General features: G+C 74.5%; 41 protein-coding genes. 27 read left to right on the top strand and 14 right to left on the bottom strand.

Annotated elements, in window-relative coordinates; translation table 11 throughout:
* Positions 1–134 precede the first annotated feature (134 nt).
* Entirely contained in the window at positions 135–1,049 is a 915-nt protein-coding gene (locus EF918_RS02815) for a LysR family transcriptional regulator (RefSeq protein ID WP_125640010.1), read from the top strand.
* A gap of 6 nt (positions 1,050–1,055) precedes the next feature.
* Here EF918_RS02815 and EF918_RS02810 read toward each other — a convergent pair whose 3' ends face one another.
* Positions 1,056–1,514, bottom strand: a complete 459-nt coding sequence (locus EF918_RS02810) for a pyridoxamine 5'-phosphate oxidase family protein (protein ID WP_125640007.1) — start codon at positions 1,512–1,514, stop codon at positions 1,056–1,058.
* A 76-nt stretch (positions 1,515–1,590) separates the two neighbouring features.
* Here EF918_RS02810 and EF918_RS02805 point away from each other — a divergent pair, with 76 nt between their 5' ends.
* The gene (locus EF918_RS02805; RefSeq protein WP_125640004.1) at positions 1,591–2,205 is read left to right on the top strand and encodes a cysteine hydrolase family protein; all 615 of its coding nucleotides are present in this window, start codon (positions 1,591–1,593) and stop codon (positions 2,203–2,205) included.
* A 3-nt stretch (positions 2,206–2,208) separates the two neighbouring features.
* On the opposite strand, the gene eccCa is transcribed toward EF918_RS02805, so the two are convergent.
* Entirely contained in the window at positions 2,209–6,141 is a 3,933-nt protein-coding gene (eccCa, locus tag EF918_RS02800; RefSeq protein WP_125640022.1) for a type VII secretion protein EccCa, read from the bottom strand.
* Positions 6,142–6,376: 235 nt separating this feature from the next.
* On the opposite strand from eccCa, the gene eccD reads away from it, so the two are divergent.
* The 13 genes from eccD (at position 6,377) to EF918_RS02740 (ending at position 29,640) form a co-directional block, all read left to right on the top strand.
* Entirely contained in the window at positions 6,377–7,759 is a 1,383-nt protein-coding gene (gene eccD, locus EF918_RS02795; protein WP_260609723.1) for a type VII secretion integral membrane protein EccD, read from the top strand.
* 35 nt (positions 7,760–7,794) lie between these two features.
* Entirely contained in the window at positions 7,795–9,240 is a 1,446-nt protein-coding gene (gene eccB, locus EF918_RS02790) for a type VII secretion protein EccB (RefSeq protein WP_125640001.1), read from the top strand.
* A 129-nt stretch (positions 9,241–9,369) separates the two neighbouring features.
* Positions 9,370–9,711: a hypothetical protein gene (locus tag EF918_RS02785; protein ID WP_125639998.1), complete on the top strand. Its 342-nt coding sequence runs from the start codon at positions 9,370–9,372 to the stop codon at positions 9,709–9,711.
* Between the two features lie 29 nt (positions 9,712–9,740).
* Positions 9,741–10,028 (top strand): hypothetical protein, encoded by a 288-nt coding sequence (locus tag EF918_RS02780; RefSeq protein ID WP_125639995.1) that lies wholly within the window; start codon positions 9,741–9,743, stop codon positions 10,026–10,028.
* Positions 10,028–10,513 carry a hypothetical protein gene (locus EF918_RS02775; RefSeq protein ID WP_125639992.1) on the top strand — a complete coding sequence of 162 codons (486 nt, stop codon included), beginning with the start codon at positions 10,028–10,030 and terminating at the stop codon, positions 10,511–10,513. Before EF918_RS02780 ends, EF918_RS02775 begins: the two co-directional genes overlap by 1 nt.
* A gap of 130 nt (positions 10,514–10,643) precedes the next feature.
* On the top strand, positions 10,644–12,716 hold the full coding sequence (locus tag EF918_RS02770; protein WP_125639989.1) for a hypothetical protein: 2,073 nt from the start codon (positions 10,644–10,646) through the stop codon (positions 12,714–12,716).
* A gap of 42 nt (positions 12,717–12,758) precedes the next feature.
* Positions 12,759–13,199: a YbaB/EbfC family nucleoid-associated protein gene (locus EF918_RS02765; RefSeq protein ID WP_125639985.1), complete on the top strand. Its 441-nt coding sequence runs from the start codon at positions 12,759–12,761 to the stop codon at positions 13,197–13,199.
* Positions 13,192–13,509 (top strand): hypothetical protein, encoded by a 318-nt coding sequence (locus tag EF918_RS02760; RefSeq protein ID WP_125639982.1) that lies wholly within the window; start codon positions 13,192–13,194, stop codon positions 13,507–13,509. Before EF918_RS02765 ends, EF918_RS02760 begins: the two co-directional genes overlap by 8 nt.
* Before the next feature lie 148 nt (positions 13,510–13,657).
* A complete protein-coding gene (locus EF918_RS02755; RefSeq protein ID WP_125639979.1) occupies positions 13,658–25,789 on the top strand; it encodes a hypothetical protein in 12,132 nt (4,043 codons plus the stop codon).
* A gap of 116 nt (positions 25,790–25,905) precedes the next feature.
* The gene (locus tag EF918_RS36705) at positions 25,906–27,252 is read left to right on the top strand and encodes a hypothetical protein (RefSeq protein WP_185921569.1); all 1,347 of its coding nucleotides are present in this window, start codon (positions 25,906–25,908) and stop codon (positions 27,250–27,252) included.
* Positions 27,253–27,334: 82 nt separating this feature from the next.
* Complete coding sequence (locus EF918_RS02745) at positions 27,335–28,528, top strand: S8 family serine peptidase (RefSeq protein ID WP_185921568.1); 1,194 nt, start codon at positions 27,335–27,337, stop codon at positions 28,526–28,528.
* A 37-nt stretch (positions 28,529–28,565) separates the two neighbouring features.
* Positions 28,566–29,000 carry a hypothetical protein gene (locus tag EF918_RS36700; RefSeq protein ID WP_185921567.1) on the top strand — a complete coding sequence of 145 codons (435 nt, stop codon included), beginning with the start codon at positions 28,566–28,568 and terminating at the stop codon, positions 28,998–29,000.
* A 97-nt stretch (positions 29,001–29,097) separates the two neighbouring features.
* Entirely contained in the window at positions 29,098–29,640 is a 543-nt protein-coding gene (locus tag EF918_RS02740; RefSeq protein WP_185921566.1) for a sigma-70 family RNA polymerase sigma factor, read from the top strand.
* 66 nt (positions 29,641–29,706) lie between these two features.
* Here EF918_RS02740 and EF918_RS02735 read toward each other — a convergent pair whose 3' ends face one another.
* Positions 29,707–32,697 (bottom strand): BTAD domain-containing putative transcriptional regulator, encoded by a 2,991-nt coding sequence (locus tag EF918_RS02735; protein ID WP_125639969.1) that lies wholly within the window; start codon positions 32,695–32,697, stop codon positions 29,707–29,709.
* Between the two features lie 158 nt (positions 32,698–32,855).
* Between EF918_RS02735 and EF918_RS02730 the strand changes: the two genes are divergently transcribed.
* Positions 32,856–35,606 carry a BTAD domain-containing putative transcriptional regulator gene (locus EF918_RS02730; protein WP_185921565.1) on the top strand — a complete coding sequence of 917 codons (2,751 nt, stop codon included), beginning with the start codon at positions 32,856–32,858 and terminating at the stop codon, positions 35,604–35,606.
* Here the strand turns inward: EF918_RS02730 and EF918_RS02725 are convergent.
* Together EF918_RS02725 and EF918_RS02720 are read right to left on the bottom strand one after the other, a co-directional pair.
* Entirely contained in the window at positions 35,579–38,134 is a 2,556-nt protein-coding gene (locus tag EF918_RS02725; RefSeq protein WP_125639962.1) for a BTAD domain-containing putative transcriptional regulator, read from the bottom strand. The genes EF918_RS02730 and EF918_RS02725 overlap by 28 nt on opposite strands.
* Before the next feature lie 48 nt (positions 38,135–38,182).
* Complete coding sequence (locus EF918_RS02720) at positions 38,183–38,950, bottom strand: hypothetical protein (RefSeq protein WP_125639959.1); 768 nt, start codon at positions 38,948–38,950, stop codon at positions 38,183–38,185.
* Positions 38,951–39,175: 225 nt separating this feature from the next.
* On the opposite strand from EF918_RS02720, the gene EF918_RS02715 reads away from it, so the two are divergent.
* The 7 genes from EF918_RS02715 (at position 39,176) to EF918_RS02685 (ending at position 45,267) form a co-directional block, all read left to right on the top strand.
* Positions 39,176–40,021, top strand: coding sequence for a HipA family kinase (locus EF918_RS02715; protein WP_125639956.1), 846 nt, complete (start codon positions 39,176–39,178; stop codon positions 40,019–40,021).
* Positions 40,018–40,401 (top strand): DUF3037 domain-containing protein, encoded by a 384-nt coding sequence (locus EF918_RS02710; RefSeq protein ID WP_125639953.1) that lies wholly within the window; start codon positions 40,018–40,020, stop codon positions 40,399–40,401. The genes EF918_RS02715 and EF918_RS02710 overlap by 4 nt, the downstream gene beginning before the upstream one ends.
* A 201-nt stretch (positions 40,402–40,602) precedes the next feature.
* Complete coding sequence (gene fabG, locus EF918_RS02705; protein WP_125639950.1) at positions 40,603–41,364, top strand: 3-oxoacyl-ACP reductase FabG; 762 nt, start codon at positions 40,603–40,605, stop codon at positions 41,362–41,364.
* A gap of 20 nt (positions 41,365–41,384) precedes the next feature.
* The gene (locus EF918_RS02700; RefSeq protein ID WP_125639947.1) at positions 41,385–42,146 is read left to right on the top strand and encodes an SDR family oxidoreductase; all 762 of its coding nucleotides are present in this window, start codon (positions 41,385–41,387) and stop codon (positions 42,144–42,146) included.
* Positions 42,147–42,292: 146 nt separating this feature from the next.
* On the top strand, positions 42,293–43,882 hold the full coding sequence (locus EF918_RS02695) for an ABC transporter substrate-binding protein (protein ID WP_185921564.1): 1,590 nt from the start codon (positions 42,293–42,295) through the stop codon (positions 43,880–43,882).
* Between the two features lie 59 nt (positions 43,883–43,941).
* Positions 43,942–44,649 (top strand): uracil-DNA glycosylase, encoded by a 708-nt coding sequence (locus EF918_RS02690; protein WP_125639941.1) that lies wholly within the window; start codon positions 43,942–43,944, stop codon positions 44,647–44,649.
* Between the two features lie 99 nt (positions 44,650–44,748).
* On the top strand, positions 44,749–45,267 hold the full coding sequence (locus EF918_RS02685) for a hypothetical protein (RefSeq protein ID WP_125639938.1): 519 nt from the start codon (positions 44,749–44,751) through the stop codon (positions 45,265–45,267).
* A gap of 72 nt (positions 45,268–45,339) precedes the next feature.
* Here EF918_RS02685 and EF918_RS02680 read toward each other — a convergent pair whose 3' ends face one another.
* Positions 45,340–45,885, bottom strand: a complete 546-nt coding sequence (locus EF918_RS02680) for a hypothetical protein (protein ID WP_185921563.1) — start codon at positions 45,883–45,885, stop codon at positions 45,340–45,342.
* Positions 45,886–45,957: 72 nt separating this feature from the next.
* Positions 45,958–46,512 (bottom strand): DinB family protein, encoded by a 555-nt coding sequence (locus EF918_RS02675; protein ID WP_125639932.1) that lies wholly within the window; start codon positions 46,510–46,512, stop codon positions 45,958–45,960.
* A gap of 84 nt (positions 46,513–46,596) precedes the next feature.
* On the opposite strand from EF918_RS02675, the gene EF918_RS02670 reads away from it, so the two are divergent.
* Entirely contained in the window at positions 46,597–47,502 is a 906-nt protein-coding gene (locus tag EF918_RS02670; RefSeq protein WP_125639929.1) for a Gfo/Idh/MocA family protein, read from the top strand.
* On the opposite strand, the gene lnt is transcribed toward EF918_RS02670, so the two are convergent.
* The 5 genes from lnt to EF918_RS02645 all read right to left on the bottom strand — a co-directional run bounded on the left by lnt (position 47,426) and on the right by EF918_RS02645 (position 51,571).
* On the bottom strand, positions 47,426–49,054 hold the full coding sequence (gene lnt / locus EF918_RS02665) for an apolipoprotein N-acyltransferase (protein ID WP_125639926.1): 1,629 nt from the start codon (positions 49,052–49,054) through the stop codon (positions 47,426–47,428). The two genes, EF918_RS02670 and lnt, sit on opposite strands and share 77 nt — an antisense overlap.
* 28 nt (positions 49,055–49,082) lie before the next feature.
* A complete protein-coding gene (locus EF918_RS02660; RefSeq protein ID WP_125639923.1) occupies positions 49,083–49,550 on the bottom strand; it encodes a nuclear transport factor 2 family protein in 468 nt (155 codons plus the stop codon).
* Between the two features lie 69 nt (positions 49,551–49,619).
* A complete protein-coding gene (locus tag EF918_RS02655; protein ID WP_125639920.1) occupies positions 49,620–49,796 on the bottom strand; it encodes a hypothetical protein in 177 nt (58 codons plus the stop codon).
* 125 nt (positions 49,797–49,921) lie between these two features.
* Positions 49,922–50,797, bottom strand: coding sequence for an undecaprenyl-diphosphate phosphatase (locus EF918_RS02650; protein ID WP_125639917.1), 876 nt, complete (start codon positions 50,795–50,797; stop codon positions 49,922–49,924).
* 48 nt (positions 50,798–50,845) lie between these two features.
* Positions 50,846–51,571 (bottom strand): TVP38/TMEM64 family protein, encoded by a 726-nt coding sequence (locus EF918_RS02645; RefSeq protein ID WP_125639914.1) that lies wholly within the window; start codon positions 51,569–51,571, stop codon positions 50,846–50,848.
* 162 nt (positions 51,572–51,733) lie between these two features.
* On the opposite strand from EF918_RS02645, the gene EF918_RS02640 reads away from it, so the two are divergent.
* Complete coding sequence (locus tag EF918_RS02640) at positions 51,734–52,525, top strand: spermidine synthase (RefSeq protein ID WP_125640016.1); 792 nt, start codon at positions 51,734–51,736, stop codon at positions 52,523–52,525.
* On the opposite strand, the gene EF918_RS02635 is transcribed toward EF918_RS02640, so the two are convergent.
* A complete protein-coding gene (locus EF918_RS02635) occupies positions 52,512–53,759 on the bottom strand; it encodes an MFS transporter (protein ID WP_260609722.1) in 1,248 nt (415 codons plus the stop codon). The two genes, EF918_RS02640 and EF918_RS02635, sit on opposite strands and share 14 nt — an antisense overlap.
* A 79-nt stretch (positions 53,760–53,838) precedes the next feature.
* Positions 53,839–54,864, bottom strand: coding sequence for a hypothetical protein (locus tag EF918_RS02630; protein ID WP_125639908.1), 1,026 nt, complete (start codon positions 54,862–54,864; stop codon positions 53,839–53,841).
* Between the two features lie 97 nt (positions 54,865–54,961).
* On the opposite strand from EF918_RS02630, the gene EF918_RS02625 reads away from it, so the two are divergent.
* Both EF918_RS02625 and EF918_RS02620 read left to right on the top strand, forming a co-directional pair.
* Positions 54,962–55,420, top strand: coding sequence for a DUF4442 domain-containing protein (locus EF918_RS02625; RefSeq protein ID WP_185921562.1), 459 nt, complete (start codon positions 54,962–54,964; stop codon positions 55,418–55,420).
* Positions 55,421–55,481: 61 nt separating this feature from the next.
* Positions 55,482–55,685 carry a type II toxin-antitoxin system VapB family antitoxin gene (locus tag EF918_RS02620; RefSeq protein WP_125639905.1) on the top strand — a complete coding sequence of 68 codons (204 nt, stop codon included), beginning with the start codon at positions 55,482–55,484 and terminating at the stop codon, positions 55,683–55,685.
* Positions 55,686–55,836 lie beyond the last annotated feature (151 nt).

The following is a 55,836-nucleotide window of genomic DNA, read 5'->3' as shown; positions in this document are numbered from 1 at the left end:
GTGCGGGGTGCGGGTGGCCGGGGCGGGCGAGGCGGTCGGCAGGGTGGTCGGTGCGCTCATGTCAGGTACTCTGCTCGGCACAATCTCGTAGGACAAGCGAGATTCTTTAAGGGTGACGTCGTAGTATTGCTTACATGTTGAACCTGGAGCGCCTGCGCACCCTGGACGCCCTCGCCCGCCACGGCTCGGTCAGCGGCGCGGCGGACGGGCTCCACGTGACCACCTCGGCCGTCTCGCAGCAGATGGCCAAGCTGGAGCGCGAGATCGGCCAGCCGCTGCTGTCGAAGAACGGGCGCGGGGTGCGGCTGACCGACGCGGGCCGGCTGCTCGCCGACCACGCGGCCCGGATCCTCTCGCAGGTCGAACTCGCCCAGGCCGATGTCGAGGCGCACCGCGGCCGGGCCGTGGGCGAGCTGCGGATCGGCGCGTTTCCCACCGCCATGCGCGGACTGCTGCCCGCCGCGCTGACCGCCCTGCACGCCGACCATCCGGACCTGCGGCCGCTGGTGCGGGAGCAGGAGCCGGAGGAGGCCATGGCCGCGGTGGTCCGCGGGGACCTCGACCTGGCCCTGGCCATCGACTGGCACAACAAGCGCATGCCGGTCCCGGCCGAACTGGACCGGGTCCACCTCCTGGACGACGCCGCCGACATCGCCGTGCCGGCCGGGCATCCGCTCGCCGACCGCGCCGACAGCCGCACCACCTCGCTGGCCGCGTTCGCCGAGGACGAGTGGATCTCCTGGAACGAGGGCCAGTTCTGCCACGAGTGGCTGGTGTTCACCCTGCGCGGCCTGGGGGTGGAGCCCCGGATCACGTACATCGCCGAGGAGCACCACACCCAGCTCGCGTTCGTCGAGGCCGGCCTCGGCGTGTGCGTGACCCCGCGGCTCGGCCGCGGCTCGGTGCCGGCCGGGGTCCGGCTGCTGCCGGTCTGCGACGGCGTACGGCGGCACGTGTACGCGGTCTGGCGCGCGGACGCCGCCCGGCGCCCGTCGGTCCGGGCGGGCGTGGCGGCCCTGCAGGAGGCGGCGCGCCGGGCGGCATGCTGACGGGCCCTACAGCTTGCGGAAGTCCCAAGTGACGATCGACTCCGGGGTCAGCCGGAGCCAGGCGTGCCGGCCGTCGTGCGGCATCTGCGGCAGGCCGAAGTTCTTCTGCGGGAACAGCCGCTCCACCTCGTCCAGTTCGGGGCACGGCTCGCCGGTGCGGGGGGCCTCGCCCACGAAGGCCGCGGTCCCGCTCAGCTCCACCCCGCGCAGCTCGTCGTAGGACTCGCCGGCGTCCACCACGACCGAGATCCGCGGGTCCTTGCGCAGATCGGCCCACCGGCGGCTGCGGGTGATCGAGTACAGCCACAGGGAGCGGCCGTCCCAGGCGAACCACAGCGCGCCCACGTGCGGGCGGCCGTCGGGGGAGACCGTGGCCACCCGGCACGTGCGCTGGGTGCGCAGGAAGGCGTCGACCTCCTCGGGCGTCATCATGATCCGGCGGCCGCGCCGCTGCGTGTCGTCCATCCGTCCCGCACCCCTTCACATCTGACTATGTGTCAGGAATCATGAGGGCTCTTCCGTCGTCCCGCCAGGGGGAGCCATGGCCGAGCTCGATCCCGCCACCACGGTGCTGCTCACCGTCGAGTGCCAGAACGGCGTGGTCGGCGAGCACGGCGCCCTGCCCGAACTGGCCGCCCAGGCGCGGGATTCCGGGATGCTCGACCGGGTCGCCGCGCTGGTGGCCGCGGCCCGCCCGGCCGGCGTCCAGGTGGTGCACGCCGTGGCCGAACGGCGGCCGGACGGACGGGGGGCCAGCGCCAACGCCCGGCTGTTCCGGGCCGCCGCCCGGCTGCCGGTGCGGCAACTGACCGGCAGCAGCGCCGTACAGGTGGCCGCACCCGTAGAGGTGGCCGACGAGGACCTGGTCGTACGCCGCCTGCACGGCCTCTCCCCGCTGGCCGGGACCGACCTCGACGCCCTGCTGCGCAACCTCGGCTGCCGCACCCTGGTCGTCACCGGGGTCTCCGCCAACGTGGCCGTCCCCAACACCGTCTTCGACGCGGTCAACCTCGGCTACCAGGTGGTCCTGCCCACCGACGCGATCGCCGGTGTGCCCGCCGCCTACACCGCCGAGGTGCTCCGCCACTCCCTCGCCCTGGTCGCCACCCTCACGACCACCGACGACCTGCTGGCGCGCTGGTCCGCCCGCCCCTGACCTTCAGGGCTCCACCGGTCCCCCGGGCGCCTCCTCGTCGAGCCGGGCCGTCTGGACCTGGACGGTCCGGCGGCGCGTGAGGTAGAGGCCGCGCCCGACCGGCAGGTTCCGGGGCTTGACCCCGTCGAAGAACACGCCCTCCGAGGGCGGGCAGGACAGCAGGAGCGTCGGGGTGCTGACCTCCTGGAGCTTGCGCAGCAGCGGGTCGTTGAACGCGCGGCCGACGCCGTTGGCGGCGCGCGCCACGATCAGGTGCAGGCCGAGCTCGGTGCCCTGCGCGAGGTGTTCCAGCAACGGGGCGAACGGATGCGCGCCGGCGCCGGCCCCGACCAGTTCGTAGTCGTCCACCACGATGAACAGCTCCGGCCCCGTCCACCAGTCGCGCAGCTTCAGCCGGGCGGGGGCGATGTCGGCCGACGGCACCCGCTGCCGCATGGCGCGCGCCGCCCCCTCCACGGCCTGCCGCACCACGTCGGCGGCGACCGCGTAGCCGAGCCGGTACTCCTCCGGCACGCTGTCGTACAGCTCGCGCCGGAAGTCCACCATCATGATCCGGGCCTCGTCCGGCGTGTACGCGCTCATCACGGAGCGGGTGACGAGCCGCAGCAGGTTGGTCTTGCCGGACTCGCTGTCGCCGATCACGACCAGGTGCGGCGAGGACTCGAAGTCGTGCCGCAGCGGCACCAGTTCGGTGTCCTCCACACCGATCGGCACCCGCAGCCGGCCGTCGGCCGGCGGCAGTTCGGCGGCGTCCAGCAGCAGCGGCAGCATCCGGACCTCCGGCGCGCGCGGTCCCGTCCATTCGCCGGCGATCCGGTCCACCAGCGCCGCGACGCCCGCGCCGAGGTCGTCGGTGGTGCTCATCCCGTCGATCCGGGGCAGGGCCGTCAGGAAGTGCATCTGGTCGTCCGTCAGCCCGCGGCCCGGGCTCTTGGGCACCTTGCCGGCCGCCCGCATGTTGATCACGGAATCGACGGGGTCGCCCAGACGCAGCTCGAAGCGCGTCTGGAGCTGGTCCCGCAGACCACCGGTGATCTCGCCCCACCTGGTGGTCGCCACCACCAGGTGGACGCCGTAGTTGAGGCCCCGCTGCGAGATCAAAGTGAGGGGCTGCACCAGGTCGCTGAACTCCTGGCGCAAGGTGTTCCAGCCGTCGATCACCAGGAAGACGTCGCCGTGGGCGTCGTCCGGGAGCAGCCCCGCCGCTCTGCGCCGCCGGAACTCGGCGACGGAGTCGATGCCGAGCTCCGCGAAGGAGCGCTCGCGGCGGATGATCACGGAGTTCACCTCGGCCACCGTGCGCACCACCCGCTCCGCGTCGTGCCGTCCGGTCACCCCGCCCACGTGCGGAAGACCGCGCAGCCCCGAGAGCGTGCCGCCACCGAAGTCCAGGCAGTAGAACTGCACCTCGCGCGGGGAATGCGTGAGCGCCAGGCCCGTGACGAGGGTGCGCAGCAGGGTGCTCTTGCCGCTCTGCGGCGCGCCGGCGACGCCGACGTGCCCGCCGACGCCCGACAGGTCGGCGACGAGCGGGTCGCGCAGCTGCTGGAACGGCCGGTCGACGACGCCGACCGGTACCCGCAGCGTGGCGCGCGTCGCGTGGTCGGTGGTCAGCCCGTGCTCCGGGTCGGGCACCAGCGGCGGCAGCAGCTCGTCCAGGGAGTGCGGTACGCCCAGGGGCGGCAGCCACACCTGGTGGGCCGGCGGCCCGGCCGTGAGGAGCTTGTCCACGGCGATGTCGAGCAGCGAGCGGCTGTCCTCGGCGGCCGGCTCCTCCTCCGCGACGACGGGCAGCACCCGGGGCGCGACGTACCGGGTGCCGTAGGCGACGACCTGCCCGGCCACCGCGGCCCGCCGGGCGGCCCGGCGCGCGGGTCGGTACCCGCCCGACACGTAGGCGGCCTTGAACCGGGTCAACGTGCTGATGTCGCTGCGCAGGAAGCCGTTGCCGGGCTGGGTGGGAAGCTGGTACGCGTCGGGCACACCGAGCACGCCGCGGCTCTCCATCGCGGAGAAGGTCCGCAGCCCGATCCGGTACGACAGGTGGGACTCCAGCGCGTTCATCCGGCCCTCGTCCAGGCGCTGCGAGGCGAGCAGCAGGTGCACGCCGAGCGACCGGCCGAGCCGCCCGATCATGATGAACAGCTCCATGAAGTCGCGGTGGGCGGAGAGCAGTTCGGAGAACTCGTCGACCACGACGAAGAGCGTGGGCAGCGGGTCGATCGGGGCGCCGGCCGCCCGCGCCGCCTCGTACTCCAGCAACGAGCTGTAGTTCCCGGCGGCCCGCAGCAGCTCCTGCCGGCGGATCATCTCCCCGTGCAGGGCGTCGCGCATCCGGTCGACCAGCTCGGACTCGTCGGCGAGGTTGGTGATGACCGCCGAGGTGTGCGGCAGCCGGTCGAGCCCGAGGAAGGTCGCGCCGCCCTTGAAGTCGACCAGGACGAAGTTCAGGACCTCGGACGAGTGGGTGATGGCCAGCGCGAGCACCAGGGTCCGCAGCAGCTCGGACTTGCCGGAGCCGGTGGCCCCGATCAGCATGCCGTGCGGTCCCATGCCGCCTTGCGCGGACTCCTTGATGTCCAGCTCCACCGGGGTCCCGTCGGGGCCGATGCCCAGCGGGACGCGCAGCTTGTTGCGCGCGGTGCGCTGCTCCCAGTGCCGGGGGACGTCGTGCCGGTGCAGGTCGTGGATGCCCAGCAGCGCGGTCAGGTCGAAGTCGGCGGTGAGCGGCTCGGTCGCCTCGGCGCCGTCGCCGGTCCGGTACGGCGCGAGCAGGGCCGCCAGCCGGGCGGCCGCCGTGCGGGGCAGCGTGTCGGGGCGACCGAGGTCCGTGACGGTCTCCTTGCCGTTGCGGTCGCTGCCGATCATGGCCAGCCGCCCGGCCTCGACGCGCAGCCACAGGGTCAGGCGCGCGGCCTTCCGCTCGAAGGCGTCGTCCAGGCCGATGACGATGCTGTTGCGGCGGCCGGCCGACGCCGCACGGCCCGCCGCCGGCCGCGGCCCGTCCACCACGATCACGGTGAACGGCTCGTCACGGGACGGCACCGCATCCGGCTCGAACGCCGGCCGGCCGGCGAACTCCTCACCGATCAGCTGCTCCACCTCGGACATCGTGTCGGCGATCAGGCGCACGGCGCCCGCCCCGTCCGTGTCCGTCGGATGCAGGGCGTGCGGCAACCACTTGATCCACTCCCAGTCCGCCCGCCGGTCCCCGGGCGCGACCACCGCGATCCGCAGCTCGTCCGGCGCGTGGAAGACGGCCAGCTGCGCCAGCACCGCGCGCACCATCGACCGGGCCGCCTCGGCCTCCTCGGCCTCCTCGGCCTGCACCAGCAGGAGGGAGAAGCCCCGCAGGTGGAGCGGGATCGGCTGGTCCGGTACGGCGCTGTGGGCGCGGATGAAGCGGCGCAGCGCGTGCGCGGAGAGCGGCTCCAGGTCCCCGACCGGCTTGGTGGCCAGGGGCGCCAGCTTCACCGCGAGCTGCTGCGGCCCGGTACCGATGCGTACGTCGCTGAAGTCGGGATGGGCCGAACGGCGCTCCCACATCCGGGAGGTGCCGGCCAGCGAGGCCAGTTCGGTGGCCGCGGGATGCCGCCAGGCCAGGGCCTGACGCTGGTTCTCGATCGTCCGGCGCACCTGGCGGCGCATCTGCGACAGGTAGCGCGCGTAGTCCCGGCGCTCGCCGCGCAGCTGCCGCTTGCGGTCGCCGGCCCCCCGGATCAGCTGGGTCGCCAGCATGCCGATCGCGGACAGCGCCATCATGCCCGTCGCCACGTACATCAACGGGCCCCCGCTGTCGCCCCCCGGCCGCAGCAGGACGAAGACCATCGACAGCGAACCCAGGGCCATCGGCGCCATGGTGATCACGCTCGACATACCGCTCTGCGCCTCGGGCAGCTCCGGCGGCTCCTGGAGCTGGATCTCGCCCTCGGGCATCTCGGGGCCGGGGCGACGGGCCTTGCGGCTGACCAGAACCACGCTCAACGAAGGTCTCCTCACTCACCCCGGACATCTGCCAAGCCCTGACGGGCAGCGCCCCGCGGAGGGTTCATACGAGGCCGCTTGAACTTTTCCCCCGCCCCACTCCGTAGAGCCGCCCGGGCACCGACCGCGGTGCCCCGCAGGACCTGCCCGCACCACCTCGCGGGCCACGAGTGGGGGTGAGCGACGCGTGAGCAGCACCGTCGTCGGCGGACTGTGCCGACTGAGATTCCACACGCCCGGGGCGGACTTCGCGCTCGCGGTGCCCGCCGACGTGCCGCTGGGCGACCTGCTGCCGGCCGTGGTCGGCCACGCGGGCGCCGAGTTGCCCGAGGAGGGGATCGAGCACGGCGGCTGGGTCCTCCAGCGCCTGGGCGGCGAGCCGCTCGACGAGGAACGCACGCCCGAGTCGCTCGACCTGCGCGACGGCGACCGGCTCTACCTGCGCGCCCGCCGGGAGGCCCTGCCGCCCATCGACTTCGACGACCTGGTGGACGGCATCGCCACCGGCATGAGCGAGCGGACCGACTCCTGGCGGCCCGCCCTCACCCACCGTCTCGCCCTCGCCCTCGCCCTGGCCGTCCTCGCCGGGGCGCTCGCCCTGCTGGCCCTGCCCGGGCCGCACCCGCTGCGCGTGCCGGCCGCCGTCGTCACCGGGGCGCTGCTGCTGGTCGGCGCGGGCGCCGCGGCGCGCGCCGTCGGTGACACCCCGGCCGGGATCGCGCTGGGCGTGGCCGCCGTCCCCTTCCTCGCACTGGCGGGCGCCCTGCTGCCGGGCGGACCGGCGGGACCGGAGCTGACGGGAGCCCGGCTGCTCGCCGGCGCCTCCGCCGCGGCCGGAGCGGCGGTGCTCGCCCTCGCGACGGTCGGGTGCGCCGCGCCGCTCTTCTCCGCCCTCCTGGTGGTCGCCCTGGCCGGCGGGCCGGCGGGCCTGCTGGCGCTGGCCGGCCTGTCGGCCGCGCAGCAGGCCGCCGTGAGCGCGGTCGTCGTGGTCGGCTTCGGCGGGTTCGTGCCCGCCCTCTCCTTCCGCCTCTCCGGCCTGCGGATGCCCGCCCTGCCCCGCAACGCCGAGGAACTCCAGGAGGACATCGAGCCCTTCCCGGCCGACCGGGTCCTGGCCCGCGGCCGGGTCGCCGACCGCTACCTCACGGCGTTCCACCTCGCCGGCGGTGCGGTCGCCGCCGTGGCCGTCACCTTCCTCGCGCTCGGTGACGGAGCCGCCCCCCTCGCCATGGCCGGCACCTTCAGCCTGCTGCTCCTCCTGCACGCCCGCGCCGTCGGCGGAACTCCGGCCCGCCTGGCGGTCCTGCTGCCGGGCGCCCACGGGGCCGCGCTCCTGGCCGGACGGCTGGCGGCCGGGCAGGGCCTGCACGGGCGCCTGCTGATGCTGGCCGGGCTGCTGGCGCTCACCACGGCGCTGCTGGTGGTCGCCTGGACGCTGCCCGGCCGCCGGCTGCTCCCGTACTGGGGGCGCATCGCCGACGTCGTGCACACCGTCGCCGCCGCCGCGCTGCTGCCGCTCGCGCTGCTGGTGACCGGCGTGTTCCACGGCCTGCGCGCCGTGGGCGGCTGAGACCGCCCCACCCCGCCGATCGAGGAGGAACACCGATGCAGTCCCGACGGGACCAAGTGCAGGCCCATCTGTTCGTGATGAGCAGACTGGCCTCCGGCATGCTGCGGGCCGACCCCGACGCACCCGACTCGCCCGCCGCACGGACCGGCCGCGGCCATCTGATCGGCATCGCCGTGTCACTGCTGCTCGCCCTCGTGGTCACCGTCTACGGGCTGCTGAGGCCGGGCGGCGCCACCGGCTGGGCCAAGCCCGGGACCCTGGTCGTGGCGGACGAGAGCGGCGCGCGCTACCTCTTCCTCGGCGGAGAGCTGCGCCCGGTGCTCAACCGGGCGAGCGCCCGGCTCGTCGCCGGCGACCGGCTGACGGTCCAGCGGGTGAGCGAACGGTCCCTGGCCGGGGCCGTCCGCGGCGCCCCCGTGGGGATCGTCGGCGCACCGGAGGGCCTGCCGGCCGCGGCCGGACTGCGCAAGCCGGACCCGTGGCTGGCCTGCACGGTGCAGCAGCCGGCCCGGGCGGGGGAGAGTCCCGCCCGGCTGGCCCTCGCCATCGGGCGGCCCCGCGAAGGCGTCCGGCTGACCGAAGGACAGGCCCTGCTGGCCGGCACCCCGGACGGCACCGTGTACCTGCTGTGGAGCGGACAGCGGCTGCGCGCCGACACCGCCAACGGCGCCCTCCAGGCCCTCGGTTACACCGGCGCGGTGCCGACCCCGGTCGGCCCGGCCTTCCTCAACGCCGTCCCGGCCGGCCCCGACCTCGCATCGCCCCCCGTCGACGGGCGGGGCGAGCCCGGTCCCGTGCTCGCGGCCGGCCCCACCCGGCTCGGCCAGCTCTTCACCGGCCCCGGGGACGGCCGGTACGTCCTGACCCGGGCCGGCCTGGAGCCGCTCACCCCGACCCTGTTCGAGCTGCTGCGCGGCGATCCGCGGACCCAGCGGCTGGCCTACCAGGGCGGTCCCGTCGCCCCGGTGGCGCTCGGACCGGACGACCTCGCCCGGCACCCCGCCGCCGCGGCCGGCCGGCCCGCGCTGCCCGCTCGGCCGCCCACCTTGGTGGTGGCCGGTCAGGGCAAGGCCGTCTGCGCCGAGTCCCGGCCCGCCGCGCACACGTCGACGACCACCATCGCCGTGCTGGACGCCGACTCCGTGGCGGGCCGCCCGCCCGCCGCCCAGCCCGGGGTCCGCCCGGCCTGCGCACCGGCCGACACGGTGCTGGTCCGGCCGGGCGGCGGCGCCCTGGTACGGGCCGAGTCCGGGGCCGGGACCGGCTCCACCCGCTACCTCGTGACGGACGCCGGGGTGCGCTACGCCCTGCCGTCCGACGAGGCGGTCGAGCGGCTGGGGTACAAGGGCGTCGCACCGGCCGCCGTACCCGCCCCGCTCCTGGGACTGCTGCCCAGCGGACCGCCACTGGACCCGGGCCTGCTGACCGGACTGGCCGGGGCGGCGCCGTCGCCCGACGCCGGGAACCGCTGCGAGAACTGACGCCCCCGCACACCCCGGAATGCTGAGAAAACACTGCGAACCGGGATGAACTCCCGGGGGGTGTGCCGCCGTAGAGCTCAGCGCGCGGGTCCGGCCGGACCCGCGCACCCCACCGCGAAGGGAAGTTCAGTGCTCACTCCGCTCAAGTCACGGGACGAGAACGTCCGCCGGATCCTGGCCAGTGTCGAGGTGCAGGTCGGGGCCATGTACACGGCCGCCGGCAAGGTCGAGGCCGTCGTCGAGGAGATCCGGACGCACTTCGTGGCCGCCTGCTCCGCCACCTACACCACCCGGATCGACGACTGGCAGACCAAGTACGCCCAGGTCAAGGAGACCTACCAGCGCTTCCACGACACCTTGTCCGAAGGCCACCGCGGACTCGACACCGCCCACGGTGACGCGCAGCAGATGGCGAGCGGCTGGGGCTCGGGCTCCGACGCCGTCTACGGCGCCCTGCACCCCACCCGCTGACTCCCACCCCCACCGGAAGGACCCCGGCCATGGCCGACATAGCGCTCAACCACCAGAACATCGACGAGGCCGCCGACGCGCTCCAGCAGGCGAGCAACGGCATGCACGACAGCATGATGGAGTGCCTGCAGGCGGTGCGGGCGGCGAGCGCCGAGCTCTCCGGCCAGATGCAGAGCGCCGCCACCGAGTTCTTCACCGCGCTCCAGACGAGCGACGCGCGGATGACCGACGACATCAGCCAGGGCGTACAGGTCCTGCGCGAGATGCACGGCCTGCTCCGCGACGCCGACATCGCGGGCGCCCAGGGCTTCCACTGATGGCCGGGGCGGAGAAGGACAGGGGCGAGCCCGCCCCGGGCAACGGCGGGACGCTCAAGGTCACGGACGAGTACCTCAAGAACGTCGCCCTCAACCAGATCAAGAACTTCCTCGACGACGTCCGCAGCAACAGCGTGGTCACCCGGGCGAACGCCTTCGGGCAGGCCGGCAGCGGCAGCGGGATCGGAGGAGGTCCGGGCGACTACACCAAGCTGATGGCCGGCGGCGGACAGCTCGCCAGCGCGACCCAGCTCCAGGCCCGGTTCCAGGGGCTGTGCGCCTCCTTGGCGAGCCAGCTCAAAGCGCTGGACCAGACGATGGCCGGCATCTCCGTCGACCTCCAGACGGCCCAGTCGAAGCTGAACAACGCGGCGGACGAGGCCCTCAGCGCCGCCCAGATGATGCAGGTGCTCGACGACGTGTTCACCGGCCTGGGCGGCGCCCGCCCCGGCCCCGCACCGGCACCCGTACCGGCTCCGGCGTAGCGCCCGGCCGGCGCGCCAGGGCGAAGGCCCTGACGTCGACGCAGCGCCGGCGGGCCCGCGCCCGTCCGGCGCTGCCCACCTGAGCGGTCCCACCGACCGTCACCACACGCGACCAGGGAGCGAGCCAGGCATGCAATGGGAAGACGCCATCGGCGTGTTCGCGGCCAAGGACCAGTCCACCATCACCCGACGCGACCAGGTCGCGGGGGACGCCAAGGCGAAGTGGCTGGGCGGCCACACGGTGGAGACCAAGACGCAGTTCGCGTCCACGGCCCCCTACGACGTGTGGTGGTCGTACAACTACACGCAGGTCGTCTCCGGCCACGGCTATCCGTACAGCACCGTCGTCGGCGTGAACATGAACTGGGGCCAGTTCGGGGACGACAGCCCGCTCGGGCTGTTCGTGCGCCAGCCGCTCAACGTCCTGACCCCGCTGGTCTCCTCACCGAACCAGAACGACACCACCAGCGTGTGGAGCTTCGACGCGTCGGCGCGGCTGCTGCGCGACCTCGACGGCTGGTTCACCGGCTGGATGCCGACCATCAAGGCCTGGGCGGCCGACGTCGACGCTCCCGACAGCGACTTCCGGGGCAGCGCGGCCGGAGCCTTCAAGTGGGTCCTGAACGGCTTCGCCTCGGAGCTGGAGAACCTCCACGTCCAGCTCAACACGCCCCGCCCGTACTGGGAACCGATCGAGCAGGCCCGGCCCGTGCTGCACGACACCCACCTCGCCCTCTGGAACGGCTACCAGGCCTGGCGCGGCGACCGCCTGGCCTGGCCGGTGAACTGCCTCCACGACGCCTTCATGGCCATCATGCAGACGGCCCAGGTCACGGTCGACCCCAATCCCAAGGGCGACCCCAAGGTCACCATCAGCACGTCCGCGGGCAACCCCGCCGACCAGGGCTTCTGGGACGCCGTCGAACGCGACACCCGACAGATGTGGGTCCGGCACGTGCAGACCGCGCTCGACGCGCCGGCGGCCACGGCCATGGGCAAGCTCGACAAGGCGTACCAGGCGGCGATCGCCGCCCTGCCCGACCTGACCAGACCCAGGATGACCGCGCCGCCGGCCCCGGAACCCGTGAAGGACGGCCCGGGCAAGGGGGTCGGTCCGGACGGCAAGCCGCTGCTGGGCCCGGACGGCAAGCCCCTCGCCGGGCCCGACGGCGCACCGCTCGTCGGACCCGGCGGCAAGCCGCTGGGCGGACCCGGGGCCGGCCCTGACGGCGCCCCCGGAGCGGGCGCGGCCTCGATCACCCCCGGGGCCGTGGGAACGGGCGGCAAGTCGCCGGGAGCCCTGCCCTCGCTCACCGACCCGTCCGTCATTCCCGGCGGGGTCTCGGGCGGTGCCGGTGCCGGAGGGGGCCTGCCCGTGCTCGACGGCAGCGGGAAGCCGGTCCTCGACCCGGCCACCGGACTGCCGCTCGTGCTCCCGCCGGGCTCGACGATCGGCCCCGGCGGTGCGGTCACGGGCCGGAACGGGAAGCCGGTCCTCGGCGCGGACGGAAAGCCCAGGATCGTCCCGGAGGGATCCCACCTCGGCACGGCCCAGCCGGGCGGCGGAGCGTTCCGGGTCCCGGAGGGCTCCAAGGTCACCCCGGAGGGGACGGTCACCGGCCCCGACGGCAAGCAGGTGCTCGACTCCCGGGGCAACCCGGTCGTCCTGCCCAAGGGCGCCACGATCGGCGCCGGCGGCGTCGTCTCCGGCCCGGACGGAAAGCCCGTCGACGAGCAGCACCAGCTGCTCCTCGACGAGGAACGCGCGCTGCTCACGCCCAGCGCGATGATCCGTCCGGGGACCAGCTCGGCGGGCCTGTCCGGACCGTCGGGCGGTTTCGGCGGCGGCGCAGCGGCCGGCGCGGACGCCTTGCCGAAGGCCACTGTGCCGACCGTCGGCGGCGGTTCCTACCTGGGGACCGAGAGCGGTATGGGCCCGCGCGCCCTGGACAACGGCGGCCGGCTCACCGCCGAACAGACCGCGGCCGCTGCGGCCGCGGCTGCGCAGCAGGGACAGGCGCTCCAGGCGACCGCGGCGGCGCCGGGCGGCGTCGGGGCACCGATGATCCCGCCGTCCCCCGGCATGGGCATGGGCGGCGGTGCACCCGGCCAGCAGGAACGGCGGCGTACCACCTGGCTGTCGGAGGACGAAGAGGTGTGGGGCACCGAATCCGGTGCCACCAGCGGGGTCATCGGGCGCTGAGCCCGGTGCCCCGACGGACGACTACCAGACCAGAGGTGACCCATGACGTCTCCCTTCGCGGAGCAGATCGAGCAGGCGATGGCCGCGTTGCGCGAGCACCAGGACCGGATGGCGGCGCTGACCGAGGAACTCGCCCAGGCGACCACCAGCGCGACCTCGAAGGACCGGATGGTCACGGCCAAGGTGGGACCGCAGGGCCAGGTCCTGGCCCTGACCTTCCACACCTCGGCCTGGCGCACGATGGCCGCCGCCGAGCTGTCCGCCGTACTGGTGGACGTCCTCAACGAGGCCCGGGCGGAGATGGGCGGCCGGATCACCGAGTCGATGCGTGCCGTCACAGGTCTCGGGGACGCGCTGCGCCATTCCATGACCGGCGGTACCGAACTGGACGAACTGCTCGCACCGTTGCGCGCCGTGCACCCCGGGTCCGCGGAGGCGCAGGGCCGCAGGAACGTCCGCAGGCAGGAGCACTTCAATGGCTAGCCGACTGACCGCGCTGTCCGACCTCAAGACGGCGTTCGCCGACTTCGACGCGATGTCGACGCTCGTCGACGGCATGCGCCGCAGGGCGGACGAGATCAACAAGCTCAACAAGACGGCGGCCGGGGACGACGAGATCGGCAAGCGCTACCACAAGTCCGTCGACACGGGGACGACGAACCTGACGAGCCTCCTGAAGACCGTCCGCGAGTCGCTGGACCGGGCCGGGGTCGCCGGGCAGAACGCCTCGGACCGGTTCACCAAGGCCGACCAGGAGGCCGCGGACCTCGCCCGCGGCGGCAAGTCCGGCTAGTTCCTGCGCCGTCCGCCGTCCGCCGTCCGCCGTCCGCCGTCCGCCGTCCGCCGTCCGCCGTCCGCCGTCCGCCGTCCGCCGTCCGCGGTCCGCCGCGCGCTGCCTGCCGTAGCCGTCCACCCGCCGAGTCACCGCCGAGGTCCTCCCGATGTCGATCATGTTGCCCCCCGAGCTGGCCGAACTCTTCGCCGTCCTGGCGGGCGGCGAGTGGCCGGAGGCGGACGAGAGCGCGCTGCGGGTGGTCGGGGACGACTACCAGGCCATCGCCGACGACATACCCAAGCTCACGGACTACATCGTCGAGCTCGTGAACGTCTGCCTCCAGCGCTTCGAGGGGCAGGCCGCCGACGCGTTCGTCGCCCAGATGCGCTGGCTCATCGGTCAGGGCGGCGGCAACAACCACCTGGGGCAGGCGGCCGATCACGCCAAGGAACTGGCGAAGGCCGCGCGGGACACCGCGAACCAGGTCGAGTACGCGAAGTGGTCGACCATCGCCCAACTCGTCCAGCTCGCCGCCGAGATCGTGTTCGCGATCTTCTGGGCGCCGTACACCCTGGGCGCCTCGCTGAGCGGCCTCAGCTTCCAGTACCTCTTCACGCGCGAGGCCATCCGCCTGATCCTCACGTGGCTGCGCAACCAGATCCTGCTGCACACCTTCGCGAACGTCGCGGGCGGTCTCTTCATCGACGCGACCGTCCAGCTCATCCAGATCGGTGACAAGCACCGGACGGACTGGGACACCGCTGCCACGCTCCAGGCACTGGAGTCCGGTGTCGTCAACGGCGTCATCGCGGGACCGCTCAACCTCGTCGGCATGGGCGTGGGCTCGGTCATCGGCAACGCCGTCGGCAAGAGCGGCGGGAAGGTCCTCGGCAAGGAGCTGGGCGCCGTGATGAAGGGCGCGTCGAAGGAGGCGGCACCTGCCCTGGCCGGCGCCGCCGCTGCCGCACCGGCCGCGGCGAGCCGTGCCTCCGGGCGCTGGCTGGGAGAGGGGGCGTCGAAGGCCTTCGCCAAGGACATCGGAAGCCTGATGCAGGCCACCAGCACCCCACTGCAGACCGGTTTCGCACAGTCCGGCAAGGGCAGCATCGCCGGACGGTTCGGGCAGCACATGGAGCGGGCGTTCGAGAAGCACCTCGGGGAAGCCCTCGGCACGAACGAGGCGAAGCAGCTGGGCCGCGAGTTCGGGGAGGCGTTCACCGCGAACTGGCGGCGTGGCGGCGCGGAGAACGCGGCGCTGAACGACGTCCTGCACAAGGTCCTGGACCCGTCCGCGCTCAGCGGCGGCGGGGTCAAGGCGCTCGCGGAGTCCCTGCCCGAACTCGCCGCCACGATGGGCAACGGCAACCGGATGTTCCAGCTCGGTGAGGTGCTCGGACAGCACCTCGTGGAGGGGGCCCAGAACACCCTCGGCGAGGGGCTCTACAACCTCGTCTTCGGCGAGAACCACGAGTTCAGCGCCGGCTGGCAGAGTTTCGTGTCCGGTGTCGCCATGGGCGCGCTCGGCCATGCCGGGCACCTCGCGGCGAGCCCGTTCACCGCCAAGTACACGGAGTTCGTGCGCACCTGGCAGAGTGCGCCGCTCGGTGAGAACGACGGGAAGTACTTCGGCCCGCTGCACCCCCTCACCCTGCTCTCGGTCGCCGCGAACCTCAGCGGCAACTCGGCGCCGTTCCCGGTACCGCGCCTGGGCGCCGAGTACGTCCCGGTGCCCGCCGCGGACGCATCGGCCCCGCCGGTCCGCACGACGAGCGGCGGGGACGGCGCGGACCGGCCGCGCCCCTCCACGGAGACGGACGCGCCACGCCCGGTGCGCACGCAGTCGGGCGGGGGCGAGGCCGGGAGCGCACCGCAGCACGAACCGGCCCCGACGACCGGACCGACCGCCGGCCACCCGCCGGTGACGGCCGAGCCTCCGGTGGTGTCCGTGCCGCCGGTGACGGCCGAGGCGCCGGTGGTGTCCGTGCCGCCGGTGACGGCCGAGCCTCCGGTGGTGTCCGTGCCGCCGGTGACGGCCGAGGCGCCGGTGGTGTCCGTGCCGCCGGTGACGGCCGAGCCACCGGTGGTGTCCGTGCCGCCCGTGACGGCCGAGCCGCCGTTGCACACCGATCCGTCACCCACGCCCACCCCCACGCCGACGCCGCCGACCGAGTCCGGCGCCGTGTCCCTCCCGCACGAGGTGCCCGGCGCCGGCGACCCGCCCGGGCACACCCCTGCGGACCCCGCCTACGACTACGTGCCCGCGCCCTCGCACGGGGGCGACACACAGCCCGATGCGGGACGCGCCGCGGACTGGCAGCAGGCCCAGCGTGACCTCCAGGACGACTACACGGGCAAGGCCAGGGAGGCGGCCCGGGACACGGCTGCCGAAACGGAGGCGGAGCAGCGGTTCGCCGAGGCGTTCGCGGACTGGTCGAACCACCTGCCCGACGGCGCGACCGACGAGCTGACCTCGGCCATCCGGCACCGCGCCCATGACCTGATGGCCGAACAGCTCGCGCAGGGACGGCCGCGCGAGGAGGTCCTCGCGGGCCTGGACGACCTGATCACCTTGGCGTCCTTCCGCGAGGCCGGGGTCCGGGTGGGCATGGAGCGCTTCGACCAGGTGGCCCGGGATCGGCATGCCCAGGATTTGTCCGAAGAAGCGGCCGCACGGGTGCGCGACCACATGGCCGGAGTGTTCCGGCAGCAGGTGGAGACGGCGGTCGCGGGCCTCTACGCCGAGCCGGGAGACGTACGGGACGCCCTGCAGGACCGGACCGCCGGGGCGCGGCGGAAGCTGGACGAGATGTCCGCCGGCCTGCGCCGCGACCTGGAGCTGCGCGCTGAGTACGAAAGGGTGCGGGAACGCGCCGATCGCGCCGTCGACCAGCTCGCCACCCACTGGCGGGACGGACTGACGCAGGAGGACGCCGATCTGCTGCGCGCCGGTGGCGTCGCCCGGGACGCGGAACTGTCCGAGGACAGCCTGCGGTTGATCGGCCGCGACCTGCGCGACCGGCTCGTAGCCGACTTCATCGCAGCCTTCGGCTCGGCCGACTCGGCGGCCGGCCTGAGCCGCGACGGCGCTGCGGCGGCGATCCGTACCGTTGCGGAGGCCTTCGACCGGCACACGGCCGGGCTCTCCCACGCCTTTGCCGTCCAGGCCGTCCGTGAGGCCGCCATCCGGAAGATCGTCGACCAGGTGGAGGCCGCCGCGCCGACCTGGCGGGACACGGTCCTGTCCAGCGGCGGCGGCTCCCGCCTGCATCCCGGGGCCGCCGAGGCGCTGGGGCTGTCCGGTGCCGACGCGGAGCCCTTCGTCCGCGCGGTGACCGTCGAGCTCGTCGCCGCGACGGACCAGCGGCTCCTCGACCACCTCGCCCGCCCCGACGCGCCCGGCGACCTGGTGACCGAGCAGCAGGTCCACGACCTGTTCACCCTCAAGATCGCCCGGGACGTCGCGGCCACCGCCGCGAACCGGCAGGCCGAAGCGGCCGCGGCGGCCTTCGGCGAGGGACGGGGGCTGACGGACACCTCCCGCCGACGGGTGGGCGAAGGCTACGAACAGCGGATCCTGGAGGCGTTCGACACCGTCTTCGGCGATCCGGCGGCGCTGCACGACGCGGAGCGCCTCGCCCTGTGGACTTCCGTCCAGGACGCGCTCCTCGCGGACCTGCCGCTCCACCTCGCCTTCGAGGCCGAGGCGATGCCCGCCCTCGGCCACGCCGCCGCCACCTTCGACCGGCTCACGGACGGCCGGAGCATCGGCGGGTCCCGGCTGGCAGACCTGAAGCGGGACTACGGCAAGGACTGGTTCGCGGCGTACCGGAAGCTGTGGGGCCCGGGCAACCTCCACGCCGACCGCTGGCACGCCCACGAACAGGCACACGAGGGCACGTTCGCCGCCCGCCCCGCCGGCGACCAGGGCGCCCTGATCACCCCCGCCGACCGCCGCCACCTCGCCTTCCCCACGGCCGCGCCCTCGCCGGACCCGGAGCGGGCCGCGATGGAGCTGGCGCTGCGCATCGGCGCGGGCCCCCTCCACGCCTCGGTGGAGAACGCGCCCGCACCGGCCCCTCCCACCGAGGCGCCCGCGCCGCCGGCCGGACGCGCGACCGCCACCGAGCCGCCGGAGCGGCCGGGCGGCTCCCTCTCGACCTTCGCCGGGAGCGCCGGTCCCGGGGGACGGGACCTCCACGAGGTGCCCGGCACGGACATCAGCGTGCAGAGCCGTCCGCTGGGCCCGGACGACGGCTCCCGGCCCATGGGCCGGGCCTATCTCGACCCCGAGGGCTTCGACGACCTCGACGAGCTCCTGCCCCGCTTCCGCAACGACCGGCCGGTGTACCACCACGTGCTCATCGACGAGGACCTGGCGCCGGACGAGCCCGGGTACGTCAAGGCGGACCTGGGCGACTTCGACGCGCCCTGGGCGAACGGCCCGGATCCCTACGTCGTCCTCGCCGACGAGTACGGCGGGACGCGCGAGCTCACGGTCACCGACGAGGACGGGGACGCGACCTCGCTCGGCTGGCAGGAGTTCGCCGCGGTCGTGGCGGCGGACCCCGTGCTCGCCGGCCTGCCCGAGGACGTTCCCGTGGTCCTGGCGGTCTCCCGCGGCGGTGGTGGCGGTCTGGAGCTGCCGCGTGCGGTCGCGTCAGCCACCGGCCGGGTGGTGTACGCGCTCACCGGCGACACCTTCGTGGATCAGCTCGGCGGCGACGGCGGCGAGACCTGGTCGCTGGGTCTGAAAGCGGCCTTCATGGGGGCGGACGGCTACTCCCGGCCGCGTGGCGGCATCGTCCGGGTCGACCCGCCGTCGAAGGGAGGAGTCGACCACCGCATCGGCCCCGGTCCCGGGAGCGTCACCACCACGGACGGCCGGAGCATCCCCGACCCGCTCATCGAGACCCGGCCCGTCCTGAACCTGGACGGAGTCTCCAAGGGAAGTGCCTCCTTCGAGGACGCCCACTGGGCCGTCCGTGAGGGGCCGTACGCGCACCTCGACCGACTGGCCGACTTCGAGCGGCGGTTCGAGTGGGACGAGCCGACCGGCCTCACCGAGCAGGTGCCGTACGACCCGGAGCACGCCTACTTCTTCGTCTCCCACGCCGGCCCGCCCGGCTTCACGATGGAGGTCACGGGTCAGCCGCCTGCCATGGTGAGCGGCACGGAGGTCGGCGGGTTCCTGCGCCGCCGGCCCAGCGTCGTGGCGCTGAAGGAGGCCGCCGCGCAGGGCAAACCGGCCTCCCTGGTGCTCCTCGGCTGCCAGTCCGCACAGCACGCGCAGGACGTGGCGCGCGAGGTCGGGCTCCCCGTGCACGCGCCCACCGCCACCGCCGGTGTGGTGGAGGCGACGCCGGGCGCCCTGTACGACACCGCGCAGCAGCCGCAGCTCTTCCTCCGCATGGAAGTGGGCACGGACGCGGGCGAGTTCCACACGTACCACCCCGCCGGCGACGACCGGACGACCGGCACGTCCCGACCCCCGGCCGACCCGTCCGCATCCGTTCCGCTCACCGCCGCCCCGGTCGAGAACGCGCTGACCACGGCCTCGCCCGCCGTGCTCCCCGGACTGCCGGCCGATGCCCCCACCTGGCCCGCCACCGGGAAGGCGCACGCCTATCTGGTGGTGCACGAGGGGACCGGCCGCCTGCTCGACGACGGCATCCCCGTCACCGGGGAGCGGCTCGCCCTGTCCAGGACCAAGCCCCGTACCCTGCCGCAGGGCAGCCGGCTGCTGCGGCTGAACGTGCAGGCCGGACATGCCGTCGACCTCAAGCGGCTGGTGTCGGCGTACCCCTCTCGCGCGACGGACGGCGGCGACATCGCCGTGGCGCTGGGGGCGGGTACGGACCTCTGGCTCCCCGCGGCGGCGCTGTCGACGGCATCCGTCGACAAGGTCTACGCGACCGGCAGCAACAACCGGGCGGAGAAGGGCCACGAGCTCCGGGGGAAGAACCTCGGCGAACTGGGCAGGGTGGAACACTTCGCCGACCCGCCCGACGAGCAGCCGGCGGCGCACGCCCTGCCGGGCCTGCCGGTCCAGGACCCGTGGCAGGTCTCGGCCTTCGCCGAGGGCGCGGGACCCGGGGGACGGGACCTCCACGAGGTGCCCGGCACGGACGTCACCGTGCAGAGCCGTCCGCTGGGGCCGGGCGACGGCTCCCGGCCCATGGGCCGCGCCTATCTCGATCCCGGGGGCTTCGCCGGCTTCGAGGCGTTCCTGCCCGGCTTCCGCCACGACCGGCCGGTGTACCGCCATGTGCTGGTCGACCAGAACCTCGGGTCCAACGATCCCGGGTACGTCAAGGTGGATCTGGGCGACTTCGACGCGCCCTGGGCGAGCGGCCCCGCCCCCTACTTCGTGCTGGGGGGTGACTACAGCGGGAAGCGCAAGCTCACGCTCACGGACGAGGACGGCGACGCGATGGCGCTCGGCTGGAAGAAGTTTGCCGGGGTCGTGGCGGCCGACCCGGTGCTCGCCGGCCTGCCCGAGCATGTTCCCGTGGTCCTGGCGATCTCGCGTGGCGGTGGTGGCGGTCTGGAGCTGCCGCGTGCGGTCGCGTCAGCCACCGGCCGGGTGGTGTACGCGCTCACCGGCGACACCCAGGTGGTTCCGCTCGGCGCAGGCGGCTGGTCGCTGGGCCTGAAGGGCGTCTTCGACGGGGCCGACGGCGACGGCCTGCCACGGGGCGGCATCGTCCGGGTCGATCCGCCGTCCAAGGGAGGGGTCGACCACCGCGCCGGCCCCGGTCCCGGCAGCGTCACCACGACCGATGGCCGGACCGTCCCCGACTCGCTCATCGAGACGCGGCCCATCCCGAACCTGGACGGCATCTCCAAGGGAAGGGCCTCGTTCACCGACAGCCACTGGGCCGTCCGCGAGGGACCGTACGGGCACCTCGACCAGCTGACGGAATTCGAGCAGTGGTCCGCATGGGGCGTCCCTTCCGGCCGGCCCCCCCACGTGCCGTACGACCCGGAGCACGCCTACTTCTTCTCGGCGCACGCAGACGCGCGCGGGTTCCGGATGGAGGTCACGGGCCGGTCCGTCGCCGTGCTGAGCGGTACGGAGGTCGGCGGGTTCCTGCGCCGTCGGCCCAGTGTCGTGGCGCTCAAGGAGGCCGTCGCGCAGGGCAAGCCGGCTTCCCTGGTGCTCCTCGGCTGCAACTCCGCGCAGCACGCGCAGGACGTGGCGCGGGAGGTGGGGCTGCCCGTGCACGCGCCCACCGCGACGCGCGGTGTGGTGCCGGCGGTGCCGGGCCACTACTACGACACGTCACAGAAGCCCAGGCACTTCCTGCTCCAGGAGGGCAGTGATGCGGCCGAGTTCCGCACGTTCCACCCCGACGGCGACGACCGGAAGCCGGCCGTGCCCGCGCGACCGGCGAACCGGCAGCACGACCCACGAGGGGTGGACTCGGCGGGCGGAGAACAGGGGGACGGGGCACAGGACGCCCCCACCGGCGACGCCTACCGCACGGCGGCCGACCTGCTCGCCGCTCTCGAGTCCTCGACGGTCGTCCCCGACGTGCGGACGCTGCCCGCTCCGGGGCCGATCGGCGTGGACCTGTTCGGGATCCTCGAACCCATGGAGGCCCCGCACTTCCTGCTGCACCCCGAGACCCGTGAGCCCTACGACTACACGAACCTCACGGCCGACCAGGCCGCCTACTTCCTGCACCTGATGGACATGCGGTACCCGGTGAGCGCCGAAGACATGGACCCGGCCGGCTGGGACGTCGGCAAGGGCGAGTACAGCGTGGTCCACACCCGCTCCACGACCACGTGGGCGCCCGGGCAGGACGTCGCACCGCTGGACTCGACGGAGGTGGCGATCCCCGGCATCGTCCAGGCGATCTGGTTCGGCCCGTTCCGTCCCGACGGACCGTCGGCCGGCTTCTGGGAGCGCTTCGGCGAGGCGGCCAGGACCCACGGGGACGGCGCGTTCTTCGTCCTGTGGACGGACCTGCCCCGGCACGTGGTGGACGCCGTGTACGAGCTGGACGCGGCCCCGGCCGACCCGGAACTCGCGGACGCCTGGCGGATGGTCCGGTGGGCCGACGACGCCGACATCCGCCTGGTGAACCCGTTCGAGGTGTACCACAAGGGGCGGCCCATGCCCCTGCACAACGAGTTGATGACCGAACTGGCGAAGCTGACCGGCCGGGGCAAGGCGGCGGCGAGCGACATCTTCCGGCTCGTCGCCGGGCACGACTTCGGCGGGCTCTACTCCGACGGCGACAACCGGATCACGTCCCTGTCGGCGCTCGCCGCCACGGCGCGGAGCAAGGAGGGGTTCGCCACCCACTCGAACGGCGCGACCTTCGGCAACTCCGCCTTCGTGGCACCCGCCGAGCACCCCTACCTCAGCGAGAGCCTGGCCGAGCAGAAGTCCAACTACCGCAAGACCCAGAAGGAGCTGTACGGGCCGGACGCGATGCTCATGGGCAAGGAGTTCTACCTGGGGGAGACGGGCCGGCCGCGCCGGAACTCCGTGATGCTCCGGACCGGACCGGACAGCCAGGTCCCGGTGGCCAAGCGGCTGGGCTATCCGCACGTCGCCAAGCTGCCGTCGCTCTCCGGGGTCGACATGGGTTTCGACGCGAGCTGGCTGCGGCCGGTGCCGCCCGCGCAGCGGACCTGGACGGCCCCGCAGACGCTGCACTTCACCCAGCAGGTGATCCACAGCATGGTGCGCAGCCTGTACAACCGGGACGGCGACCTGCACCTGACCGACATCCACGACGCCATCGTGCAGCACCCGCAGCCCGAGCTGATCTGGGAGGCGGCACTGACCTACCTCGGCTCGCGCGAGGACCTGCGGCCGCTGGTCAAGGGCATCACCCTGACGCGACTGACGGAACCGGACGCGCCGCCGTTCGAGGTGGAGCTGCCGGAGAGCGTGCGCGACCTGTTCCAGCCGGTGGAGGGCGGCCAGGCACCCATCGGTGACGCCGACGGCTGGTGGCTGGCCGACCGGTCCGTCCCCGTACGGATGACCGAGCCGGCCTCCGCGGGGTCGGGGGCGGGGGCGGGGCCCGACCATGGTCGGGTCAAGGAGCTGGCCGATGCCCTGGCCCTCGGCCACGACTCCGGCGCCCACCTGCTCGACGATCCGTCGGCGGACGCCGGACGGCGGGAGCGGACGGCCGAGAGCGTCGCGCGCTTCCCGCACGACGACCGGTTCTTCACCGTCGTCATGCACTCCGGCGACGACGGCGCCCCGCAGTGGCGCGGCGCCTCCGTCACCCCCGGGCAGCTCGCCGGGGCCCTGGCCCAGTTGCACCGGCGCCAGGTCTGGGACGTCGCCAAGCCGCTCCAGCTGGCCGGCTGCTCACTGGGCCGGGGCGGCGAGGGATCGTACGCGGCCGACGTGCTGCGGGAGCTGCGGCGGCTGCTGCCCGGCCTGGACCTGGAAGCGTACGTTCCGGACGGGACGCTGTGGTTCGTGCCGCAGGCGACGGCGCCGCACCGTACGGACGCCACGGGCACCGGGCACCTCGTGGTGGGCCCGGGGGCCGGCTTCGACGGCTCAGGCCGTCCGGTGGTGAACACGGGCGGACAGTGGCTGCGGCTGACGCTGCCGAAGGACGCGGCGGAGGTCGCCGTGCAGCCGCTGGGCGCCCATCTGCCGCCCGACGGCAGCACGCCGCCGAACGCCGCGGACGCACCGGACGGGTACACCGCCGTCACCGGCGGGGAAGGCGGGCAGGATCCCGCCCTGACGCCCCTCGACGGCGCGGAGTCCTTCGGGACCGACGACGTCCGGCACAGCCCCGGGCCCGGCCCGGCCACCTGGTTCGCCCCGCCCGGCGGTGCGGACCTGGGCGATGTGCTCGGCCACCGACCGGGCGTGCCCGACCAGGCGGCAAAGCCCAGCCGTCTCCTCACGGAATACACCCTGGTGTCGCCGCCCGGGGCGCAGCTGGAAGGCGCGTCCCCCGCCGAACGGCTGGCGAAGGCTCCGTTCGCCTACCGGCTGCCGAGCCGGCTCGAATCGGTGATGAAGCCCGAGGACGAGCTCGACTTCGTCATGGGAACCCTCACCGGCGTCAGCTCTTTCCCCGTCTACCAACCTGCCAGGCCGGTCGAGGTGCCGGCGCACCCCGAGCTCCGCGTGTCCGGTGACGGAACGCTCGCCATCGCCGATCACGACGGCCCGGTGCGGGAGTTCTACGCGCTCCCCGAGCTGGTGGACGACGCCCGGCGGAAGCTGGACCTGGCGGGGAGCGACGTGCGCCTGGTCGTCGATCCGGAGACCCGGATCACCTTCGACCACGACGGGGAGCCGCGCACCCTCCACAAGGTCGCACCGCAGTTCGCCGGCGCCCCGAAGGACGTGTGCCGGGACTTCTCGGCGGACGTGCTCGGAGGGGACCACTCGCACATCCTGCTCCAGGACGTCCGGCCGCCCGGGCGCGGGGGAACGGGCACCACCGTCACGGCCCCGATCAACACCGCGAACAACGCCGAGGTCTCGGGCATCGCGCACCTCGCGGAAGAGGTGGGCCGTCTGCTGGGGCCGGACGGCGACCCCGACGAGGCGGACCTCGGCCGGGCGGCGGCACTGATCGGCCAGGGCCGGCACACCGAGGCCGGGAAATGGCCCGTACCGGGAGCCGAGTACGGGACGGCTCAGTACCGCGCGGCGCGCGAGACGGACGCCGCGCTGCGCTGGCGCGAGGTGAGCGAGCGCCTGGGCATCAATGCGCGGGCCTTCGCCATGGACCCGGGCGACGGCTACGTCATCCAGTCCGTACCCTCGTCGATCGAGAACGGGCTGCGCGCCTACGAACAGGACTACGCCCGCGGCACGGACGAGGGGGTTCCCGACGAGCACGCCGACGGCGTCGGCTACCACTTCGCTCCCGTCGTCGTCACCAGCCAGGACAAGACCCACCACCTCGCCCTCCAGAACTTCAACCAGCGCAAGGCGATCCGGAACGACATGCGCGACGCCGTCGAGGCGAACCTCGCGCACTACGGGGCCGACATCGAGGCGGTGGCACACGAGCTGGAGGCCTCCGCGGCGCGCGGCGAGATCGGGGTGGACGACGCCCGGCTGCGGCTGGCCCAGAGCCTGCACGGCATCCGGCAGGCCCGGCAGGAGCAGCGCAAGCTCGCGGCGCACCCCGACGCGCAAGCGGAACGGGCCGAGTGGGCCCGGGCGGAGTCCGGTTGGATGGTCAACGCGACCCGGGCACTCATCGGCCTGACCGGTGATTCCTACGGCAAGTCAGGGGAAGCGTGGTACTTCTCCCTGCACGGCAGGGCGAAGGGCGAGTCCTTCTTCGACAGCTGGGCCGAGCTGGGACTGGAGGGCAGCAGCTTCAGCAACCCCCTCGCCGCCGTGGTGAGGGCCGGCCACCAGGACGCGAAGATCGAGCTGCCGGTGGGACCGGCGGGCGCCCCGCTGAGCGTCACGGCCGTGAAGCGGCTGGAGAAGTTCGCCGACCACGTGGCCAAGGTGGCGCTGTGGAAGGCGGACCAGGGCCTTCGGCCCCCGGTGGTGACGGTCGCCTCGCAGCTCCACCCGCAGGAGCCGGTGACCGGGCTCGGCGCGAAGTCGGACGCCGTGCTCAGCGCCTTCCACGACCTGCTGGGCGTACGTCTGGCCCAACGCCAGGCGATCCAGCCACTGCGCAGCGGCGGCGTCATGACCCCCCGTCACATCGAGCTGGTCCAGGACGTCGTGCTGCGCGACCCCGAGCACCGTACGGGCGACGGGGGCCGGACCGACGGAGGGATCGACTCCCTGGTGACGCTGCACGCGGAGACCGACGGCCGGTCCGACGGCCGGATCAGCCTGGGCGTCGCCCAACTGGAGGACCTGGCACGGCAGACGGGCGCCCAGGGCCGACGGCCCAGTGGATTCCAGCGACGGGCCAGCTCACTGCTCAGGGCTCCGCAGGCGATCGGCGGCGCGCCGGTCACGGCGACCGACGTCGCCCGGATGAAGGACGTCGTGCACCTGGTGCGCGGCCTCACCGACGAGCCGGGCCTGCCCGACCCCGTCTCCCTCGCCGACGGGCGCAGGCTGAGCGACCTCATGGCCCGGGAGTTCGGCCTCGGCGGGGTGAGCACGCCCGAGCAGCTCGACCCGCTGGTCCGCAAGGTGTTCGGCCTGGAGCAGGACGCGCAGGTGAGCGCGCAGCAGCGGGCCGACCTGCTCCAGCTCGCGAACCGTGCCAAACAGCCGGGCAAACCCCTGACCTCCGACCGCTTGCGGTCGATCCACACCCGGAGCCTGGCCGACGACGTGGCCGAGGCCCTGGTCGGGGTGGCGCTGTAGCGGTGGTCCGGCCGAGGAGTGAACTGACAGCACCGAGGCGGCCGTAGGGCCGGAGGTACGGGCGAGGCATGAGACGAGCGACAAGAGACGAGAGACGAGTGACCAGAGGTGAACAGGTGGACGGCACGAGGGGCGAAGCGGCCCGGCAGGAGCCGGACCGGCCGTCCGCGGCGGCCCGGGTACGGCTGGACGGGGTCGACTGGCTGGCCGGGTGGGACGAGGCGGCCCACGAGCCCGCCACGACGACACCGGAGGAGGCCGTGAAGCCGACGGGGCCGGCCCCCACCGCACACCCTGCGCACCCGGACACGGCCCCGAGGACGCCCACCCGCGGCGCGACACCGCCACGCGACGAACCGCCCCCGGCCACGGCTCCGGATCCGGGCGCGGCCACGGACTTGGGCACCCCGGCCACGGCTGCGGACCCGGCCACGGCCCAGGCCGCAGCCCCGGCCACCGCCCCGGACGCGACGGCAGCCCCGTCGGCGGCCCCGGCCGTCGCCGCCGGCGACGGGACCGGTTCCGTGCAGCCGTCCGAGGAGGCCGAGCAGCCGGAGGGGCGGGTTCCCCGGCCCGTGATCATCGCCGCCGCGACCGCCGGTGCGCTCCTGATCGGGCTGCCCCTGGTCCTGGCCCCGCTGTCCCACGGCTCCGCTCCCGACGGCGGACCGCACCCGGCCGCCGCGGCCGGGTACACGCGGGAGGGCGAGACCGGCGACGCGTTCGTGCCGGGTGCCGACCCCCGCGACACCGCCACGCCCGCCGCCCCGGGCGCGGCCGGCGCGCCCGCGCAGGGGCCCGGTCCCGTCCCGCAGACGGGCCCGGCCGGCGACGGCGCGCCCCACGGCCCGGCCCCGGCCCCCGGGCCCGGCGGCGACAAGGGGGGCGGCACCCCGTCCAGGCCCGATCCGGAGAAGCCGCCGCAGCCCGCCCCGGCCCCCACGTTCACTGCCGTCGCCGGCCGCGGCTGCGGGGCCGCCGGGACCGGGTACCGCCAGCGCGGCTGGTTCGAACGGGGCAACGAGGGCTGGCTGAGCCGCTCCGAGGGCGGCTGGACCGGCGACGGCTGCACCGGGATGTACACGGCCGTCCCGATGTCGGGCGAGGCCGCCAAGGACGACGGCAACTCCGTGCTGTGGACGTTCGAGACCGGCCGGGTGGCCACCGGCTCCTGCCGGATCTCGGTCTACGTCCCCGGCGCGCGGGACGTCGTGTCCGTCGGCGGCAACCCGACCCACTACACCGTGCAGAACCAGTTCGACCCCGGCAGCGGCACCATCGGCTCCTTCTCGGTGCCGCAGGTGTCCCGTCGCGGCCAGTGGGTCGACGGCGGGACCTTCCCGCTCTCCCGCGGCCGTATCGCCGTCCTGCTGCACACCCGTGGCCAGGACTGGTCGGGAAGCACCAAGACCTACGCGCACCACGCCGCCTCCGCCGTACGAGCCCACTGCACCGGCTCCTGACCCGCACGGGGGAAGAGTGGAACTGCGCACCAGCGCAAGGGCGGTCCCTGGCTCCACACCGTCCCGGGCGGCGGCGCTCGCCGTGCCCCTCGCGGCCGTCCTCGCCCTGGCGGCGCCCGCACCCGCGCGGGCCGACGGACCGCCGGCCGGCCCCGAGGCGGGCTCGCTGCCCACCCTCGCCCAGCGCGTGGCCCAGCCCCGCGACGGCTGCGTCAAGGCGTCAGGCAAACGCAGCGAGCGTACGCCGTGGCCGCAGGCCTTCCTGCGCCCGGACGCGGTGTGGCCGTTGAGCGAGGGCGCCGGGGTGACCGTCGCGGTCGTCGGCTCCGGGGTCGACGGGGCGTCAGGAGACCTCGAAGGCCGGCTCACCGCCGGTCCCCGCCTGTCCGGACCGGGGGACTCCACCCGCGACTGCGTCGGCCACGGCACCTTCCTCGCCGCTCTGATCGCCGCCCGGCCCCGGACCGACGTGGGCTTCGCCGGGATCGCGCCCCGGGCCAGGGTCCTCGCGGTCGGAGTCACCGACGACACCGGCGCGACCGACGCCGACCTGCTCGCCCGGGGCATCCGGGCCGCCGCCGACGCCGGGGCCCGCGTGATCGCCGTGGCCGTGCCGCTGCCCGGGCCGGACGGCGGTCCCGCGGAGGCCGTCGCGTACGCACGCGGCAAGGGCGCCCTGCTGGTCGCCCCGGCCGGGTACGACGGCCAGGGCCGCACCGAGCCCGCCCCGGCCCGTCCGGCACCGGGGGCGCTCACGGTCGCCGCACTCTCCCCGGACGGTACGCCCGCCGAGCCCGGCCCGGCGGCGGGCCGCCCCGACCTGCTCGCGCCCGGGGTCGCCGTGATGGGCACGGGTCCCGGCGGCCGGGGCCACTTCACGGCGAGCGGGCCGAGCTGCGCCGCGGCCTTCGTCGCGGGCACCGCGGCGCTGGTCCTGGGCTACCGGCCAGGACTGACGGTGGATCAGCTGGAGAGCCGGCTCAAGGCCACCTCCTACCGGGCCTGGGCCGGCCCGGCCGGTGCGCGGACCGCCTACGCCGGCGTCGATCCGGTGGCCGCGGTCACCGCGGAGCTGCCGGGGGAGGCCGCGGGCACCGTCGCACCGGTCCTGGCACCGGCCGCCCTGCCCCCGCTGCCCGCCGCACCCGGCCACCCGGCCGCCGGGCAGGGCCTCGCCGTGGCCGGGGGCGCCGCGGCCCTGGTCGCGGCCGTCGCCGCGGCCGCCGTGGTGGTGCCCCGGGGCCGGCGCCGCAGCTGGCGCCCGGGGCCCTCGTGAGCCCGGCACCGGACGGCGGGGATGGCATCCTGGTGCCGTGACCGACAAGGACGAGGAAGCGCGGGTGCGGCGGCTGGCCGGCGCCTGGGCGGCGCAGTGCGCGGCCGCCGTCGACGCCATGGCCGGGGCCGATCCCGGGGAGCCCGCTCCCGCCGCGGGATCCGGCCCCGCCGGGTCGGCGGCGTTCCCGGGTGCGCAGGAGGCCGTCGCGCTCGCCCGCCGGCTCGCCCTCCAGGACCTGGCGGACCAGCCCTGTCCGCTCCCCGACGCGGAACTGCGGCTGATCGCCGAGGTCATGGTGGTCGACGAGCACCCCGCCGCGCACCTGTGGGCGGACGAGGACCGCGCGGCGCTCGCCGGTTGGGCCGCGATCCTGATCCGGCGCTTCGGCGACGACGGCGTCCAACGGCTCCTGGACGCCTTCGACCCGCTCGACGCCCGCCCACCGGCCGTGCCCGCACCACCCCGCTGACGCCCTCGCATTAGGACGTCCTTGGCCCTTCGTTGGCGGCCTTCGCCATCGTGGTCCATGGAGGCGTCACAGCAATGCGAAGGGCAGGAACATGGGGATGGGCACGACGGACACGGTGCACTCGACGTTGGACGAGGAGACGCTGGCCGACCTCCACCGGGTGCACGGAGTGCAGTTGATGCGGGCCCTGATGCGGATCACCCGGGGCGACCGGGGACGGGCCGAGGACATCTACCAGGAGACGCTGATGCGGGCCTGGCAGAACCCGGAAGTTTTCGCGGAGGGGCCGGAGAAGGCCAGGCCGTGGCTGTTCACCGTCGCCCGCCGGATCGCCATCGACCACCACCGCATGCGGGCGGCCCGCGTGCAGGAGGTCACCGACGCGGTCGGTGAGGACAGGCCGGATCACCGCGATCCCTTCGACGAGGTTCTCGCCGCCCGCGACATCATGGCCCTGCTCGCCAAGATCCCCGCGCACCAGCGTGAGGTCGTCGTCGAACTGCACCTGAGAGGGCGCTCGCTGGCCGAGACGGCCGAGCTCCTCGGCGTCCCGCTGGGCACCGTCAAGTCCCGCAACCACCACGCCATCCGCCGGCTGCGGCCGGTCATGGAGGCGTCCGCCCGGGCCACGGCCGTCTGAGCAGCGCTCCGCACGGCCCTCCCGACGGCCCTCCCGACGGCCCTCCGGACGGCCCTCCGGACGGGCCTACGCGGAGCCTTGGGCGGAGCCCGTCCGGCCGTACCACTCGGCGGCGCGGCTCAGGTGTCCGGCGGCCTCCACGAACCGGCCGGACTCGGCGAGGAACGCCCCGAGCCGCCGCTCCACCAGCGCACGGAGGGCCGGAACGCCGGCGCTCTCGCAGCCCGCGAGCGCCTCGGTCCACCGCGCTTCCGCCTCCGCCCCGCGGCCGAGCAGGTGCAGCGCGCGTGCCTCGGTCTCCAGGGCCAGCAGGCGCGCGGGCACTTCCGGACGGTCCGCCAACAGGTCCTGGCACTGCCGGGCGTGCCGCAGCGCCTGGTCCGCCCGGCCCGAGCGGAGGTCCAGTTCGGCGGCCGCGGCCAGGACGCAGACCGCGTGCCCGGTCGGCCGCGGGTCCCCGACCAGCGCCCGTGCCGTGCGCGCCACCTGCTCCGCCTGCGCGAGCCGGCCCAGGCCGGTCAGCACCCGCACGAGCACCGAGAGCGCCAGGACGTGCGCGTCGCCGTCCTGCGGGCCGGTCCCTTCCGCCGCCCGGATGGCCGGCGGCAGTGCCTCCTGCGGTCTTCCGGTCGCGCACAGCGCCCGGGCCGTGAGGGCCTCCAGCCGGGCCGTCGCCGTACGGTCGCCGGTCCGTAGCGCCGCTTCGAGACCGGCGCGCAGGCACTCCAGCCCGTGGGCGGGCCGCCCACTGCTCCGGTAGAGCGCGTCGGCCGAGTGGGCCAGCTGCCAGGCGGGGACGTGGCGGCCCTGTTCCGCCGCGGCGAGGACCACGCCGCGGATCACCGGCTCCTCGCCGTCGAACCAGGCGAGCGTCGAGCGGACGTCGGTGAGCGGGGGCAGTTCCTGCGGCTGTCCGCCGGTCCGCCGTTCCAGCGGACGGACCTGCGGCTGGAGCAGGGCGGCCGCCCGGTCGGCCGTCGCGAGCGCGTACTCCAGCAACCCGGCCGCCGCCCGCCGTCGTTCGGCCATCGGCCGCTCGGTCAGCAGCTCCGTGCCGTGCAGGCGGATCAGTTCGTGGTGGGAGTACCGGCCGGGTGTGCCTTCGTCGAGCAGGTGGTACGCGGCCAGCGAGTCCAGGGCCCGGCGGGCGTCGGCGGCGCTGCTGCCGAGCAGGGCGGCGGCGCTGAACGCGTCGATCTCGGGCCCGGGATGCAGGGTCAGCAGCGGTAGCAGCCGTACGGCCGTCCCGTCGAGGTGCGGGTGCGTCAGGGTCAGGGTGGTGCGCACGCTGACCGAGCCCTGGGTGTCCAGGGCCTGCAACCGGGTCCGTTCGTCCGCGAGCTCGTCGACGAGCTGGCCGATCGTCCAGTCGGGCCGGGCGGCGATCCGCGCGGCGGCGATCCGCAGCGCCAGCGGCAGCCGGCCGCAGAGCGCGGCCAGCCGCTCGGACGCCTCGGGCTCGGCCGCCACCCGGGCGGGAGTGAGCAGGCGTTCCAGCAGCTGCCGGGCCTCTCCCGGCGGCAGCGTGCCCAGCCGGACCACGACCGCGCCGTCGGTGACCAGGAGGTCCTCCAGCGTGTTGCGGCTGGTGACGACGGTGGCGCAGCGGGTGCCCGACGGCAGCAGTGCGGTGACCTCGGCGGCACTGCGGGCGTTGTCCAGCACGACCAGGAGGCTTTTGTGCCGGGTCAGTTCCCGGTAGAGCGCCGCCCGCCCCGCCGGGTCCTGCGGGACGGCGGTGGGCGGCACGCCCAGCGCGCGCAGGAACTTCTCCAGGGCCTCGGCCGGGTCGGCCGGCCCGGCCGGATCGAAGCCGCGCAGGTCGACGAAGAGCTGGCCGTCGGGGAACCCGGCGGCCCTGCTGTGCGCCCAGCGCACCACGGTGGCCGTCTTGCCCACACCGGCGGGACCGACGACCACGGCGAGGCCGCCGCCGGTGCGCTCCGGCCCGCACTCCGCGTCGAGCAGGGCCGACTCGGCCTCGCGGCCCACGAAGCCGGGCGGCCGGCGCGGCAGCATGCGCCCGGCGGGGCCGGCGGGCAGGGGAGCCCGCGCCCCGGGGACCGCCGGCACCCCGGGAGCGCCGGGCCCTCCGGGCACCTCGGGCGGGACGGCGGCGGCCCCCGCGGACGAGGACGGGGAGGCGGCGGGAAACGAGAACGCGGACGACGGGGCGGCAGCGACCGCGCGCGGGGAAACGGCGGCGGCCGCGGACGGGGGTGCGGCGGCGACCGCGGACGCCGACGGGGGTGCGGCGGGGGTCGGGAACGCGTGCGGGAGTGCGGCGGCGACCGTGGACGGAGGTGCTGCGGGCGCCGCGGACCGGTCCGCCGGGCCCGCACCGACCGATGCGAAGGCCGCTTGGAGCACCCTGCCCGGCGTGATGCCGAGTTCCTCGTCCAGCCGGGTCCTGACCCGGTGGTAGACGGCCGCCGCCTCCGAGCCCCGGCCGGCCTGGTCCAGGCAGCGGATCAGCAGGGCGGCGAGGGGCTCCTGGAGCCCGTCGTCCCGTACGGCCCGCTCCAGTGCGGGCACGGCGGCAGACCCGGAACCGAGGTCCAGCAGCCGTTCCGCCCAGGCCGCCAGGGCCTGGGTACGCGCCGTGTCGAGCTGCGAGGCCAGGGAGCGGCGCAGGTCGGTGTCGGGGGTCCCGGCGAGCGCGCTCCCGTGCCACAGGCCGAGCGCCTGGTCCAGCAGGGCGGCCGCCCCCGCCCGGTCCGGCTCCGCCTCGGCCCGCGCGACCAGCGCGGCGAACCGGTGGGCGTCGACGGACTCGGCGTCGCCGGTCAGCACGTAGCCCTGCGGCCGGGTCACGACCTGGAGCGAGGAGCCGTCCAGCGCCTTGCGCAGCGCTGCCACGTGCCCCTGAAGGGCCGCCTTGGACCGGGCCGGAGGCTCCTCGCCCCACAGCAGCTCGCAGAACCGCTCCACCGGGACGGTCCGCCCGAACTCCAGCGCCAGGATCGCCAGCACGGCCCGCCGGTTGGCTCCGGCGACCTCGACCGGCGCGCCGTCGGACCCGGCGAGTTCCACCGGACCCAGCAACCGAATCAGCATGCGTTCCCTGCGTCCTCACGCCTTCGTCCCCGCGACGACCTGCAGTCTAGTGGCCACCGAATTGAGGTGAACCCGACACGCGGGTCGGTCGTGCCATGCACGGAAGGCTCCGTACGATCGTCGGGATCGTCCGGGTTCAGGCACAGGTGAGGAGAACGATGCGGGTCCAGCTCTTCGGGCAGGTCGAGTTGCGGTACGACGACGGCACCTCGGCCGTCGTCACCAGCCCCAAGCGTGCCGCTCTGCTCTCGGCGCTGGCGATGGACCTGAACGAGGTCGTCCCCACCACCCGGCTCATGGAGCTGATGTGGGCCGGCAAGCCGTCGGCGACCGCGCGGACCGCCCTGCACGGGCACGTGTCGGGGCTGCGCAAGCTCCTGGACGACAGCCTCGAACTGGCGGTGAAGGAGCCCGGCTACCGTCTGGTCGGCAGCCCGGACCAGGTCGACGTGCACCGGTTCGACACCCTGTGCGCCACCGCCGCCGCCACGGAGGACGACACGGAGGCGGTACGGCTGCTGCGCGAGGCCCTCGGCCTGTGGTGCGGCGACGCCCTGGCGGGCTGCGGCTCCCCGCTGCTGCGCGACGAGCGCGGCGAGCAGCTGGAGGAGTCCCGTCGGCGGGCCCTCGAACAGCTCGCGGAACGCCTGCTCCGCCTCGGCCGGGGCGGCGAGGCGGTGGCCGCCCTGACCCCGCTGACCGAGAACGACCCCGCCCGTGAGTCCGCCGCCGCGCTCCTGATGCGCTGCCTGGACCAGGAGGGGCGGGGCGAGGAGGCGCTCGCCGTCTACGGGCGGACCGTCGAGCACCTGGCCGATCGGCACGGCACGGAGCCCGGAGCGCTGCTGCTCGCCGCCCGCGACCGGCTCACGACCTCCGGCCGGGTCTCGGCGATCCAGATCCCGCTGCCCGACGCGGACTTCACCGGCCGGGCCCGCGAGATCGCCTGGCTGGACCGGGCCGCGTCGGCGCCCGAGCCGACCCCCCTCCTGGTCACCGGAGCCGCCGGGATCGGCAAGACGAGCCTGGTGCTGCACTGGGCCCACGACGCCGTGGAGCGTTTTCCCGACGGCCGCTTCCACCTCGACCTGCGCGGCTTCGACGAGGCGGAGCCGGTGGAACCGGGCGTCGTCCTGACCGCGTTCCTGCGCGCGCTGGGCGTGGACGACGCGGAGATACCGCGGGACCTGGAGGAGCGCTCGGCCCTGTACCGGGGGCTGATGGCCGGCCGCCGGGCGCTGGTGGTGCTGGACAACGCCCGCAGCTACGAGCAGGTCCTGCCGCTGCTGTCCGACGGCCCCGGCCCGGTCACCGTGATCACCAGCCGGAACCGGCTCACCGACCTGGTCGTGCAGGAGGGCGCCGTCCCGATCTCCCTCGACGTGCTGGACCGGCAGGACGCCCTGGACCTGGTCGCCCGGGTGGCCGGCGCACCCCGGGTGGCCGCCGATCCGGAGGCCGGCGGACGGCTCGTCGACCTCTGCGACGGCCTTCCGCTGGCGCTGCGGGTGGCGGTGGCCCGGCTGGCGGCCCGGCCCGACCTGCCGCTGGGGCAGCTCGCCGGGGAACTCGAGGACGAGCAGCGGCGGCTGGCGGCCCTGGCGACCCCGGGGTCGCTGGACGTCACCGCGGCGCTGTCGCTCACCTTGCGCACCCTTCCGGCCGCGGCGGCCCGCCTGTTCGCCCTGCTCGGACTGCACCCCGGGCAGTACGTGGACCCGTACGCGGCCGCTGCCCTCGCCGGGGTTCCGGTGCCGTCGGCGCGCGCCCTGCTGGCGCAGCTCGACGCCGCGCACATCGTGGAGGAGGCCAGCCCCGGGCTGTTCGCCCGGCACGACCTGATCCGCCTCTACACGCGTGAGCTGGCGACGGACCTGCCCGCGGCCGACCGGCGGACCGCCCTGGACCGGCTGCTCGACTTCTACCTGGCGGCCACGGTCGAGGCGGTCGGCGCGGTGGGTCACCCCGGCCGCGGTCTGGAAGGCCAGGACGGCGTGCCCGCGTACGACACCCCGCCGCTGTCCCGGTTGGGGCAGGCCCTCCAATGGTTCCGGCGCGAGGAGCGGGCGATCCGGCACCTGGTGCAGGCCGCCGCCGACCAGGGCAGGCAGGACACGGCGTGGCGGCTGTCCCACTCCGCGGCCCCCCTGTACTTCTACGACGGCGGCTACCTGAACGAGCGGGAGCACATCGCACGCACCGCGCTCCGTGCCGCGCAGGACAGCGGCAGCCTGGACGGGCACGTGCGGGCCAGCCTGGACCTGGTGGGCGTGCTGATGGACCGGATGCTCCTGCAGGAGTCGATCGACCTGCTGGAATCGGCGGTCGCCCTGGCCGACCGGCTGGGCGACGGTGTCTCCCGGCGCCGGGCCCGGTTCCAGCTGGCCGTCGCCCTGATGCAGACGGGCCGGAACGGCCGGGCCATCCAGACCTTCGAGGAGGCCGTCACGATCGCCGAGGAGACCAATGACCCCCTGGTGACCGCGAGGGGACTGAACAACCTCGCCCACTGCCTGCTGACCGCCGGCCGGCCCGCGGACGCCCTGGCGCACCTGGAACGGGCGATGGCGATGCTCGACGGGCACCAGCCCACGGCGATGCTGCTCTACGTCCTGATCACCCGGGCCCAGGTGCTCAACGCCCTGAGGCGGTTCGAGGAAGCGCTGGAGGAGGCCCTGTCCGGGATGGAGCTGTCCGGCGAGCTGCGCATGACCTACAAGGAGGCCGTTCTGCGGCGGGAGTGCGGCACCGCACTGCGGGGGCTCGGCCGGCCGGCGGAGGCCGCCCTGCAATGGCGCCGGGCGCTGGAACTGCGCAGTGTGCAGGGGCTGCCGTGCGAGGAGCTGCGGGAGATGCTGGCCTCGGTGGAGCAGGAGCCGGATCACAGCACGGTGTCGTCCCGGTACTGACCTGCGGGTGCGGTCCCGCGGGGGGTCCCGTGGCCCACGACGTGGTTCCCGTAGCCGCTCCACGTGCCCCCGGGCAGCCCGTCGGCGCGGCTGCGGTGACGGCGCAGGGCCTCCGTGACAGCGATGTCACAGACCTCGTTCGCGATCCGCGCCGCCGCGGTGAACGCCTCACGGATCTCGGAACGGGGCCGGCCCAGCCGCTCGTGGCACAGGGCGAGCCGGATCCGGGCGGTCAGCCGGCCCCGGACGTCCTCCGCGGCGGACGCCGCCGCGAGGGCCGCCTCCAGATGGGGCAGCCCGTCCTGCGGCCGCCCCGTCCTGGTCAGCGCGGTGCCGAGGTGGCCGCGCATCCGGGCGGCCGCGTCCGCGTCCCCCCGGACCTCGGCCGCGCGCAGCCCCGTCCGGGCCACCCTCACCCAGTGCCCGGAGGCGCGCGCGCAGCTGTAGAACAGGCTGAGGCTGTCGGCCAGGCGCCACACGTACGGGTGCTCGCCCCTCAGGGCCGCGTCGTCGACCAGCGCCCGTAGGGCCGGTTCCTCCTCCTCGAACCAGCCGCCCGACCCGGCGTCCGCACGAGAGGGTTCCAGCAGCAGCAGTTCGAGCGGCCCCAGCGGGGCGGCCGCCGCCGCGGTGCGCTCGGCACAGTGGTCCAGGAGGCGACGGAACGCCTGCGCCGCCTCCTCCGGCGCGGTCTGCTCGGTGAGCACCCGTCGGCCGTACAGCCTCAGCAAGGTCGGCCTGGCGTAACGGCCGGGCCGCACCTCGGCCAGCAGATGGCCGGCCGCGAGGTTGCCGAGCGCCATCCGGGCCAACTGCCGGTCCGCGCCGAGCAGGGCCATGGCCTGCTCGGTCTCGATCTCGTCCCCGGGGTAGAGGCCGAGCAGGGCGAACAGGCGGGCGGAGATGCCGTCCAGCCGTCGACGGGTCAGTTCGAGGGCCGCGCGGACCCCGTTGCCGCCCGGTGTGTCGAGGCCGTCCAGGCGGCCGCGTTCGTCCTCGATCTCGTCGATGAGGTGGGCCAGCGACCAGTCGGGGCGCACGGTCAGGCGGGCGGCGGCGATCCGCAGGGCCAGCGGGAGCCGGTCGCACAGCTCGACGAGCCGCAGCGCGTTGCCGGGCTCGGCGGCGATCCGTGCGGCGCCGAGGGACGCGCTGAGCACGCAGACGGCGTCCTCGGCGGGAAGCGCCTGGAGGGTCCTGCGGACGGCCGCGTACCGGTCGGCCAGGCCGGGCAGCGCCGCCCGGCTGGTCACCACGGTGACGCAGTCGGCGCCGTCCGGCAGCAGCGGGCCGAGGTCGGCCTCCGCGGGCACGTTGTCGAGGACCAGGAGCAGCCGCGACTGCCGGGTGAGCCGACGGAACAGCGCGGAACGTTCCTGCGTCCCCGCCGGCAGCGCCGCCTCCTCCCGTCCCAGGGCGCGGAGCAGCCCGGCGAGCACGGACGGGACCTGTGCGGGCTCGCGTTCGTCGAAGCCGCGCAGGTCCGCGAAGAGCAGGCCGTCGGGGAAGCGCGCCGCGGCTCCGTGCGCCCACTGGACGACGAGGGCGGTCTTGCCGACCCCGGCCGACCCCTCGACCACGGCGAGCACCGGCCCGCCGGCGCCGGTGAGACCGACGGCCCGGTCCAGCCAGCGCCGTTCCTCCTCCCGCCCGACGAAACCGCCGACGGGGCGGGGAAGCTGATGGAGCGGTCCGACCGCAGCCGGCGGCGCGGGAACGGGTGACGGCGGGAGGACCGGTGCCGGGGCCCGCACCGCTGCCGGGGCCGCGGCGGGGAGGCCGTCGTCGGCCAGCACCTCGGCCAGGGCCTGACGCAGCGGCGGACCGGGGCGCACCCCGAGCTCGTCGCGCAGTTGGCGCGCCGTGCGCTGGTACACCTCGACCGCGTCCGCCTGCCGGCCCGCCTGGTGCAGGCAGCGCACCAGCGTGGCGGCGAAGTCCTCCTGGAGTCCGTCGGCCCGCAGGGCGGTCTCCAGCAGCGGGACGGCCCGCCCGCCGGTGCCCAGGGCGAGTTCGCACTCCGCCCAGGCCAGGCCCAGGTCCTTGCGCGGTCCGCACAGCCGCACGAACAGCAGGTGCTGGACATGGCCGGGCGGCAGGTCCGAGGCGGGGGAGCCGCGCCACAGGCCCAGCGCCTCCTCCAGCAGCCGCGAGCGGGCGGCGGGAGCCGGCTCGGCCGCCGCCTCCGCCGCCAGCCGTTCGAAGACGTGGGAGTCGACCGACTCGCGGTTCCCGAGCAGCCGGTACCCGTCCTGGACCGTCTCCAGGGTGAACGCGGCCGGCAGCACCTTGCGCAGCGCGGCGACATGGCCGTGGAGCGCGGCACGGGCCCGGGGCGGCGGCCGGCCGTCCCAGACGAGGTCCATGAGCCGGTCCACCGACACCGGACGGGGCATCTCCACGGCCAGCGTGGCGAGCAGCGCGCGCCGCTTCGGACCGCCGATGTCGACCAGTTCCCCGTCGGGGGCGCGCAGTTCCACCGGCCCCAGGAGCAGCAGCAGGCCGTCGGACGGACGGCTGTCCAGCATGCGCACCGGCTTCCCCCCTCTGCTCCCGGTCCCGCCCGGGAGTCTAGATCACGGCTCTCGGGTCTCCAGCAGCGCGCGCACCGCGCGGACGTGGTCCGGATCGGACACGCAGTGGCCGGTGAAGCCGGCGGCCCGCGCCGTCGCGGCGTCCTGCACCCGTGCGTCGACGCCGCTGCCGGGCGCCGGCCGTCCGTGGAGCCCGTACGGGGCGTCGACCGGGCCGGGCAGTCCGGCCGCCTCCGCGGCGAGGGCGACGATCGCCAACTGCCACTGCCGGGCCTCGGCCGGAGACAGGACGGGGCCGGTCGCCGCCGGCGGCTGCGCCAGGGGCGACAGGGCGAGCCGATGGACGGAGGGGTGCCGGGCGATCGACGTGGAGGACGCGAGTCCCGCGCTGCTCTCGACGACCGGCATCAGCGCCGCCCGCGGGGCACGTGCGGCCACCCACTCCACGTCGTCCACCGTGCGGGCGTCCGCGACCACCAGGCCCACCCCCAGTCCGGCCGACAGCGCGAGGGTCTCGGCGCAGGCGTCCGTACCGGCCGGCGGCACGCGCAGCCACACCTCGGGCCGCCGCCCCCGGCGGCCCGAGCGCAGCAGCGCCCGGGCGCCGGCCCTGGCCGCCGCGACGTCCGGCGACGCGCCCTGCTCCGGCCCGACCAGGTCGATGACCATGGCGTCGGCCCCGGCGAGCGCCAGCCGGAGCAACTCCTCCGGCGGGCGGGGCGGGACCACCAGGTGCACGGTGGGCCGGGCGTCGGGGGCGGTGGCCCCGGCCGTGTCCGCGCGGACGAGGCGAAGGTGCCGACGCGGCACCGGGCGACGTGCGCGCGGGGGGCGAACGGGCATGGGGGACCTCCGGTCGTGGGGCTCTGTGGATCCGGCGAGCTGTGGCCCGGCCCGTGGCCGTCCGCCCGCCCCGTCCGCAGGACCGCCACACGCCGCCCTACGGGCATCCGGGCCGCAGGGGTTCACCGCGGGTCCGCAGCGGCCGCGCGCATCCTGGTGGGTCGCCACGATCGGGGCACCTACCCTGGGGAAATGCTCACAGAAGTGATCGCGACCCGTTACGTCACACCCTTGCGTGAGGGCGGCTCGCTCCCCGGCATCGTCGAGGCCGACGATCTCGGCACGTACGTCATGAAGTTCACCGGCGCGGGTCAGGGCCGCAAGACGCTGGTGGCCGAGGTGATCTGCGGGCGCCTCGCACAGCGCCTGGGCCTGCGGGTCCCCGAGCTGGTGCAGATCCAGCTCGACCCCGTCATCGGGCTCGGCGAGCCCGATCAGGAGGTCCAGGAGCTGCTGAAGGCCAGTGGCGGGCTCAACCTCGGGATGGACTACCTGCCCGGCTCGATCGGGTTCGACCCGCTCGCCTACCAGGTGGACCCGGTCGAGGCGGGCCGGGTCGTCTGGTTCGACGCGCTGATCAACAACGTCGACCGGTCCTGGCGCAACCCCAACATGCTCGTCTGGCACGGCGAGCTGTGGCTGATCGACCACGGCGCCACCATGATCTGGCACCACAACTGGCCCACCGCCGCCACCGCCGCGGCCAAGCCCTACAACGCCTCCGACCACGTCCTCGCCCCGGTCGGCCCGCGCATCGCCGAGGCAGCGGCCGAACTGGCGCCGCTGGTCACCGAGGAGCTGCTCACCGAGGTCGCCGCGGACGTCCCCGACGAGTGGCTGGCCGGCGAGCCCGGCTTCGACAGCAGCGACGCCGTGCGCCGGGCGTACGTGGAGGCGCTGCTGCCGCGCGCCGCGACCGTCCACGAGCGGATCTCGATGGAGGCCCCCGTCCGGGCCCCGCAGGGCCCGCCCGGCTGGCTGACCGACCACCTCACGGAATGGCCCCACCCGACCAGGAAGAAGAGCGACAGCCGGTGAGCGAGCGGGACGTCTTCGAGTACGCGCTGGTGCGCGTGGTGCCCCGGATGGAACGCGGGGAGTGCTTCAACGCCGGAGTGATCGTCTACTGCCGGGCCCGGTCCTACGTGGCCGCCCGGACCCACCTGGACGAGACCAAGCTGCTCGCCCTGGACCCGCGGGCCGACGTGGCCGGCGTACGGGCGGCCCTGCGCGGGGTCGAGGGGGTGTGCGCCGGCGGGGAGCACGCCGGGCAGGCAGCCGGGGACGACGCCGGGCGGCGGTTCCGCTGGCTGATCGCGCCGCGCAGCACCGTGGTCCAGCCCGGCCCGGTGCACACCGGGCTGACGGCCGACCCCGAGGCCGAGGTCGAGCGCCTGCTCGACCTGCTGGTGCGCTGACGTACGCCGCCGGTGTGCCGGGCCCCGGGCCGCCGGTGTGCCGGGCCCTACGCCGCCGGGGTGCCGGTCGTGCGGTGGCAAGGAGCCCGGTGCACGGTGCCGTTGACACCGGGTGCCAGGGCTCCTAGCGTCTCCTCAGCTGAAGCTACTAAGCGGTTGCTCACCCGTGGGCGGCCGCACTCAAGGGCGAGGAGAACGAGCATGTCCACCACCGAGCAGCGCGTCGCCGTGGTCACCGGGGCGGCCCGGGGCATCGGCGCCGCCACCGCCGTGCGGCTGGCCGCCGAGGGCCGCGCCGTCGCCGTACTCGACCTCGACGAGACCGCCTGCAAGGACACCGTCGAGACGATCACGGCGGCCGGCGGCAAGGCCGTGGCCATCGGCTGCGACGTGTCGGACAGCGCCCAGGTCGAGGCGGCCGTCGAGCGGGTCGCGGCCACCCTCGGCGCGCCCACCATCCTGGTCAACAACGCCGGCGTGCTGCGCGACAACCTGCTGTTCAAGATGAGCGAGTCCGACTGGGACACGGTCATGGGCGTGCACCTGCGCGGTGCGTTCCTGATGGCGAAGGCCTGTCAGAAGCACATGGTCGACGCCCAGTTCGGCCGGATCGTCAACCTCTCCAGCAGCTCGGCCCTCGGCAACCGCGGCCAGGCCAACTACGCCGCCGCCAAGGCCGGCCTGCAGGGCTTCACCAAGACCCTCGCGATCGAGCTCGGCAAGTTCGGCGTCACCGCCAACGCCGTCGCCCCCGGCTTCATCGTCACCGAGATGACCGCCGCCACCGCCGCCCGCGTGGGCATGGGCTTCGAGGACTTCCAGGCCGCCGCCGCCACCCAGATCCCGGTGCAGCGCGTCGGCCGGCCCGAGGACGTGGCCAACGCGATCGCCTTCTTCACCGGCGACGCGGCCGGCTTCGTCTCCGGCCAGGTCCTGTACATCGCCGGCGGACCGCTCGACTGACGCAAGGGAGCGTGGACGTCATGACGTACGACGGTACGGACAGCGGCAAGGTCGCACTGATCACCGGCGCCAGCCGGGGGATCGGCTACGGCGTCGCCGAGGCCCTGGTCGCCCGCGGCGACCGGGTCTGCATCACCGGACGCAACGAGGAGGCGCTCAAGGAGGCCGTCGAGCGCCTCGGCGCGGACCGGGTCGTCGGGGTGGCCGGGAAGGCGCACGACGAGGCCCACCAGGCGGTCGCGGTCGAGCGCACGATGGAGGCCTTCGGCCGGGTCGACTTCCTGGTCAACAACGCCGGCACCAATCCCGTCTTCGGCCCGCTCGCGGACCTCGATCTCGGGGTGGCCCGGAAGGTCTACGAGACGAATGTGATCTCGGCGCTCGGATTCGCCCAGCGCACCTGGCACGCGTGGCAGAAGGAGCACGGCGGGGCGATCGTGAACATCGCCTCGATCGCGGGCCTGTCCCCCTCGCCGTTCATCGGTGCCTACGGGATGAGCAAGGCTGCCATGATCAATCTGACCGTGCAGCTCGCCCACGAGATGGCGCCCGGGGTCCGGGTGAATGCGATCGCCCCCGCGGTGGTCAAGACGAAATTTGCCCAGACCCTCTACGAAGGCCGCGAGGCCGAGGCCGCGGCGGCCTATCCGCTGGGCCGGCTCGGGGTCCCGGCCGACATCGGAGGGGCTGCGGCATTTCTCACGTCGGACCAAGCGGAATGGATCACCGGGCAAACTCTGGTCGTTGACGGGGGAATCTTCCTCAATGCCGGAGTCGGGTGACCGATAAACGGACGGATTGCGCCCGTCGCGGGTGGTAAATCCCTCCCGAATATGCACGGAATCGGTCAAGTGCCCCACGGAACCACCCCCATTGGATTCGTGGGGCACTGCGGTAAGGTCTGCCGAACCATGGCCGATCGAGGAGCGTGCACGTGTTCAACCGGGCCAGATGCCAGCAGATCTTTGCGGCCCTAGCGTCCATATCCCTGCTCGCGGGTTGCGGGCTCCTCACGGACGACGGCAAATCGGAACAGAAGCGCATCGTCGTCGGCACGACGAGCATGCCGACCACCCTCGATCCGGCCGGCGCCTGGGACGGCTCCTGGGAGCTGTACCGGAACATCTTCCAGACCCTCCTGAGCTTCCCGACCGGAAGCACCAAGCCGCAGCCCGACGCCGCCCAGTCGTGCGATTTCACCGACTCGGCGAACCAGGCCTTCCGCTGCACCCTGAAGAAGGGCCTGAAGTTCTCCGACGGGGAGCCGCTCGACGCCAAGGCCGTCAAGCACTCCCTCGACCGGATCCGCTCCATCGGCTCCAAGGTCGGCCCGAAGGACCTCTTCGGCAGCCTCGACCGCATCGAGACCCCCGAGCCGCTGGTGGTCGTCTTCCACCTCAAGACCGCCGACGCGACCTTCCCCTTCGTCCTGGGCTCGCCGGCCGCCTCCCTGGTCTCGCCCAAGGCCTACCCCGCGGACAAGCTCCGCTCGGACGGCAAGGTCACCGGCTCCGGCCCGTACCTCCTGGGCTCCTACAAGGAGGGCTCCGAGGCCGTCCTGGAGCGCAACGACGACTACCAGGGCTTCGCCCAGCGCCGTAACGACGGCGTGACCATCCGCTACTTCACCGACTCGGCGAAGATGGTCACCGCCCTCAAGGAGAAGGAGATCGACGCCACCTACCGCGGCCTGTCCGCGGAGGAGATCAAGGACCTCCAGAGCCCGGCCTCGCACGCCAAGGGCGTCCAGATGGTCGAGAACGTCGGCGCCGAGATCCGCTACCTGGTCTTCAACCCCAAGGACCCGCAGGTCGCCAAGCCGGCCGTGCGTCAGGCGATCGCCCAGCTCATCGACCGCGGCGCGCTCGTTGCCAAGGTCTACCAGGGCACCGCCGAGCCGCTGTACTCGATGGTCCCCAAGGGCGTCGTCGGCCACAAGACGCCGTTCTACGACCGCTTCGGCCAGGCCGACCCGAACAAGGCCAAGAAGATCCTCAAGGACGCCGGGATCACCCAGCCGGTGGAGCTGACCTTCTGGTACACCACCGACCGGTACGGCGCCTCCACGGCCGCCGAGTTCGCCGAGCTCAAGCGGCAGCTGGAGGAGGGCGGCCTGTTCCGCATCACCCTCCAGGGCAAGCCCTGGAAGGCCTACCAGGAGGGCTACAAGAACGGCGAGTACCCGGTCTTCGGCCGAGGCTGGTTCCCCGACTTCCCGGACCCCGACAACTTCATCGCGCCGTTCGTCGGCAAGGAGAACGCGGTCGGCACCCCGTACGAGCCCTCCGAGATCCTCACCGACCTGCTGCCCAAGTCCCGCCGTGAGGGCGACCGCTCCGCCGTCGCCCACGAGTTCGAGCGGGCCCAGCAGATCTTCGCCGAGGACGTCCGGCTGCTCCCGTTGTGGCAGGGCAAGCTCTACGTCGGTGCGCGCGAGGACATCGCCGGCGCCGAGCGGGCCCTGGACCCGCAGACCGCCATGCAGATGTGGGAGCTGTACCGCAAGACCAGCTGGTGATCGCGCTCGACGAGCTCGATGAGGGCGTTGTCAGTGGCCCCGGGTAGGTTCTGCACCAGATGCACGAACGCGTACCGGAGGTTGTCGCCGTGACCCAGATGCTGCCCGAGTCCTGGCTCCCCGTCCTCGGCGGGGAGCTGGAGCAGCCCTACTTCAAGGAGCTCACCGAGTTCGTCGAGAAGGAGCGCGCGGCCGGCCCGGTCTACCCGCCGCGCGAGCAGGTGTTCGCGGCCCTGGAGGCCACCCCGTTCGACAAGGTCAAGGTCCTCGTGCTCGGCCAGGACCCGTACCACGGGGCGGGCCAGGGCCACGGCCTGTGCTTCTCGGTCCGGCCGGGGGTGAAGACCCCGCCCTCCCTGCGCAACATCTACAAGGAGATGCAGGCCGAGCTCGGCACCCCCATCCCCGACAACGGGTACCTGATGCCGTGGGCCGAGCAGGGCGTCCTCCTGCTCAACGCGGTGCTCACGGTCCGCGAGGCCGAGCCCAACTCGCACAAGGGCAAGGGCTGGGAGAAGTTCACCGACGCGGTGATCCGCGCGGTGGCGGACCGCCCCGACCCGGCCGTGTTCGTCCTCTGGGGCGCCTACGCGCAGAAGAAGCTGCCGCTGATCGACGAGTCCCGGCACGTGGTCGTCAAGGGCGCCCATCCTTCGCCGCTGTCGGCCAAGAAGTTCTTCGGCTCCAAGCCGTTCACGCAGATCAACGAGGCTGTGGCGGCCCAGGGCCACGAGCCGATCGACTGGACGATCCCGAACCTCGGCTGACGCGCCGCACCGCGCCTTGCGCGGCATTGTCAGTGCCTCCGGTTAGCGTCGTGACGATCAGACCGCAGCAGGTCTGGCAGGACGGGACCGGAGGCCGCGGTGACGGAGCAGCAGGAGGCGTCGGAGGACGCCGTCATGACCCGGATCGGCCAGGCGGTCATCCTGCTGCACGCCGGCGACCGGGAGGAGGCCCGCAACCGCTTCGGCGAGCTGTGGGCCGAGATCGGCGAGGACGGGGACCCGCTGCACCGCTGCACCCTCGCCCACTACATGGCCGACGCCCAGGACGACCCCGCCGACGAGCTGGCCTGGGACCTGCGGGCCCTGACCGCCGCCGACGGGCTCGGCGACGAGCGCCTGGCCCGGCACGAGCCGGACGTGGCCGTCCGGGCCTTCTACCCCTCGCTCCACCTCAACCTGGCCGCCGACTACCTCAAGCTCCAGCGCCCGGACGCGGCCCGGATCCATCTGACCCGGGCCCGGGCCGCCACCGGCGCCCTGTCGGACGACGGCTACGGCCACGGCGTCCGGGCGGCCATCGCCCGGCTGGAACAGCGCCTGGCCGGGGAACCGGGGCAGGAGCCCCGCCCGGGGCCGTTCCCCGGGCAGCACCCGTAGCGGCGGGTTCCGGCAGGGCCGGGATGCGGCGGCGGGCGGCCCGGCCCCGCCCCGCGCCGGGGCCGCCCCGGGTCAGTCCTCGTGGACGCCCGCGCAGATCCGGGCCTCCGGGCTGTCCGGCCCCCACTGACCGTGCCGGCGCCCCAGCGCGCACACGTCCGACGGCCGCATCGGCAGCTTCTTGATCAGCTGGCGCGGCACCTCGCCCTCCTGCCGCTCGTGCGGCGGGCGATGCCGCCGGCGGGGCCCGTCCCCGCTGGGCCGGTCGTCCTCCGGTACCGCCGGCTGCGCGACGCCCGCCGCCGGCGGGAGCACCTCCTCGTGCGGGGCCTCCGGCTCGGCCACCGGCGCCTGCGACGCCGCCTGCCGGGCCGGGGCCTGCGCCGGACGGTCCGGCGCGCGGTCCGGGGCGGCCTTGAGCGCCTCCAGGGCGGGGGCCTGGACGACCACCGGGGAGGTCCCCTCGCCGCCGCGCGGCCCGTGCTGCGGAGGTACCCCGGCCGACGGGGCCGAGGCGGGCTGCACGGGGGCCGGGGTCACGTTCACGCAGCCGGAGACCGCCGAGACGGCGGCGGCGACTCCCAGCAGCAGGGTTGTCGTGGTTCGGGTTGGATGCACCTGGGCAACTCTGCTGTGCCAGGACCCCGTTACGAAAACCCGGAGGCCATAATCACCCCGCACGGGTGACGTCTACTCGCCGGTTGCCCCGTCGATCTGCTCCCGCAGCAGGTCCGCGTGGCCGTTGTGCCGCGCGTACTCCTCGATCATGTGGGTGTAGATCCAGCGCAGGTTGAACGCCTCGCCGTGCCGGCTGGCGCCCACCGACACGTCGTCGAGGGACCGGTCCGCGACCGCCGCCCGGGCCAGCTCGATCTCCCGCTGCCACACCTCCCGGTCCTGTGCGAAGGTGTCGTCGGCACCGAAGTGGAAGTCGCCGTCCACGTCCTCCCGGGTGCTGTACAGGTCGGGCAGGTCGGCGCCCAGCATGATCTCGCGGAACCAGTACCGCTCCACCTCCGTCAGGTGCCGTACCAGGCCCAGCAAGGTCAGTTCGGACGGCGGCAGCGAAGCCGTGCGCAGCTGCTCCTCGGTCAGGCCCGCGCACTTCCAGGCGAGGGTGGCCCGGTGGTAGTCGAGCCAGCCCTCCAGCATCTCCCGCTCACCGGCGGTGGTGGACGGTTCCGGGCGCGCCTCGCCGCCGCCGGGTCCGGTGGCTGCGGCGGGGCTGGTGTCAGTCGTGGTCATGGCCCCCATCCTCGACGAACGCGGGGGCGCCCACCAGCGATTAAGCTGCGTGGGGAGCCACCAGCACCACCCGGGAGGAACGTTGTGAAGGTCGTGTGCATCGGACTGGGCGACATCGCGCAGAAGGCGTACCTGCCCGTCCTCACCGCCCGCCCGGGGGTCGAACTGCACCTGCAGACCCGGACGGCCGCCACCCTGGAGCGGATCGGGGAGATCCACCACGTCCCCGCCGAGCGCCGGTACACCACGCTCGACGAGGCGCTGGCCGCCGGACCGGACGCGGCGTTCGTGCACGCGCCGACCGCCGCGCACCCCGAGATCGTCGATCGGCTGCTGCGTGCCGGCGTCCCCACCTACGTCGACAAGCCCCTCGCCTTCGAGCTCGCCGACTCGCGCCGGCTCGTGGAACTCGCCGAGGAACGCGGGGTGTCGCTCGCGGTCGGCTTCAACCGCCGCTGGGCTCCCGGCTACGCGCAGTGCGCCGACCTGCCGCGCGACCTGATCCTGCTGCAGAAGAACCGCGTCGGACTGCCCGAGGACCCGCGCACCCTGGTGCTGGACGACTTCATCCACGTCGTCGACACCCTGCGCTTCCTGCTGCCGGGCGAGGCCGACCACATCGACGTACGGGCCCGGGTCAGGGACGGGCTCATGCACCACGTGGTCCTGCAGATGTCCGGCGACGGCTTCACCGCGCTCGGCATCATGAACCGGCTGTCCGGCTCCACCGAGGAGATCCTGGAGGTCTCCGGCCAGGACACCAAGCGCCAGGTCGTCAACCTCGCCGAGATCGTGGACCACCGCGGACAGCCCACCGTGCGGCGGCGCGGGGACTGGGTGCCGGTGGCCCGCCAGCGCGGCGTCGAGCAGGTGGTGGACCACTTCCTGGAGGCCGTGGACACCGCCAAGGTGCTCAGCGCCCGCGACGCGCTGGCCACCCACGAGCTGTGCGAACGCGTGGTGCTGAGCGCCCTGGAACAGGCGTCCTGAGCGCACCCCGCGAGCGGACCAGGGCGAGGCCGTACGCCGCCGCCGCGGCCAGGGCGAGACCGACCGGCCAGTCGCCGAGGCGCACGTAGAGGGTGCTGCCGCGGGCGAGCGGGACCTCGACGACGGCCGCCGTGCTCGCCGAGCCCGGCAGCGGCGCCGCCAGCCGGGCGCCCGTCGGCCCGTAGGCGGTGCTGGTCCCGGTGAGGGTGGCGTGCACCACGGGCCGGCCGGTCTCGGCGGCGCGCAGCGCGGCCAGCGAGGCGTGCTGGGCAGGGGCCCAGCTGCCTTGGAAGGTGGAGGTCGCCGACTGGACCACGATCAGGTCGGCGCCGCCGCCGGCCAGGTGCCGGCTCATGTCGGGGAAGGCCGACTCGAAGCAGACCAGCGGCCCGATCCGCACCCCGCCCGGGTGCCCCGCCGCGCTCCCGCCCGCGCCGCCGGCCCCGTCCGGCAGGGTCATCAGGACCGGCCGGGCGCCCCGTCGGCGGTCCTCGTCGGCCGCCTTGCCGACCGCGGTGGCCCAGCCCAGCACCCGCCGGGCCGGCACGTACTCGCCGAACGGGACCAGCCGCATCTTGTCGTACCGGTCGCCGGTGGGGCCGTCGGGGCCGACGAGGACCGAGGACTTGTAGATGCCGGGCCGGTCCGACCGACGGGCGTCCACGTTCACCAGCAGCGGCGCCCCCACCTCGGCCGACAGCGCCGCCAGCCGCCGGGCCAGGTCCGGCCGGGCCGCCAGGTCTGCGCCCACGCTGCTCTCGCCCCACACCACCAGGTCCGGCCGCCGGCCGGCCAGCTCCCGGGTCAGCCGCTCCCCGGTCGCGAACCGCCGCTCCACGCTGTCCGGCCCGTCCGCGACCGGCCCCGGCTGGACCACGGCCACGCGCAGCACCCCCGACTGCTCCGTCCGGGGGGCCCACAGCCACACCGCGCCCGTCAGCACCGCACACCCGGCCAGCCCGGCCACCGCCGGAGCCCGGGCCGTGCGGACGGCCACCAGCAGGACCACGGCGCAGTTCACCGCCACCACCAGCAGGCTCACCAGCCACACCCCGCCCACCGAGGCCAGCCGCAGCGCGGGCGCCACCTGCCACTGGCTGGCCCCGAGCAGCCCCCACGGCCCGCCCAGCCCCTGCCAGGACCGGGCCAGCTCCGGCAGCAGCCAGCCCGCCGGTACGAGCACCAGCGCCGCGGCCGCCCGCCCCGGCGGCGGGCTCCCGCCGAGCAGCCGCCGCACCAGCAGCGCCCAGGGGATCCACAGCAGCCCCAGCAGGGCGGCCAGCGGCAGCAGGAACACGTGCAGGCTGGGCAGCAGCCAGTGGTGCAGCGCCACGACCAGGCCCAGCCCGCCCAGCCAGCCCTCCAGCGCGGCCCGCCGCGGGCTCCCGGCCGTGCGCACCAGCAGCATCCAGGGCACCAGGGCGACGTAGGCCGACCACCACAGGGCGGGGGCCGGGAAGGCGAGCGCGGGCAGCGCGCCGGCCGGTACCGCGGCCGCCGCGCGCCACCACCGGCCGGGGCCGGGCCCCGGGAACTGCGTGACGGTCCGCACGACACCTCCCCCCTCAGTGTGACCCGGCTCAGGCCGACAGGTGGCGCCACTTCTCGTGCACGGTGACCCCGCTGAACAGCCAGCCGGACCGGGTCCGGGCGAGGGCGAAGGTGTAGCGGCCGGCGGCCACGAAGTTGGGCGCGGTGGCGTCGCCGGGGTCCTCGGCCCCGGCCAGCCGCATCGGATTGACGAAGTCCGCGCGGACCACGGCCCGGTCGCCGGGCGCTCCGTACTCGTCCTGCAGCTCGATCCGCCGGTTGACGATCAGGTGCTGGCGGACCGGGAACAGTTCCATGGCCCCCGCCAGCCATCCGGCGACCTCGGACGCCGGCCCCTCGACACCGCCGGCCGAGCGGTAGTCCGCGCGGCCGTCCGGGGTGAACAGGGCCCGGTAGGCCGCCCAGTCCCCGTCGTCCACCGCGACCGCGTACCCGGTGACCGCGGCGTCGATCGCCAGCCGGTCCATCACCGTCGTCAGATCCACACGCTGCGTCATCGGGTCAGTGTGGGACAGCGGGCACGTGAGGCCAAGGGGCGTGCGGCCACCGGGGCCCGCGCGCGCGGGTCAGTGGCCGGAATACGGCTCCCGCTGGCGCACGACGACCAGGAACGCGTCGGTCGCCAGGTCCATCACCACCTCGGCCGGCACCCCCTCGCGCGCCCGCTGGGCGGCGTACTCCTCGGCCGGCCAGCTCCCCCTCGGACTGCCCGCCGGAAAACGCTCCAGTACCACTCGGCCCATGGGACACACCCCCTGCGCATCGCTCTCCAGGTTCCATCGTGCACAACGACGCGGGGGCCGTCCGGGAACGTTCCCCGGACGGCCCCCGCGTGTCGGGCCGGTCCCCGCGTGTCGGGCCGAACGGGTTACGAACCGCTCTCGCCGGCGTGCGGGCTGAGCACGTCCGTGCCGACCAGGACGAACAGGGCGATGCCCAGCAGGATCCGGTAGACGACGAACGGCATGAAGCTCTTGGTGGTGATGAACTTCATGAACCACGCGATGACCGCGTAGCCCACCACGAAGGCGATCACCGTCGCGAAGGCGGTCGGCCCCCAGGCCACGTGGCCGCCCTCGAAGGCGTCCTTCAGCTCGAAGACGCCCGAGGCCAGCACGGCGGGGATGGCGAGCAGGAAGGAGTAACGGGCCGCGGCCTCACGGGTGTAGCCCATCAGCAGACCGCCGGAGATGGTCGCGCCCGACCGGGAGACGCCCGGGACCAGGGCCATGGCCTGGCAGACACCGAAGATCAGGCCGTCCTTGACGCCGAGTTCCTTGAGGGTCTTGCGCTCACGGATCGCCCGGTGCCGGCCGCCGGCCTCGTCGCGGGCGGCCAGCCGGTCGGCCACGCCGAGCACGATGCCCATGACGATCAGCATGGTGGCGGTCAGCCGCAGGTCGCGGAACGGGCCTTCGATCGCGTCCTTGAGCGTGACGCCGAGGACACCGATCGGGATGGAGCCGACGATCACCAGCCAGCCCATCTGGGCGTCGTGGTCCCCACGCATCGACTTGTCGAACAGCGAACGGAACCACGACGAGACGATCCGCATGATGTCCTTGCGGAAGTAGATGAGCACCGCGGCCTCGGTGCCGATCTGGGTGATCGCCGTGAACGCCGCACCGGGGTCCGTCCAGCCGGCGAACGCGGCGGTCAGCCGCAGGTGGGCGCTGGAGGAGATCGGCAGGAATTCCGTGAGCCCCTGGACGAGACCGAGGATTAGTGATTCGAACCAGCTCATGTCGGGGGCGTACGTCCTTGTGATCGTCGGGCAGTTCTGGTCCGAATGCTAGGGCCCGTGGGAGACGGCTCCGACCACAGGGGTGGCCTCGGCGGCCGCCGGGGCACCGGCCACGCCCAAGGACCGTCCCACCCCGTGCCGTTTGCGCCAGGCGACGGCCGCCGCGGCCAGCCCGGACACCGTGATGAAGCCGAACGAGAGCAGGAACGCGGGGGAGGTGGGGGAGGAGGCCGTGCCGCCGGCGATCACGTAGGCCGCGGTGTTGGGCACCGTGCCGATCGCGGTCGCCAGCAGGAACGGCGCCCAGCGGCAGCGGGACACCGCCGCGCAGTAGTTGGCCGCGGCGAACGGCACCCCGGGGAAGATCCGCACGGCCAGCACCGAGCGGAAGCCGTGCCGGCTCAACTGACCGTCCGCCGCCGTCAGCCAGCGCCCGCGCAGCAGCGGCCGCAGCGCCTGCTGCCCCATCACCCGGCCCAGCCCGAACGAGATCCCCGCACCCAGCACGGTCCCGGCGACCGCGGCCGCCAGGCCCCACGGCGCCCCGAGGACCGCGCCCGCGCCCAGGTTCAGCAGGGGACGCGGCACGAACGCCGCCGTGCACAGGCCGTACACGGCCGCGAACAGCAGCGCACCCACGCCGGCCGGCAGCCCCGGCGCCCAGCCCTCGGACAGCAGGCGCTGGGGCTGGTACAGCCCTACGCACAGGCCGGCCACGGCCAGCAGCACGACGAGCAGCGACAGCCGGATCCACGGCGCGAGGAGGAGGGACATTCCGGGAGGGTAACCGACCGGGGCGGCCCGCCGCCGTCGTCCAGGTCTCGTCCGGACCGGCGGGCGGTGGCCGGCGGGCCCCGGACCAGGGCGGACAATGGTGCGGTGAGCGACGAGCAGATCCCGGTGGTCCGGGACGTGGACCAGGGCACCGCCAAGCTGATGCCGGACGTGGACCGGGAGCGGGCCTGGCTGCTGACGGTCGACGGGGCCCCGCAGTCCTACGTCGACCTCGACGACCCGGAGCACCTGGAGTTCGAGTACGTACGCCGCCTCGCGCACGTCCTGGACTGCGCGGCGGAGCCCGGCGCCGCCCTGGACCTCGTCCACCTCGGCGGGGGCGGGCTCACCCTGCCCCGGTACGCGGCGGCCACCCGGCCGGGCTCGCACCAGCAGGTGGTCGAGTTCGACGGGCCGCTGCTGGCGCTGGTCACCGAGCACCTGCCGCTGCCCGACGGCGACGGGATCGAGGTGCACGCGGCGGACGCCCGGCAGTGGCTGGAGCAGGCCCCGGCGGCGAGCGCGGACGTGATCGTGGCCGACGTCTTCGGCGGGTCCCGGGTGCCTGCCCCGCTGACCTCGCTGGAGTACGCCCGGCAGGCGGCGCGGGTGCTGCGGCCCGGCGGGCTCTACGCGGCGAACCTCGCCGACGGGGCGCCGTTCGGCTTCCTGCGTACCCAGCTCGCCACCTTCGCGGCGGTCTTCGCGCACCTGGCGCTGGTCGCCGAGCCGGCCGTGCTGCGGGGCCGCCGTTTCGGCAACGTGGTCCTGCTCGCCTCCGACACCGAGCCCGACCTCGGGCCGCTGGCCCGGCGCTGCGCGGCGGACGTCTTCCCGGCCCGGGTCGAGCAGGGCCCGGCCGTGACCCGGCTCGCGGGCGCCGCCCGCCCGGTCACCGACGCCACCGCGGTGGCCTCGCCCGAGCCGCCGGCGGGCACCTTCAGCGTGGGCTGACCCCGGCCGGGTCCGGAGCCGGGGTGCCGGCCGCCTTCACGGAGGCCACGGGCCGGCGGGTGATCCGCCGCACGTCGGGCACCAGCAGCACCAGCGCGGTCGGGACGACCACCAGGGCGGCACAGCCCCACAGGGCGGGCGCCCGGCCGAACGCGGACTCCGCGGGCCCGGCCAGCGCGGTGGCCAGCGGCAGCATCGACAGCGAGCCGAACCAGTCGTAGGCGGAGACCCGGGAGAACTTGTCCTCCGGGATCTCCTGGTGCATCGTCGTCATCCAGCTCACGCCGAACACCTCGATCGACGCCCCGCTGACGAACATCACCACGCACAGCGCCCAGGCGGGCAGCGGGAGGGCCAGCCCGGCCGACGGCAGCGCCAGCGGGAACACGCACAGGGTCCCCACCAGCAGCAGCCGGCGCGGCTTCCACCGCATCATCAGCAGCGCCCCGGTGATGGTGCCCACGCCGAACGCGCCCATGGCGTAGCCCCAGGGCGCCGGCCCGCCCAGGGAGTCCCGGGCGACCAGGGGCCCGTAGACGGACTCGGCCGCGCCGACCACCGCGACCACGACGGAGAACTGGAGCACGATGCTCCACAGCCAGGCCCGGCTACGGAACTCCACCCAGCCCTCGCGCAGATCGGCCAGCAGGCCCCCGCCCGGCGGGCGTTCGGCCACCGTGCGGACGTCGAGGAAGGCGCGCAGGGCTCCGGCGAGGGCGAAGGCGGCGGCGTCCACGGCCAGCACCCAGCCGGGCCCCATCGCGGCGATCATGGCCCCGCCGAGGGCGGCTCCGCCGATGCCGGCGCCGTTCATGGCCATGCGGAACAGGGCGAAGGCGCGGTGGGAGTGCTCGCCGGAGACGCTGGAGAGCAGCATGCCCTCGGCGGCCGGGTTGAAGAAGGCGGTGCCGGTGCCGCAGAGCGCGCTGAGCAGCATCATCTGCCACAGCCGGGCCTCGCCGGTCAGCACCAGCGCGGCGAAGGCGGCCTGCGAGACGCAGTTGAGGGCGTTGGCGGCGACCATCACCCGGTGCCGCGGCATCCGGTCGGCGACCGCGCCGCCGACGAGGAGGAAGAGGACCAGCGGGAGGGTCCGCGCCGCGGCCACCAGGCCGACGTCCCCGCTGGAGCCGCCGGACTCCAGGACGGCGAAGGCGGAGGCGATGAGCGCGCCGTGGCTGCCGAGGTTGGTCACCACGGCCGCTGCCGTCAGTAGCTTGTAGTTGCGGGTCACCCAGGGACTATCCCCGCCGCCGGCCCGGTCGGCCAAATGCTTTCCCGGCCCGGCGGCGCGGACGTGCGGACGGTGACGGTCAGCCGGTGCTGAGCCGGATCGAGCTCATGATCTTCTGGTAGACGTCCGGCTTGATCTCGTCGCTGACGCCCGTGGGGCCGAAGAGCACCCAGGTGGCGAAGTCGCCCTTGGCGTTCTTGAAGGCGAACGAGACCGACTTGCCGTCGGTGGTGGAGCACTTGTGCTCCTTGGGCAGCCCGTTCACCGTGGCGGTGACGAAGTGGCCCTTGAGGCCCGAGGAGGTGGTGAACTCCTGGGCCTGGGTGAACTGGATCTTCTCCTTGGGCTGCTTCTGCGCGTAGGCGGCGTACAGCCAGGTGCCGGCGTTGCTCCGGGCGGCCGAGGCGGTGTCGGTGGCGCCGTTGGCGCCCTTCACGCCCGTGGTGCCGAGCGCGTACGACTCCTCCTTGCCGTTCTTGTCGGAGTCGACCTTGCACCAGTCCTCCTTGAAGAAGGCCGGTGCGGACATCACGGTCAGCGGGGAGCCGTCGTTCTTGGAGGCGTCCTCGTACCCGGTGGAGAGGGTGGCGGGCTGGACGGCGAACTCCTGCGGCACGTCGAAGGCGACGCCGTAGTTCGGGTTGAAGACCACCTTCCAGCCCGGGATCACCGGCTGGAGCTGGCCGCCGGCCCGCGGGTTGTCGGTCGGCGCGGCCGGGGGAGAGGAGACCGGGGCGGCCGGGGAGGACGCGGAGGCCGGCGGCTTGTCGTTGGCCTGGGGCTCCTCGTCGTCCTGGGTCAGCACGATCGCACCGGTGACCGCCGCGGCGACCACGACGGCAGCGACGGCGACGATGGCCACGGTCCTGGTGGACATGGAGCCGCCGCCCGAGGGCTGCGGCGCCTGCGGCGGCACGGTGGGCGGCTGGCCCCAGGCCTGTACGGTCGGCGGCTGCTGTCCGTCGCCCGGCTGGGGGTACCCGTAGCCGGGCTGCTGCTGTCCGTAGGCCGGCTGCTGGTACGGGTTCGGCTGTCCCGGCTGCTGCTGGTACGGGTTCTGGGGGTTCTGCTCGCCCCCGGGCGGTTGCTGCTGTCCTGGCCACATGGCCGGTAACGATAGTGGGAGCCGGATGGCCGGGCCACGGCCGCCCCGGTCGTCAGGTCTGGTCAAGCCGTTCTACTCGTGGGTAACATCGCGTGCCATGAGCGCAGATCAGATGAACGTGGGCGAACTGCTCGCCCGGACGGTGCCCATGGCCCGCACCCTGAACCTCGAATTCCTGGAGACCACCCCGGAGCGCGCGGTCGTCCGGCTGCCCGACCAGCCCGACTACCACAACCACGTGGGCGGCCCGCACGCCGGCGCCATGTTCACCCTGGCCGAGTCCGCCAGCGGCGCGATCGTCCTGGCCGCCTTCGGCGACCAGCTCTCGCGCGCCGTCCCCCTCGCCGTCAAGGCCGAGATCGCGTACAAGAAGCTCGCCAAGGGCGTCGTCACCGCCACCGCCACCCTCGGCCGCCCGGCCGCCGACGTGGTCGCGGAACTCGACGCGGGCGGCCGCCCGGAGTTCCCCGTCACCATCGCCATCCAGCGCGCCGACGAGGCCGTCACCGGCGAGATGACCGTCGTGTGGACCCTCCGCCCGAACGAGACCGCCTGACCGGCCCCCGCCGCCACCGGTAGGGTCGCCGCACAGTGACGTCGGACGTCAGGGGGAAGCGGTGGCCAAGGTATCGGTCAGTCTGGACGCGGAGCTCGTGGTGGAAGTGATGGTGCTCGCCGGCATCGGTACGCCCCAGGACGCCGTCGAGGCCGTGCTGCGCGACTACATCGCGCGCGGCCACCGCACCGAGGCGCGCGTGCTGAACCGGGACGAGCCCCTGCGCCGGCCCGACCTCGACCGCTTCCGGCCGCCGGAGGGCTGACGCCGTACGCCGGGGTCCGCGCGCCTGACCCGCGCGCGGGCCCCGGCGGCGCACAGTGGGCCGAGGGGCGGTCCGGCGCGGGCCGCCCCCGCCGACCTCCCCCGGCTCCCGCCGGGAGGTGCCCCGGCGGGAGCCGGGGGAGGGTCGGCGG

The organism is Streptomyces sp. WAC06614 (genome assembly GCF_003949795.1).
Classification (GTDB): Bacteria; Actinomycetota; Actinomycetes; order Streptomycetales; family Streptomycetaceae; genus Streptomyces.
The sequence above is the reverse complement of the archived record's forward strand: the minus strand, read 5'-3'. Positions and strand labels throughout refer to the sequence as shown.

Coding starts and splice junctions, on each gene's coding strand:
- EF918_RS02815 (WP_125640010.1), top strand. CDS start 135: ATGTTGAACCTGGAGCGCCTGCGCACCCTGGACGCCCTCGCCCGCCAC.
- EF918_RS02810 (WP_125640007.1), bottom strand. CDS start 1,514: ATGGACGACACGCAGCGGCGCGGCCGCCGGATCATGATGACGCCCGAG.
- EF918_RS02805 (WP_125640004.1), top strand. CDS start 1,591: ATGGCCGAGCTCGATCCCGCCACCACGGTGCTGCTCACCGTCGAGTGC.
- eccCa (WP_125640022.1), bottom strand. CDS start 6,141: ATGCCCGAGGGCGAGATCCAGCTCCAGGAGCCGCCGGAGCTGCCCGAG.
- eccB (WP_125640001.1), top strand. CDS start 7,795: ATGCAGTCCCGACGGGACCAAGTGCAGGCCCATCTGTTCGTGATGAGC.
- EF918_RS02780 (WP_125639995.1), top strand. CDS start 9,741: ATGGCCGACATAGCGCTCAACCACCAGAACATCGACGAGGCCGCCGAC.
- EF918_RS02775 (WP_125639992.1), top strand. CDS start 10,028: ATGGCCGGGGCGGAGAAGGACAGGGGCGAGCCCGCCCCGGGCAACGGC.
- EF918_RS02770 (WP_125639989.1), top strand. CDS start 10,644: ATGCAATGGGAAGACGCCATCGGCGTGTTCGCGGCCAAGGACCAGTCC.
- EF918_RS02765 (WP_125639985.1), top strand. CDS start 12,759: ATGACGTCTCCCTTCGCGGAGCAGATCGAGCAGGCGATGGCCGCGTTG.
- EF918_RS02760 (WP_125639982.1), top strand. CDS start 13,192: ATGGCTAGCCGACTGACCGCGCTGTCCGACCTCAAGACGGCGTTCGCC.
- EF918_RS02755 (WP_125639979.1), top strand. CDS start 13,658: ATGTCGATCATGTTGCCCCCCGAGCTGGCCGAACTCTTCGCCGTCCTG.
- EF918_RS02740 (WP_185921566.1), top strand. CDS start 29,098: ATGGGCACGACGGACACGGTGCACTCGACGTTGGACGAGGAGACGCTG.
- EF918_RS02735 (WP_125639969.1), bottom strand. CDS start 32,697: ATGCTGATTCGGTTGCTGGGTCCGGTGGAACTCGCCGGGTCCGACGGC.
- EF918_RS02730 (WP_185921565.1), top strand. CDS start 32,856: ATGCGGGTCCAGCTCTTCGGGCAGGTCGAGTTGCGGTACGACGACGGC.
- EF918_RS02725 (WP_125639962.1), bottom strand. CDS start 38,134: ATGCTGGACAGCCGTCCGTCCGACGGCCTGCTGCTGCTCCTGGGGCCG.
- EF918_RS02715 (WP_125639956.1), top strand. CDS start 39,176: ATGCTCACAGAAGTGATCGCGACCCGTTACGTCACACCCTTGCGTGAG.
- fabG (WP_125639950.1), top strand. CDS start 40,603: ATGTCCACCACCGAGCAGCGCGTCGCCGTGGTCACCGGGGCGGCCCGG.
- EF918_RS02700 (WP_125639947.1), top strand. CDS start 41,385: ATGACGTACGACGGTACGGACAGCGGCAAGGTCGCACTGATCACCGGC.
- EF918_RS02690 (WP_125639941.1), top strand. CDS start 43,942: ATGCACGAACGCGTACCGGAGGTTGTCGCCGTGACCCAGATGCTGCCC.
- EF918_RS02675 (WP_125639932.1), bottom strand. CDS start 46,512: ATGACCACGACTGACACCAGCCCCGCCGCAGCCACCGGACCCGGCGGC.
- EF918_RS02660 (WP_125639923.1), bottom strand. CDS start 49,550: ATGACGCAGCGTGTGGATCTGACGACGGTGATGGACCGGCTGGCGATC.
- EF918_RS02655 (WP_125639920.1), bottom strand. CDS start 49,796: ATGGGCCGAGTGGTACTGGAGCGTTTTCCGGCGGGCAGTCCGAGGGGG.
- EF918_RS02650 (WP_125639917.1), bottom strand. CDS start 50,797: ATGAGCTGGTTCGAATCACTAATCCTCGGTCTCGTCCAGGGGCTCACG.
- EF918_RS02645 (WP_125639914.1), bottom strand. CDS start 51,571: ATGTCCCTCCTCCTCGCGCCGTGGATCCGGCTGTCGCTGCTCGTCGTG.
- EF918_RS02640 (WP_125640016.1), top strand. CDS start 51,734: ATGCCGGACGTGGACCGGGAGCGGGCCTGGCTGCTGACGGTCGACGGG.
- EF918_RS02630 (WP_125639908.1), bottom strand. CDS start 54,864: ATGTGGCCAGGACAGCAGCAACCGCCCGGGGGCGAGCAGAACCCCCAG.
- EF918_RS02625 (WP_185921562.1), top strand. CDS start 54,962: ATGAGCGCAGATCAGATGAACGTGGGCGAACTGCTCGCCCGGACGGTG.